Origin of the sequence: Stackebrandtia soli (assembly GCF_965137155.1) — a bacterium.
Taxonomy (GTDB): Bacteria; Actinomycetota; Actinomycetes; order Mycobacteriales; family Micromonosporaceae; genus Stackebrandtia; species Stackebrandtia soli.
This window is the reverse complement of sequence record NZ_CBCRZX010000006.1, coordinates 57,672-115,031: the sequence shown is the minus strand read 5'-3', so window position 1 is coordinate 115,031 and position 57,360 is coordinate 57,672. Positions and strand designations below refer to the sequence as shown.

The window sequence follows — 57,360 nt, the reverse complement described above, 5'->3', positions numbered from 1 at the left end:
AGTGCCGCGACACCGACGGCGGCGCGGGCGTGCTGCCCGGCTTCACCGAAGACCTCGCCGAACAGGTTCGACGCGCCGTTGATGACGGCCGGTTGGCCCGTGAACCCGGGCGCGGACGCGACGAAGCCGTTGACCTTGACGATGCGCGTCACCTTGCCGAGCCCGACGAGACCCTCGATCGCCGCGAGCGCGTTGAGCGCGCAGTACCGCGCCAGTTCGGTGGCGCGTTCGGGCGTGATGTCCGTCCCGACGAGACCTTCAGCCAGGAGCGCGCCGTCGGCGACCGGCAACTGACCGGAGACGTAGACGTGGGCGCCCGAACGGACCGCGGGCTGATACGAGGCGACCGGCGGCACGACTTTCGGCAGTGTGATTCCCAGCTCCTCGAGCCTGGCGTAGACATCCATGCCGGTCATCCCTTCGGCCGCTTGAGGTAGGCGACGAGCTGCTCCGGGTTCGGGCCCGGAACGACGGCGACGAGCTCCCACCCGTCGTCTCCCCAGGTGTCGAGGATCTGCTTCGTCGCGTGTACCAACAGCGGTACCGTGGCGTACTCCCATTTCTGCATGGGCGAGAGCATAACGCCGTTCACCGACGTCACGGCCGTCACCACCGGAGCGCGTACGCCGCGACACCGTCGCATTCCAGACGATATTCAGGCATTGATACATAACGGACGCCTCGATCTGGTATCGAAGGGGTTATGAACGACAGCAATCCGGCCGACGTCAGCCCGGACACCACCGACGACGACGCCGACACCTCGGCTCCGCTTCCCCGCACCGGGCTCATGATCGCCGCGCTCGCGTCGATCGCCGCGGTCTTCATCACAGCCGTCGTCGTCGGCGGCATGTGGTTGACGGGACAGTGGTCCAGCAGGGACGACCCGGAGTCCTCCGTCGACGGATTCCTCCAGGCTTTGCTCGTCGATCACGACGCCGACGACAGCGCTTCCTATATGTGCCAGTCCATGTCGCACACCCTCGTCGAGGTGCTCGACATCCTGAAGGTCGGCGCCGACGGCGGCCCGGCCCCGAACTTCACCTGGGACGGCGTGACGGAAGTCGCTCGCGACGGCGCCACCGCGATCGTCACCGCCGATGTCACGCTCGACATCACGGCGACCACGACCACCTGGACCTTCGCGGTCGTCACAGGCGACCCAGACGACACCTGGCGGGTGTGCGGCGTCGACACCGGCACGGAAACTGCGTCGTAAGCTGGCACAATGCCCTCCGAAGCGGTACCCGCCAAGCTGGTCCCCACCGGCGTGCCATCGCTGCACGTGGTGACCGGCAAAGGCGGCGCCGGGAAGACCACCGTCGCCGCGGCGCTCGCGATGGCGCTCGCCGCCCACACGGCCGGCCGCGTCCTCCTCGTCGAGGTCGAGGGACGGCAGGCGATCGCCCCACTGTTCGACGTGACGGCGCTGCCCTATGAGGAGAGGCACGTCGGCTCGGGACCCGGTGGCGGCGAGGTGTTCGCGCTGGCCATCGACGCCGAGGAGGCGCTCCTCGACTATCTGACGATGTTCTACAAACTCGGCCGAGCCGGGCGCGCGCTCCGCAAACTCGGCGCCATCGACTTCGCGACCACGATCGCGCCCGGACTGCGCGACATCCTGTTGACCGGCAAGGTGAAGGAGGCGGTGACCCGCAAGGAACACGGCCGGGTCGTCTACGACGCCGTCGTCCTCGACGCGCCGCCGACGGGGCGCATCTCCCGTTTCCTCAACGTCACCGTCGAGTCCGCGAAGCTCGCCAAGGTCGGGCCGATCCGCAATCACAGCGACTCCGTCGCGAAGCTCCTGCACTCGCCGAAGACCGCGGTCCATCTCGTGACGAGGCTCGAGGAGATGCCGGTCCAGGAGACCGCCGACGCGATCGGAGAACTGACGGCGCTGAAGTTGCCGGTCGGATCGATCATCGTCAACGCCGTGAGCCCAGATGTCCTTCATGGACGCCGGGTGACGAAGGCCGCCCTGCGCCGAGACCTCGAGGCCGCCGGTCTTCCCGTCGACGCCGCCACCGTCGACGGGCTCGTCCGCGAGACCCGCGACCACCAGCAGCGCCTCTCGATGGAGGCGACCCTGCGGAAGGACCTCACCTCGCTCGGCAGCCCCATCGTCGAACTACCGTCCATCCCCGAAGGCATCGATTTGTCCGGTCTCATGTCACTGGCGACCCTGTTGCGGAGCTCGTTGTGAAAGCATCACGGCCCCTCGACGTCGACGCGCTCATCGGCGACCCCGCCACCCGCGTCGTCGTCTGCTGCGGCTCCGGCGGAGTCGGCAAGACGACGACCGCCGCCGCGCTCGCGCTCCGGGCCGCCGAACGGCACGGGCGTCACACCGTCGTCCTGACGATCGACCCGGCCAGACGGCTGGCGCAGGCCCTCGGGCTCGAGGAACTCGACAACACCCCCCGCCTCGTCGCCGGAACCGAGGGCGGTCACCTCGACGCGATGATGCTCGACATGAAGCGCACCTTCGACGAGGTCGTGCTGGCGCACACCAGCCCCGAGAAGGCCGCCGAGATCTTCGCCAACCCGTTCTACCAGGCCATGAGCGGCACCTTCGCCGGTACGCAGGAGTACATGGCCATGGAGAAGCTGTCCCAGTTGCGCGCCAAGGGCGACTGGGATCTCATCGTCGTCGACACCCCGCCGTCGCGCTCCGCGCTGGACTTCCTGGACGCTCCCGCCCGGCTCGCCCGGTTCCTGGACGGCCGGATGATGCGGCTGCTCACGTCGTCGTCGCGCGGCGGCCACAGCGTCTTCTCGTTGATGACCTCGTCGATGTCGTTCTTCACCCGGACGATCAACAAGGTCATCGGCGGTCGGATGCTCAGCGACATCGGCACCTTCGCGGCGTCCCTCGACTCGACGTTCGGGGGTTTCCGCACGCGGGCCGAGGCGACGTACCGGGCGCTTCAGGACCGCCAGACGGCGTTCCTCGTCGTGGCCGCCCCCGAACCCGACGCGATCCGCGAGGCGATCTATTTCACCCGGCGGCTCACCGAGGAGCACATGCCATTGACCGGCTTGATCCTCAACCGGGCGCACGAGACCTCCGTCCCGGGGCTGTCCGCCGGACGCAGTATCGGTGCGGCGGAGGGGATCGAGGCCTCGGACCCCGATTCCGCCACGGCCGCCGTCCTCCGCGTTCACGCCGATCTGATGAGCCGCGTCGTCACGGAAAGACGTATCGCGAGCCGCTTCACCACGGCCTGCCCGAGCGTGCCGGTCGCTCGGGTGCCCGCATTCCCGGCCGATATCCACGACCTCGACGGACTGCGCATCGTCGGCCGCAGCCTCGGCTCCCACTGAGTCGACAGCGGGCACCGGGCCGCGACCGTTCAGCGTCCGTCACCGGCGCCTCGGATACGCGGGCACGATCGAGCTCACGCCGGACGTCGCGACGGTCAGGCGGTGCCGTGACACCGCCTGACCGCGCCTCCAGCACACCGGCGACCCGTGAACACCCATGCGCGGGTGTTCACCACCGCCCCGATCGACGCCCCGTTCGCGCGTCACACGACCCGGTGGCGAAAACGCGCCTTAACCTGCCGGGGTAAGGGTGCGCTGTTCGCGTGCGGTGACTTCCTTCGTCTTGGCTTCCTTGGCCAGCGCCAGCTCGAACACCCGCCGCCAGCTCGTCACGGCGGGGTGCTTGCGCAGTAGGGCTCGGCGTTCCCGTTCCGTCATGCCGCCCCAGACCCCGAACTCCACCTGGTTGTCCAGAGCGTCCGCGAGGCATTCCATGCGGACGGGGCAGCCTTTGCACACTTTCTTCGCGTTGTTCTGTTCGGCCCCCTGCACGAACAGAGCATCGGGATCACCTTCGCGGCATGCCGCGTCCGTCGCCCACTCGACCTTCATCGCCATCGTTGCCGTACCCCCTGTTTCCCTTCCTGCTGGTGAACTCGGCATCGACGCTGGCCTGCCATGCTGAACGTCGATACCGGACAGTGCACGTTTCGTAACTATATGACTACATACCGCTTCGAGCAAGGGTCGTGACCGTCCGTTTTCGCCAGATGATCACTTTTAGTGGCCATGACATCACTCTTCCACCTATGGGCCACCGAAATGACCAATCGGCTCACTGGCCGCAGTCACGTACGCTGAGGTCGTGCTTTGGATGACCCGGAACCGAAAAATGCGGTCCAACGCATTCGCGTTGTTGACCTGCGGGCTACTGGCGGGGCTGGTCGTTGCGGCGGCCGCTTTTCCCGCCCTCGCGGTGACGGGTTTGGCCGCCAAAACCGCCGCGGACAACTTCGAAAGCCTTCCGGCCGAGTTGGCCGATGATCCCGCGCCGCAAACCACCTGGGTGTTCGCCAAAGACGGCACGCTCATTACCTCTTTCTACGACGAGAGTCGCAAACTCGTCACCCTCGATGAGATCGCTCCGGTAATGATCGACGCGATCATCGCGGCCGAAGACAATCGCTTCTATGAACACAACGGCGTAGACCTCTTCGGGGTTATTCGTGCGGCGGTGGCAAATCAGGGAAGTAGCGAGGTTTCTCAGGGCGCCTCGACCCTGACCATGCAGTACGTGCGACAAGCGCTCACATACAACGCGAAGACGAACGAGGAGATCCTCCTCGCGACCGAGGACACCCCGGAGCGCAAGATCCGGGAAATGCGTTACGCGGTCGCCGTCGAAAAGGAACTGACCAAGAACGAGATCCTGGAGAAGTACCTGAATCTCGTCTTCCTCGGCAACCGCTCGTACGGCATCTACGCCGCGTCCAAGGCCTACTTCGGCAAGGAGCCGGCCGACCTCGAGCTCCCCGAGGCCGCGCTGTTGGCCGCCCTCCCCAAGGCCCCCGGCACGATCGACCCGACGCTCGAGGACGAGAACGCCACCGCTCAGGCGAAGGACCGTCGCGACTACGTCCTGCAGCGCATGGCCGACATCGGGAAGATCAGTCAGGCCGACGCGAAGAAGGCCAAGAAGACCGAGATCGAGCTCAACATCCAGGAACAGCCGAACGAATGTGTGGCGGTTCCCAGCGACAAACTCGACTGGGGATACTTCTGCGATTACCTCAAGCAGTGGTGGATGAACAACCCCGAATTCGGCGATTCGAAAGATGAACGCCTTTCGCGCCTCAAGCGCGGCGGCTACACCATCACGACAACGCTGGAACCGGACCTGCAGAAAAAGGCGCAGAATCACGTCGTTTCCCGCCAGGGAAAGAACAGTCCTTGGGCAATGGGAACCGTGACGATCACGCCCGGAACGGGACATATCAGGTCAATGGCCCTGAATCGGGACTATAAACTCGATGATTCGAAGAACGGGCCCCATTCCGACCCCAACAAACGCAATGCGGGACTCAAGGGCTCCTACCCGAATACGACCGTGCCGCTGTTGACCGGAGCCGACCTCGGCAGCGAGGCCGGTGCCGGCTTCCAATCCGGTTCGACGTTCAAGTTCTTCACCATGCTCGCCGCGCTCGACGAGGGCATTCCCCTCAACACGACGATGCGCAACAAGAGCCCGTACATGTCCAAGCTCTACAGCGGCCCCGCCGGGCCGGCGACGTGCGGACCCGCGAAGGCGAACGGCACCTACGCCTGGTGCCCGGGCAACGACGTCAAGTCCTATCAGGACATCACGTCGAACATGTGGAACGCCTTCGGACGCTCCATCAACACCTACTTCGTGCAGCTCATCGAACGCGTCGGCGCCGACAAGGTCGTCGAGATGGCCGAACGTCTCGGCATCGACTGGCGTAACTACCACGACCTGAACTACGCCACCCCCGGCTGCCCACCCGAGGATCACCCCCAGCAGTGGGGCTGCCTTGAACCGAAGCTGTGGGGAACGCTGACGCTCGGCACCGCCGACACGACCGCGCTCGACATGGCGGAGGCGTACGCCACCGTCGCCGCCGACGGTCTCCACTGTGAACCGATGCCGGTGCTGAGCATCCAGACCTCGGACGGTCAGCACCTCGAGGACGCGGCGAAGCCGAAGTGCGACCAAGCCGTCAGTAAGGACGTCGCCCGCGCGGCCATCGACGCCATGCGCTGCCCCGTCAACAACCAGGGCGAGTATGGAAAGTGCGACGGTCAGGGCACCTTCTCCGAGGCGAAGAACATCGTCAACCGGCCCATCGCGGGCAAGACCGGTACGACCGACAACAACCAGGCGGCGTGGTTCGTCGTCACCGCGAAGAACGCGACCACGTCGTCGTTCATCGCCGACCCCGACTATCGAGAACGATCGTTGGAGAACACCGGTCTACACGACAAACCGCACGAAGCCGGTTCGTACACGTTGAGAGACGCCCTCGAAGGTTTGGAGAATCTCGATTTCAAACCCCCCAGCGAGGGCATCGCGATGGGTAAGAACCTGAGAGACATCCCCACCCTGGACTGTGTCTCGCCCGCCGAGGCGGAAGAGGCGCTGCGAGACGCGGGCTTCGACCCCGGCCGTGTCAACACGGGCGAACGCTCGCACTGCGGCAAGGGCAAGGTGTACGCGACCTCGCCGTCCGGCAAGGCGCCCAAGGGTTCCCCCGTCGACTACTTCGTGTCCGCCGGCAAGGAGAAGCGCAACAACGATCGCATCGCCCCCGTGATCGGGGACGAGGCGGCTCCGCCGATCATGCCGAGCGGCGTACCGGCCGTCCCGCCGATCGCCGAGGACCCCCGCCACCGGCGCGAGGGCTGACCCACCTCTTCGATGAACGGCCCGGGCTCACCGCGACACGCGGTGGACCCGGGCCGTTCCGCTTCCCGCCAAGCGAACGACGCTTCGTCGCGCTACCCCGCATCACGGTTTCCCCCTTTGATCGGCCCCGCGCCGCGACCTCCGCCGACGCGCTTCGACACCACGTTAGGCGCGATCGTCCCCAAGAACCACCCGCCGTGATTCGGGCTGTGGACAACCGCCCGGTTGTGGAGAAGCCACTGTGGCCGATCAGTTCGGACTCCAGCCCCGCCGTTGCGCTCGCGCCGATCCCGCCACGTCGCGACCGCGCGTCCGGTAGACGATGTACGGCCGGAACAGGTACCCCACCGGGGCGCTGAACGCGTGTACGAGCCGCGTGAACGGGAACAGCGCCAGCAGGGCCAATCCGATGATCGCGTGCAGGCGGTACGCCACCGGCGCGGCCGTCATCGCGGCCACGTCCGGGTGGGCCGCGAACAGGCTCCGGAACCACACCGAGACGGTCTGCCGGTAGTCCGCCTCTTCGACGCCGCGCAGGCCGTCGACGGCGGCAAGCAGAGTCGTCGCCAGGCCCGCGACGATCGCGCCGACCAACACGAGGTACATGAGCTTGTCGTTGCGGGTCGTCGCGCTGAACACCGGCCCGGTCGTGCGCCGCCGCCACACCAGCAGCCCGATCCCGGCGAGGGTGGCGACGCCCGCGACACCGCCGAGGACGAGCGCGACGACGTGATACGACGCGTCGGCGACTCCGACGGCGCGGGTCCAGGACTCCGGAACGAGCAGGCCAACGACGTGCCCGACGATGACGAGCAAAAGTCCGAAGTGGAATATCGGGCTGCCGACGCGCAACAGCCGGGACTCGTACAGTTGCGACGAGCGGGTCGTCCAGCCGAACCTGTCGTACCGGTACCGCCAGATCGTTCCCCCGATGAGGACCGTCAGCACGACGTAAGGCAGAACGGCCCACAGCATGAGGTCGAGCGTGGCGGTCATCGCGGCACGGTCTCCATCCGAGCCCGTCGGCGGGAACCGCGACCCGGTCGAGAGTCGGCCCGGACGAACGGCATGCCGAGCGGGGTGCCGTGCCCGTAGCCGTCCAAGCCGACGTCCTCGCTGGGCGGGCCGTTGCGGGCGAGCCGCCGCCACGCGCTCTCCGTGTCGGTGCTCGGAGCGGGAAGGGTCGCGACGACCGCGGCGAGCGCTCGCGCGTACACCGATCCGTCCTCGGTGAGCGCCGCGTGGAGGACGTCGATCGAGGGCCGCAGTTCGCACAGGAGGCGGTGCCCGGTCGCGGCGTCCCCGCGCGCGGCGAATTCGAGCAGGACGCCGAGGTGGTCCGGGAGTTCGCCGCCGGTGATGCGCCATCCGGCCCCGGTCAGGGCGGTCTTGAGCGCGGCGAGCGACGCGCCCCGGCGCCTGGTGTCGCCGTCGGTGTACCAGGTCAGGTGGAGGCTGGTGCGTCGCCGCAGGTCGAAGGTGTCGACATGGTGGCCGGCGGCGGCCAGGGGCGGCGTGGCCGCGAGGTGATCGTGTACGGCGAGCAGGTCGGCGGCGGGTCCGGGCGCGTCGAGCGCGACGTCGCGCAGCGCGGCCGCCACGACGTCCAATGTGGCGTACAGACGCTCGCCCGGATGGTCGATGAGGACGGCCGCGGCTTGGCGCAGGACGGCGATGGTCGCGGGATGGGTCATGGCTTGTGCTCCCGGTCGTCGGTGTTGTCTTGGGCGCGCTCGAAGTCCGGGAAAAGCCCGGCCGGGCGGCCGTTGCCGTCCCAGTTGAGCAGGTTGACGCGGCCGGACAGGTCGCCGCGACTGTCGCTGGTCTGGCGGTCGCGCAGGGCGTGGAAGGTTTCGACGGACGCGGGCATCGGTCCGCCGGACGACTCCCCGAACGGCCCCGAGCCGCCCATGCCGACGCCCCCGTCGGTGTCAAGGCTGCATCCGACCTCTTCGATGACACCCCGTTCGTTCTCGTCGACGCCGAACGCGGTCGGGATGACGTACCGGTCGTCGTACTTGGCGAGCGCGAGGAGCCGGTACAGCGTGTCGACGTCGCCGGCGTCGAGTCCGACCGCCTCGGCTATCGCCGGGTCGGGTTCCTCGCCGAGGTTGACGTGTCTCATGTGGGCACGCATGGCGGCGAGAGTGCGCAGCGACGCGACGACGGGCGCGGTGTCGCCGGCGGTGAAGAGCTCGGCGAGGTAGGAGACCGGGATGCGCAGCGTGTCGATCGCGGCGAACAGGTTGTCGTGGTCCTCGCCGTCGTGGCCGGTCTCGGCGATCCGGTCCACCACCGGCGACAGTGGAGGGATGTACCAGACCATCGGCATCGTCCGGTACTCCGGATGCAGTGGCAGCGCGACCTTGAACCGCTTGATGAGCGTGTAGACGGGCGATCGGGCCGCCGCCGTGATCCAGTGGTCGGGGATGCCGTCGCGGGCGGCGGCGGCGCGGACGTGTTCGTCGGCCGGGTCGAGGAGGACGCCGAGTTGTGCCTCGTACAGGTCGCGTTCGTCTCGGACCGCGGCGGCGGCGCCGACGGCGTCCGCGTCGTACAGGACGACACCGAGGTAACGAAGCCGCCCGACACAGGTCTCGGAGCAGATCGTCGGCATGCCGACCTCGACGCGTGGATAACAGAATGTGCACTTCTCGGCCTTGCCGGTCTTGTGGTTGAAGTAGATCTTCTTGTACGGACAGCCGGTGACGCACATCCGCCAACCACGGCACTTGTCCTGGTCGACGAGGACGATGCCGTCCTCGACGCGCTTGTAGATCGCCCCCGACGGACAACTGGCCACACAGGATGGATTGAGGCAGTGCTCGCAGATCCGCGGCAGGTAGAACATGAAGGTGCGTTCGTAGTCGAGGCGGATCTCGTCGCTGACGCGTTGGACCACCGGGTCGTGGGACGCCAGTTCGGCCCCACCGCCGAGGTCGTCGTCCCAGTTGGCGCTCCAGGTGATGTCCATCGGCTCACCGCTCAGCAGCGAGTACGGCCGGGCCACGGGGAAGTCGTCGGACAGCGGCGCGTTGACCAGCGTCTCGTAGTCGTACGTCCAGGGTTCGTAGTAGTCGCCGATCGCCGGGAGCTTCGGGTTGGCGAAGATCGTGGCGAGCTTTCGGAGGCGACCACCGGCGGCCGGTTTGAGACGGCCCTTGGCGGTCCGTCGCCAGCCGCCCCGCCATCGCTCCTGGTCCTGCCAGCGGCGCGGATAGCCCTGGCCGGGCCTGGTCTCCACATTGTTGAACCACGCGTACTCGACGCCGCCCCGGTTCGTCCACGCCTGTTTGCAGGTCACTGAACAGGTGTGGCAGCCGATGCACTTGTCGAGGTTCATCACCATCGCGACCTGTGCCATGACTCGCCCGACGTTGTTCATCAGTAGACGACCTCCGTGACGCGTTTGCGGATGACGGTGATCTCGTCGCGTTGATTCCCGGTGGGCCCCAGGTAGTTGAAGCCGTATGACAGTTGCGCGTAGCCGCCGATGAGGTGGGTCGGCTTGACGAGCAGTCTGGTCAACGCGTTGTGGATCCCGCCGCGTTTGCCGGTGCGCTCGGTCTTGGGGACGTTGATGACGCGCTCCTGCGCGTGATACATGTAGACGGTCCCCTGTGGCATGCGGTGCGAGACGACGGCGCGCGCCGCGACGACGCCGTTGCGGTTGACCGCCTCGATCCAGTCGTTGTCGGCGACGCCGATCCGGCGCGCGTCCTCGGGGCTCATCCAGATCGTCGGGCCGCCCCGCGACAGCGTCAACATCAACAGGTTGTCCTGGTACTCCGAGTGGATCGACCACTTCGAGTGCGGCGTCAGGTATCGAACGGTCAACCATCCGTCGGCGCCCGCCCCGAGCTCCGGTTCGCCGAACAACGCGGTCATATTCAGCGGCGGCCGATACACCGGCAGCGCCTCGCCGAACTCCCGCATCCACTCGTGATCGAGGTAGAAGTGCTGGCGACCGGTCAAGGTGTGCCACGGCTTGTCGTGTTCCGTGTTGACCGTGAACGGCGAGTATCTGCGCGTCGGCGACTCCTTCCCGGACCACTCCGGGGACGGACCGACCGGCGTCGGGCGGTCCTGCGTGTCGGAGAAGACGACCCGGTGCTCGGTGTTCGCGTTGATCAGTTCGGAGAAGTCGGTTCCGACGCGCTCGGCCAGCCGGGTGAAACCCTCGGTGGCGATCCGCCCGTTCGTGGAACCGGACAACGCGAGGATCGCCTCGCACACCTTCACGTCGGTGTCCAGCAACGGACGGCCGTCGGCGACACCCTCGCGGGCGGTGCCGTTGCGCGCCGCCAACCATTCGACCTCCGGCCCGGCGTGCACCGTGACGCCCTTGACGGACAGCCCCGCCGTCTCGACGAGCGGGCCGAGCGCCGCGAGCCGGTCGGCGACGCCCGGATAGTCGCGGGTCACGGCGACGATTCCGGGCATCGTCACCCCGGGTCGAGGCCGTTCGCCGGTGCTCTTCCAGTCGGCACAGGAACCTCCCGGCTGGGCGAGCTCCCCCGGGGTGTCGTGCTGGTGAGGGACGGCGACGAGGTCGGTCGCGACACCGAGGTGCGTCGACGCCAGTTCCGAGAACCGCCGCGCGAGCGCGGTGAAGATGTCGAAGTCGGTGCGGGCCTGCCACGGCGGGTCGATCGCGGGAGTGAACGCGTGCACGAACGGGTGCATGTCGGTCGTGGACAGATCGTGTTTCTCGTACCAGGTCGCGGCCGGTAGCACCAGATCGGACAGCATCGTTGTGCTCGTCATGCGGAAGTCCAACGACAACAACAGATCCAACTTGCCCTCGGGCGCCGGTTCGTTCCACACCACGTCCGACGGCCGGTGGGCCGGGTCGGCCTCCTCGCCCTGAACCGCGGACGTCGTCCCGAGCAGATGCCGCAGGAAGTACTCGCTGCCCTTCCCGGACGACCCGAACAGGTTGGCCCGCCACACGGTCAGGATCCGAGGCCAGTTGCGCGGATCGTCCGGATCCTCGGCGGCGAACCGCAACGTGCCGGCCGCCAGGCGATCCGCGATGTACTCGCCGGGGTCGGCGCCCGCCTCGACGGCGGCGGCGCCGAGCGCGAGCGGATTCGCGTCGAACGTCGGATAGGACGGACTCCAGCCGAGCCGCGCCGCCAGCGCCATCAGGTCCGCGGTGTGCTTGCCGCGCAAGGTTCCTCGACCGACCGCCGACGTCAATGCGTCGGCCGTGTACCGGTCGTACCGCCACTGATCCGCATGGGTGTACCAATAGGACGTTCCTGCGGAGAAGCGCGGCGGACGCCCCCAGTCCGCGCCCGAGGCGTACGTCTGCCAGCCCGTCAACGTCCGGCACTTCTCCTGCCCGACGTAGTGGGCCCAACCTCCGCCGTTGCGGCCCTGGCAACCCGTGAGCAGCAACAGGGTCAGGAACGAGCGGTACATCGCGTCGCCGTGGAACCACTGGTTCGTCCCCGCCCCCAGGATGATCATGCAGCGACCGCCCGAGCGGCGCGCCGTGTCGGCGAACTCGCGGGCGATCCGCGTCACCCGGGCCGCGGGCAGGCCCGTGACGGTCTCCTGCCACGCGGGCGTGTAAGGCGCGGTCGCGTCGCCGTACCCGGCGGGCCACAACCCCGGCAGGCCCGGCCGCTCGACACCGTACTGCGCCAACAACAGATCGAAGACGGTCGTGACACGACGATTCCCGACCCGCCTGACCGGAACGCCCCGCGTCAGAAAACCGGAGGAGACGTCGAAACGCGGCAACAACACCTGCGCCGTCTCCATCTCGGAATTCGGGTCGTGCAAACTCAGGCGCGGCGTGCACTCGTCGAGACCGAGATTCCAACGACCGATGTCGCTCTCACCCCAACGATGGCCGATCGTGCCCGGCGGCGCCACGATCTCACCGCTCGCGTCATCGACGACGACCGGCTTCCACTCCCCATTGGAGTGCTCCCCGAGGCCCAGGTCCGCCGCCGTGACGAATCGACCCGGCACATCGCGACCGTCCACCGTGTCGATCTCCACGAGGAACGGCAGATCCGTGAACTTGCGGACGTACTCCGTGAACTCCCCCACCGTCGTGTCGACGAAGTTCTCCTTGAGGATGACGTGCCCCATCGCCATCGCGAGCGCCCCGTCCGTACCGGGCGGCGGCGCCAACCACTCGTCGGCGAACTTCGTCGCGTCCGAATAGTCCGGCGACACGACGACGACCTTCTGACCCCGATAACGCGCCTCCGCCATCCAATGCGCGTCCGGCGTACGCGTCACCGGGACGTTCGACCCCCACACCATGAGATACGCCGCGTCCCACCAGTCGCCCGACTCCGGAACGTCCGTCTGATCACCGAACACCTGCGGCGACGCGACCGGCAGATCCGCGTACCAGTCGTAGAACGACAGCATCGACCCGCCGATGAGATTGATGAACCGGGAACCCACACCGTGCGACACCTGGGACATCGCCGGGATCGGCGAGAAACCCGCGATCCGGTCCGGCCCGTACGCCCCGATCGCGTGGACGTGCGCCGCGGCAGCGATCTCGATCGCCTCGTCCCACGCGAGCCGCACCAACCCGCCCTTGCCCCGAGCACGGTGATACGCCGTCCGCGTCGCCGGATCACCGACCACCGCCGCCCACGCCGCCACCGGATCACCACCGCGCTCCGCCTTCGCCCGTCGATACGCCTCGACCAGAACGCCACGCCCGTACGGATACCGCACCCGAGTCGGCGAGTACGTGTACCAGGAGAACGCCGCACCACGCGGGCAACCACGCGGCTCGTACTCGGGACGATCCGGGCCGACCGACGGATAATCCGTCGCCTGGGTCTCCCACGTGATGATGCCGTCCTTGACGTACACGTTCCACGAACACGAACCCGTGCAGTTCACACCATGCGTCGACCGGACGACCTTGTCGTGAGCCCAACGATCCCGGTAGAAGACGTCACCGTCGCGTCCACCGTGCTTGACGACCGCCCGCAGATCCTCCGTCGACTCCGCCCGCGTCAACAACACGCCCGTACGCAACAGCGCGCGGGCCGCCGCCGACGGGGATTCGCTTGTGGAGGCCATCGTCCCACCCATGATCGGAGCGGCATTGGATAGTCACACGATAGTGACCAACCGTATCCACGGGTGCGATACGGACCGATTGACGGCGATATCGGACAATCGACGCGTCACGCCCCGCACCCGCCTACTGTGGATTCACAGTCCGCAGGGGAGGCCAGAGCATGTCCGAGACCGTCCGGCGCGGCGCCGGCGCCAACCTCACGCTCGCCACCGCCGCGTTCGCGTTGACGTTCTGGGCATGGAACCTCATCGGACCACTCGCCAAGACCTACACCGACGCCCTCGACCTGTCACCACTCCAGACATCGATCCTCGTCGCGTTCCCCGTCCTCGTCGGCTCACTCGGACGCATCCCCGTCGGCATCCTCACCGACCGCTTCGGCGGCCGCGTCATGTTCACCGCCGTCTGCCTCATCAGCATCATCCCGACTCTCCTCGTCGGACTCTGGCACGACTCACTACCCCTCCTACTGCTGTGGGGCTTCCTCCTCGGCGTCGCCGGAACCTCCTTCGCCGTCGGCATCCCCTTCGTCAACGCCTGGTACCCGCCCACCCGACGCGGCTTCGCCACCGGAGTCTTCGGCGCCGGTATGGGCGGCACCGCGCTCTCCGCGTTCCTCACACCCCGCCTCACGACCGACCTCGGAGTCACCACGACCCACCTCCTCATGTGCGCCGCGCTCGCCGTCATGGCACTGGTCATCTGGACCTTCGCCCGCGACTCCCCGACATGGAAACCGAGCACCGCGCCCGCCCTACCCCGCATGCGCGCGGCACTCGAACTCCCGACCACCTGGCAGCTGTCCATGCTGTACGCGCTCGCCTTCGGCGGCTTCGTCGCGTTCTCGACATACCTCCCCACCCTCCTCACGAGCGCCTACGAGTTCAGCCAGACCGACGCCGGACTGCGCACCGCCGGCTTCTCCCTCGCCGCCGTCATCGCGCGACCGATCGGCGGAACCCTCTCCGACAAGGTCGGACCCGCCACGATCTGCCTCATCTCGTTCGTCGGCACCTTCGTCATGGCGATCGTGCTGTCCTTCCACCCGCCCGCCGACGTCCCCGCCGGAATCTCCTTCGTCGCCACCGCGTTCCTGCTCGGCCTCGGCACCGGTGGAGTCTTCGCCCTCGTCGCACGGCTCGTCGAACCCGAACGCGTCGGCACCGTCACCGGCCTCGTCGGCGCGGCGGGCGGCCTCGGCGGCTACTTCCCGCCACTCGTCATGGGCGTCATCTTCCAGGTCACCGGCGGCTACGCGATCGGCTTCCTGCTCCTCGCCGCCACCGCCCTCGCCGTCGGCGTATTCACGGCCGTCAAGTTCCGCCCGGCCCGAACGACCTGACCCGAAACACAAAAACGCCGAGGCGAGGCCTCGGCGCATTCACAGTGGAGCGGACGACGGGAATCGAACCCGCACTATCAGCTTGGGAAGCTGAAGTTCTACCATTAAACTACATCCGCGTTGCCGCGATAGACGGCGAGCCAATCGTACCGGATCGGGTGTTCACCACCGTGAGCGGGCCCGTAACCGGTGGCCACGTCTCCCGTGCCGCCGACCTCGCAGCAGCACCACCACCAGCGGCGGTTAGGCTCGCGGACATGTTGTTGTCGGACCGTGACATAGTCGCCGCGATCAAGGCCGGGCAGCTCGGGGTACAGCCGTTCGACCCGACACTCGTACAACCATCCAGCGTGGACGTACGCCTCGATCGATGGTTCCGCGTCTTCAACAACCAGAAGTACACCCACATCGACCCCGCACAGCGCCAGGACGACTTGACCGCGCTCGCCGAGGTCCCCGACGGCGAACCCTTCGTGCTGCACCCGGGCGAGTTCGTGCTCGCGTCCACGCTCGAGGTGTTCACCCTCCCCGACAACCTCGCGGCGAGGCTGGAGGGCAAGGCGCTGTGCGTCAACACGCCCATCCCCACCCCGGATGGGTGGCGGACGATGGGCGACCTGCGCGTCGGGCAGCGAGTCTTCGACGAGAACGGTGAACCCTGCACGATTCTGCGGGCGTCGCCGATCATGTACGGCCGCTCCTGCATGGAAGTCCGTTTCTCGGACAAGTCATCGATCGTCGCCGACGTCGACCATCAATGGTCGACCCGCAGCAACGCCGAGCGCCGACACGCCCGACCCGCGACAGTTCGGACCACGGGCGAGATCGCCGAGAGCGTCCGGGTCGGCGACGAATGGAACCACCAGGTGCCGCTGGCCGGTGCCGCCCGGTACCCCACGCGCGAGCTTCCGATCGACCCGTACGTCTTCGGGATCTGGCTGGGAGACGGAACGAGTGCCTCGGCGGAGATCACCGTCGGAGCCGGTGACGAGTACATCCTCGACGAAGTCCAGGCCGCCGGGTACGCCGTGTGGCCGGCGTCCAACCCTCGGTCCTTCCGCGTGGGAGGTCAAGGCCACGGCCACGCCACTCGCGTGCGCGATCCGCAGGGACGGTACAGCGCCGACGCCTCGCTGTCGAGTGCCCTGCGCGCCCTCGGGCTGCTCGGCGACAAGCACGTGCCGCAGGAATACCTGATCGCCGACCGTTCCCAGCGATTGGCGCTCCTTCAGGGACTGATGGACTCCGACGGGCACATCGACGAGTTCGGACGGTGCGAGTTCGTGAACACGAACGAACGCATCAGCGACGGTGTCCTCGAGCTCGCCGCAAGCCTGGGATTGCGCCCCGTCAAACGGAAGAAGCGGGTCACGCTCTATGGCGTGGAACAAAAACCCGCCTACCAGGTGAAGTTCACTCCGCAGGTCGAGGTGTTCCGGCTGCCCCGCAAGGTGGCCAGGATCAAGTCCGGTCGGGCGCACGCGTTTCGCGCCGTCGTCGGCGTAGAGCCAACGGTGTCGCGACCGGTGCGCTGCATCGAGGTGTCGACCCCGAACGGGATGTTCTTGGCTGGTCGCAACTACATCCCGACGCATAACTCGAGTCTCGGGCGGTTGGGGTTGTTGACGCACTCCACGGCCGGGTTCATCGATCCCGGTTTCTCCGGACACGTCACGCTCGAACTGTCCAACGTCGCCAACCTGCCGATCACCCTGTGGCCGGGCATGAAGATCGGGCAGTTGTGCCTCTTCGAACTGTCGTCGCCCGCCGAACATCCGTACGGGTCGGCCGTCTACGGGTCCCGCTATCAGGGGCAGCGCGGCCCGACGCCGAGCCGCTCGTGGCAGAACTGGCGAACCTGGCCGACCGGGCAGAACCCCCAGGACGCCTGACTCGTCGCACGATCGGCGCGCCGCGTTTCCCCGATCCAGTCCTAAGCGGACCCCTTCCGGAAGTCCGGAGTCCGCGACCACCGGTCTTCGCAGGTGCAATGGCGGCAAAACGATCGAAAATCGTCACACCTTCACTACCGTCGATGACATGAACATCACGCAGAGTTTCCAGAGTGCACTCGACGCGGTGGTGAACTTCCTGCCGCGAGCCTTGGCCTTCGTGGTCATCCTCGCCGTCGGCTGGATCGTCGCCGTACTCCTGCGCGCCGCCGTCAGCAAGCTCCTGGCGAAGGTAGGGCTCGACCGGCTCGCCGAACGCGGCGGCATGCACCGCTTCACCGGCAAGTACACGGTGAGCAAGATGGCCGGGACTCTCGTCTACGCCCTGATCTTGCTGTTCACCTTGCAGATCGCCTTCAACGCGTTCGGGCCGAACCCCGTCAGCGCGCTCCTCAACGACCTTGTCGCGTGGCTGCCGCAGCTGTTCATCGCGGGCGTCATCATGGTCGTCGCCTCCGCGATCGCCAACATGGCGTTCGAGCTCGTGTCGGGCGCGATGAGCAACCTGTCCTACGGGAAGACGATCGCGCGGATCGCGCAGGTCGCGATCATCGCGGTCGCCGCGATCGCCGCGCTCAACCAGATCGGCATCGCGACGACCGTCACGACACCGATCCTCATCGCGGGCCTCGCGATGATCGCGGGCGTCGTCATCGTCGGCGTCGGCGGCGGCCTCGTCCAGCCCATGCGGCAACGGTGGGAACGTGCTCTCGGTGTCGTCGAGAGCGAGGCGGGCAACATGCGCACTTCGATGGCGGAGAACACGAACCGCAACCGCGCCGAGAGCATCGGGCAACCCGCATACCAGTCGGGCCAGTACAGCCAGGAGAGCCCGGCGACGACCCAGTACCCGCCCGCGACGGGGCAACACCCGGTGACGCCGGGCGGCGGCCAGTACCAGGCCCCGTCCCCACAGCCGGGTCAGGGTGAACAGCCTGGTCAGGGTGGACAGTCTGGTCAGACCGGCCAGGGCGGACAGTCGGGCTCCAACCCTCCCGGCATGGGTGGTCAGTCCAGCTGACGCGACGCGACGAAACCGGGGGCGGACCACGATGGTCCGCCCCCGGGCGTGTTCAGTCGCCGCGTCCAGTCTCATTGTCGGGCGGCGCGGTGGCGGCCCGAGCGTGGGTCTGACATGTCCCATGTCCGGCCGTAACACGATTCTCGGTGGCCGACCCACCGTCATGAAGCATCCGGCGGTGGGTCGGACCCTGACATTGTGTCCCTTCGGTACGACATTCCTCACTGGAGCGCCGAGCCGTGTCGGATGGACGCCAGGGGCCGTCTCGTTACCCGGCAGTCGGCTCCGGCGGCGTCGCGGTGTCCACGGTCGAACCGCTGACGCGGTGCGACGGCCATTGACCGCGTTGGCGAGGCTCCTCCGCGGTGCTTCAGCGCACCGGAAGGCATGGCCGGCACCGGCCGTGCAAGCGATCCTTCGCCTCGCCGGGTGACGCCCTGACACGCGTCTCACCCGACCTGAGGTACCGAGACGACCTCTAGTGCGAGAAGTGCCGGGTACCGGTGAAGTACATCGTGACGCCCGCCTTCGACGCGGCCTCGACGACCTCCTCGTCCCGGATCGAGCCGCCGGGTTGGACGACCGCCTTCACGCCCGCGTCGATGAGAATCTGTAGGCCGTCCGCGAACGGGAAGAACGCGTCCGACGCCGCCACGGAGCCGCGTGCCCGATCCCCCGCGCGGGCGACGGCGAGGCGCGCCGAGTCGACGCGGTTCACCTGGCCCATGCCGACGCCGACCGTCGCGAGGCCCGAGGCGAGCAGGATCGCGTTCGACTTCACCGAGCGAACCGCCCACCAGGCGAAGGCGAGGTCCGCCAGGTCCGAACCGCTCAGGGCCGTGCCCGTGACGAGCTTCCAGTTCGCCGGGTCGTCGCCCTCGGCGTTGATCCGGTCGGGTGCCTGGATGAGGCTGCCGCCCGAGATCCGGCGTGCCTCGGTCAGCTCCGGCGTCCACTCCCCCACTTCGAGGATCCGGATGCTCTTCTTCTGCTGCAGCAGGTCCAGGGCGTCGTCCGCGAAGGAGGGCGCGACGATCACCTCGGTGAACACGTCGGCGACCTGCCGCGCCATCTCGATCGTGACCTCCCGGTTCGCCGCGATGACACCGCCGTACGCGCTCACCGGGTCGCACTCGTGCGCCTTCCGGTGCGCGTCGGCGATGTCCTTCGCGGTGGCGATCCCGCACGGGTTGGCGTGTTTGATGATCGCGACGCACGGGTGCTCGAAGTCGTTGGCGGCGCGCCAGGCGCCGTCCGCGTCCACATAGTTGTTGTAGGACATGGGCTTGCCGTGCAGTTGTTCCGCTTGGGCCAGACCGCCGGTCGCCTGTGGGTCGACGTACAGGGCCGCGGCCTGGTGCGGGTTCTCGCCATACCGCAGGTCGGACACTTTGTACAGTGGTTGGCCGACGTAGGTGGGCAGACTTCCGTCCGGCGACTGGTTCAGCCACGTCGCGACCTGAGCGTCGTACGTCGCCAGCTGGGCGAACGCCTTCGCGGCGAGCACTCGGCGCTCCGGCTCGGTGAAGCCTCCGCGTTCGATGACGGAGAGGACCTCCGCGTAGTCGCCGGGGTCGACGACGACGGCGACATTGGCGTGGTTCTTCGCCGCGCCCCGCACCATCGACGGACCGCCGACGTCGATCTGTTCGATCGTCTCCTCGAAACCCGCTCCCGCCGCGAGCGTCTCGGCGAACGGGTAGAGGTTCACGACCAGGAGGTCGAAGGGCTCGATGCCGAACTCCGCCAGCTGCGCCACATGGGATTCCCTGCGGATGTCGGCGAGGAGCCCGGCGTGGACGGTCGGGTGGAGGGTCTTGACGCGACCGTCGAGTGTCTCGGGGAAGCCCGTCAAGTCCTCCACCTTGGTGACGGGAAGCCCGAGTTCGGCTATCTGGCGGGCGGTGCCGCCGGTGGAGACCATCTCGACACCGGCGTCGTGCAGGCCCATCGCGAGCGCTTCGAGCAGGGTCTTGTCGAATACACCGATCAGTGCGCGCCGGACGGGTTTGCGGGCACCGGTTGTGGTGGCGTTCATGTCGCTCCTGTCGCAGACGGCTGCCGCGGGTTGCGAAAGCCGAGTGAATGATCACGTCGACTTTCGGCCCAGGCGTTCGACCTCAGTCTGCTTGTTGCGTATCGCTCCCCGGTGGTTATCCACCTCGGCGTGTCTCGCCGGTTCGCCAGTCGCGACCCGCCGACCCTAACACCGTCACTCGAGGACGGCCGGTCGGCCCGCGTCGACCCACTCGGCGTATCGGGCGCCGATGACCGTCGACAGCGCCTCTTGAGTGGACGATCCGTCGGGTACTCGGTAGAAGCTGTCGGGCGCGGTCGTGACGTCGAGGGTGGCGAGGTAGTCGGCGATGTAGGGGCTTCCGCCTCCGTGTCCCTCGTAGTACGCCAGGGCGAACGCGTTGCCCTCGTCGTCGAAGTCCTCGTCGATGAGTTTGCCGTCGAGTTCGGACATGAGGAAGCGGGCGCCGGTCATCGTGCCGGAGCGGACGGCGGCGATCGCGTCGACGGAGTCCTCGCGCAGTTCGTCGCCGATTCTGTCGTTGATGATCAGCCAGTGCAGGAACGCACCGATGTGGGTGGCCCCGGCTTCGGGCGGGACGTCGGCGGGGAAGTCACCGCCGTGGTGCCATGCGACGTCGTCGTACTTCACGGCGATGATTGTCTCAGCGTCGCGCCATCAGCCGATGCGGACGTGCCGACCTTCGACGCGCCAACCGTCGCGGGCCATGCGTCCGACGCATTCGACGAGTTGGGCCCGCTCGGCGACCTTGATCCGTTCGGTGAGTGTGTCCAGGGTGTCGTCGTCGGCCACGGGGACGGCGACCTGCGCGATGATCTGACCGGTGTCGACGCCCTTGTCGCAGAGGAACAGGGTCGCCCCGGTGATCTTCACACCGTATTCGAGGGCGGCGGCGGGGCCGCGCATGCCGGGGAACGACGGCAGGAGCGAGTTGTGGGTGTTGATGTAGGCGGCGTCGAAGCGGTCGAGGAACGCGTCGCCGAGGATCTTGAGGAAACCGGCCGACACGACCAGGTCGGGTTCGAAGGCGGCGGCGGAGTCTCGGACGGCTCTGTCGAACGCATCGCGGGTCTCGAAGTCGGAGACTCTGTGCACGAAGGTCGGGATGTCGGCTCGGCGCGCGCGTTCCAGCCCTTCGATGCCGTCCCGATCGGCGCCGACCGCGACGACGGTCGCGCCGTACGCGGGGTCGGCGCACGCGTCGATGAGGGCTTGGAGGTTCGATCCCGATCCCGAGATCAGGACGACGAGCCTGGCGGTCATGCCCGGCACCGCCCGTCACATCGCGTAATCCACCCGTGAATGATCACGCGCTACCTTAACGCCCCGCCTCATCCAGGACGTCGCGACGTCCGCCTCCGAACAGTCGCACGCTGAAACAGCCGATCAGTCCGAACACGAACGTCACGGCCGCGACGATCGCGGCCGTCAGGAGCGGATCGGGGCCGACTTCCGCCATCCGCACGTTGCCCAGTGGGCCGCTGGCGAGCGCGGTGACGGCGGCGATGAGGACCGTGCTCGTGACGGTCGTGACGAGGACCGCGAAGAACGCGGCTCCGGCGCGCAGGTCGTGGCCGCGCAGGCCGAGTCGGACGCCGTAGACGCTCGCGATGAGGATGGGTAGTCCATACAGGAGAGTTCCAGCGTCACCGAGGGGGCCGTCGGGGATCGCCGCGAACAGCGGGAACACGGGCATCGGCCCGAGTTCGACGCCGATGATCCGCACGCTCGTGTCGACGCCTATCGCGAATCCGGGGCCGAGCAGATACGACGTTCCCCACACGGCGGCGGTCGGTAGGTAGACGAGGGTGAGCAGTCCGACGGCGAGCACGCCTTCGGGATAGGCGGCGAGGGTCGCCGTGACGGCGGTGGACCGGGAGGCGAGCGCGATGCCGGAGAGCAGCGCTCCGGCGGACAGCAGCATGAGCGTGACGAGAAGGCCGGTGTGCATGCCTCGACTCAGCCACGGGGGCATGCTGTTCCACAGGGCGGTTCCGCCGCCGGACGCGCCGAGCGCGCCGAGGCTTCCGGCGACGATGGACATGAGCGCGGCGTTCACCGCGACCCTCCATACCGGAACGTCGAACGGGGTGTGGGCGACGGCGAGGGCCGCGATCGTCGTGATCGCGGTGTAGTTGACGGCCACGGAGATCGTCGCCGCGCGCACGGCGGGGAAGCTGCGACCGGCGATGGCCCGCACGGTGTTGGCTCCGGCCTTCGTGAGCCGCCAGAACACCACGGCGACGAGCAGCAGCGGCGCCAAACCGACGGGTAGGCCCGCGACGGTCACGGGGACGCCGTGCCCGACGATCCACACCGCCCCGGCCGCGCGGACGACGTCGCCCACGCCTCCCGGTCGCCCGGCGATCCACCAGGCCGTGATGACGGCGACCAAGATGGGCAGGAAGACGACCAGACCGTTCCAGCAGCACGTGACGAAGCCGGCTTGGAACACTCCCCGGAGCCGGGGCGGGCGACGGGTCGTGACGGCGACGGTGTCCCGTTGGACGCCGCGGGCTCTCGGCGGCGGCGCCTCCGGGGCGCGACGGCGCGACACGACGACGGTGTCGCGCTGAGTGCCGCGTCCGCCGCCGCTGTGTCGGTCTGTCATCGGGATTCCTCCGTGGATGCCCCGCCCTCAGGCGGGGAGGAACGGACTCCTGCCACCTCGGATGGTCACAGCTGCACGATAGTTGGCGTAGCCGAAGCCACTGTCGTGAAGCGAGTGTTTCGTACGGTTTCCATCCGATCGGGGCATGAACCGTGCGTCGCTCGGTCGTGTGCGGCGAAGGTTCAAGGTCGCCCTGTCACCCAGCGGATGACGGGACAAGCCTTACCCTATGGCGCCTCCGGTTCGTTCGAGTGCGTGGCCGTCACCACCCGATGGGGTGAACTCGTGGACAGCGCGTCGCCGAGGGGGCTCGACGACGACTCCGAAGTGTCCGGACCTGGACGACGGCCGGACGGGCGCGTGCGTGACGACCGGAGCGGTGCTCGGATGTCCTGCGGGTGAGGCTCGGTGCGATGGCCGTCGCCGTCACCACGGGGAGGGTGGGTCGTCAGGCACCGGGTTACTCGCATGCTTCACGGTGGTGACCAGCATGGGCGCATGCCCCGGAAGTACCGGGAATGGGACGCAATGGCCGTATCCGGCGTCCTCTGCCAGATTCGACCGCTTCGCCGCCTCCCGCGACATTCCACATGAGACATAGGCGGGCCGATCAGCCGCAGGATCGACACGCGGCCTCGGTCACCTCGGCCAGTTTGCGGATCACCTTGGCGATCAGTGGGCCCGCCGCACGCTAGCCGTTTGACGTACTCGGACTGGTCCGGAAGGGGAACGGGTGACGCAGGTTCGTGCGGGCGAATCGGATCCAGCATCACCCACCGAAGAATCCTAGAAGGACTTCCATGGTGGTCGGACACAGTGGTTCAACGTCGGCGAGCAGTGGTTGCCGCCCGATCCTGCGGCGTCCGATGATGTGATCGGCGCGGAACACTCAGAGCCGCAGCTGTCACACGTGGACAACGACGCCCTTCGCGACCTCGTCACGTGGTGGTGTGGTCATACCAGGTTCAAGAAGATGTGGGCGTTACCGGCGAGTTCCTTCGTGGCGATCTCGTCGGGGGTGAGGAACAGCATCGCCAGACCCTCGCCTAGGACGACATCGTCCTGGCAGGCGTCAGTGCTGCCGGTGAACACGTGGAATCGGACCCCGACCCCATCGGGACCGGCCCGTTCCACCACCCGGTCGGGCACAAGGACGGCGGTCAACCCGGTCTCCTCGAGCAGTTCGCGGTGGGCGGCGGTCACCGCGTCTTCTCCAGGTTCCAGCTGTCCACCCGGAGGTGTCCACTTACCCGGTTCCACGTGGGCGTCGTGACCGCGATGCTGCATCAACACCCGCCCGCCCCGGTCAGTGAGCACAACGATCGCGACCTCGTGAACGATCTCCATACGACCGATCCTCGACGACGCTTACGACACAAACGCCTTCGAACACGGTCACCACCGACGCGCCCGGACTTCGGACTCATTCATCCGGGCCGCCCCGAGTCGGGGATTGGGCGATGAGCCGACAGATCGGGCGTCTCCCCCTCGCGGCACGGACCGACAAGCCCGAGGGCAGAGCGGTGAGCCGACCGGTTGCGCGAACCGGGAGCCGCGCGCTTCCTCCCACCTGACGGGGCCGGGCGTCGGGTCGCGATCCGGCGGGGATCGGGGATCGAGCCGACCTGGGGTCGAATGCGACGGGGAGTCGCGGTGGCGTCGAACGCCACCCACAACAGACTGTCTACAGTGACTTGACGACGTCGCGCATGAGACGCGCGGTCTCCGACGGCGTCTTGCCGACCCGCACACCGGCCGCTTCGAGCGCGGCAGCCTTGGCGTCGGCGGTACCGGCCGAGCCGGAGATGATGGCGCCCGCGTGGCCCATCGTCTTGCCCGGAGGCGCGGTGAAGCCCGCGATGTAACCGACGACCGGCTTGGTGACGTTGGCCTTGATGAAGTCCGCGGCGCGTTCCTCGGCGTCGCCGCCGATCTCGCCGATCATGACGATCGCCTCGGTCTCGTCGTCGGCCTCGAAGGCCTCCAGGCAGTCGATGTGGGTCGTGCCGATGACGGGGTCGCCACCGATGCCGACGCACGTCGAGAAGCCGATGTCACGCAGCTCGTACATGAGCTGGTACGTCAGGGTTCCCGACTTCGACACGAGACCGATCTTGCCCGGCCCCGTGATGTCGGCCGGGATGATGCCCGCGTTGGACTTGCCGGGGCTGGCGACGCCCGGGCAGTTCGGCCCGACGATGCGGGTCTTGTTGCCCTTGGCGACCGCGTGCGACCACGCCACGACCGAGTCGTGCACCGGCACGCCCTCGGTGATGACGACGGCCAGCCCGATCTCGGCCTCGACGGCCTCGATGACGGCGTCCTTGGTGAACTTCGGCGGAACGAAGACGACGGTCGTGTCCGCGCCGGTCTCGGCCATCGCCTCGGCGACGGTCGCGAACACGGGGAGGGCGTTTCCGTCGAAGTCGGCCTTCGTGCCGGCCTTGCGCGGGTTGACGCCACCGACCACGTTGGAGCCGGCCGCGAGCATGCGTCGGGTGTGCTTGGTGCCTTCGGCGCCGGTCATCCCCTGAACGATGATCTTGCTGTTCTCATTGAGGAAGATAGCCATCTTTATGCCCCCTGCGCGGCGAGTTCGGCAGCCTTGTCGGCCGCGCCGTCCATGGTGTCGACGCGGGTCACCAGCGGGTGGTTCGCGTCGTCGAGAATCGAACGCCCGAGCTCGGCGTTGTTGCCGTCGAGGCGGACCACGAGTGGCTTGGTGACGTCCTCGCCGCGCTGCTTCATCAGGTCGAGCGCGCCGACGATGCCCTTGGCGACCTCGTCGCACGCGGTGATTCCACCGAAGACGTTGACGAAGACACTGCGGACGGACGGGTCGCTCAGAACGACCTCGAGCCCCGACGCCATGACGGCGGCGGAAGCGCCACCACCGATGTCGAGGAAGTTCGCGGGCTTCACGTTGCCGTGCTTCTCACCCGCGTACGCGACGACGTCGAGCGTCGACATGACGAGGCCGGCGCCGTTGCCGATGATTCCGACCTCACCGTCGAGCTTGACGTAGTTGAGGTCCGCCTCCTTCGCGCGCTGCTCGAGCGGGTCGATCGTGGAGGCGTCCTCCAGTTCGGCGTGGTCGGGGTGCCGGAACCCGGCGTTGTCATCGAGAGTGACCTTCGCGTCGAGCGCGAGCGCCTTGCCCTCGGGAGTGCGAACGAGGGGGTTGACCTCGACCAGGGTCGCGTCCTCGGAGACGAAGGTCTCCCACAGCTTGACGATCATGTCGGTCAGCTGGTCGGCGAGGTCGGCCGGGAAGCCCGCCTTCTCGACGATCTCGGCGGCGACGGACGCGTCGACACCGGTCAGCGCGTTGATCGGGAGTTTGAGGACCTTCTCCGGGTTCTCCTCGGCGACCTGCTCGATCTCGACGCCGCCCTCGGTGGACGCGATGCACAGGAACGTGCGGTTGGCGCGGTCCAGCAGGAAGGAGAAGTAGTACTCGGTATCGATGTCGGCGGTGACCGTCAGCATGATCTTGCCGACGGTGTGGCCCTTGATGTCCATGCCGAGGATGTTGGAGGCGTGTTCGCGTGCCTCTGCGACGTTGTCGGCGAGCTTTACGCCACCGGCCTTGCCTCGACCACCGACTTTCACCTGTGCCTTGACGACCACGCGCCCGGCGAGCTTCTCGGCGAGGTCTACCGCCTCGTCGACGGTGGTGGCCACACCGCCGTCCAGCACCGGCACGCCGTGCCGGGCGAACAAGGCGCGCCCCTGGTATTCATACAGGTCCACTGTTAGTAGTCCACTCTTCGAAATGTCAACGTTGACGGGGTCCACGAGGCCGCGGATACACGGCCCTTGACGCGCGGACAACCCATCATCGCAGCGTATAGAGGCCGAACAGCGACGTGTCGGCCTGGGTGCGTTGGGTGGCCTTTTTCACTGCCGTCGATGTGTTCCCTCCCTTCGGCTTCGCTCGGCAGGGCGTGCCGACCACCACGTTCACCATGCGCGGGACCGTCCGGCACGGCGTGACCGTCCCGTCGGGCGGTTCGGGGAAGCGGGCCGTGAGCGGTGTCGTCGACGCGCGAGCGGTGAACCCGCGACGGCGCGGACGCCCTCGAAGCCGAACGATCAGCCGACGTGGTTTCGCGTCGACGTCGTCTCCGGGCGGCGTCGAACACTCCACAGTGCAGGTGTCACCCCTGTGACCCGTGGTGCTGGTGTGCGGCCCGTATCGTGGGGCCGTGTCGAACCAGGCGAACGCGAAGACGCCCCACCCGCGCGGCCACGTTCGCGCGATCCTTGCCCGGAAGGATTTTCGCGCGCTCCTCGGCACCAGGGCCGCCAGCCAGATCGCGGACGGGTTCTTCCAGGGCGGGCTCGCGGTCAGCGTGTTCTTCAACCCGACGTCGAAGATCGAGCCGTTCGCGTACGCCATCGCCTTCGCGATGCTGATCGCCCCGTACTCGGTCCTGGGACCGTACGTCGGTGTCTTCCTCGACCGCTGGAGCCGCCGCAACATCCTGGCCGTGTCGAACCTGTTGCGAGCCCTGCTGGTGGTCCCGACGGCGCTCGTCATCTTCTGGGGCGGACCGGAGATCGTCTTCGGCTCCTTCGCGCTCCTCGTCATCACGATCAACCGTTTCGTCCTCGCGGGTCTGTCCGCGTCACAGCCGCACGTGGTCGAACGCGAGCATCTCGTCACCGCCAACGCCTTCGCCACGACGCTCGGCACGATCTGTTTCGGAGCGGGGCTCGGGGGCTCCTACGTGGTGACCCGGCTCGCCGAGGGCGAGTACGCCTACGCGCTCGCGTCCGGTCTCGCGGCGCCGTTGTACGCGCTGTCGGCGCTGATCGCATGGCGGGCGTTCCGTCCGATGTATCTGGGGCCGGACGAGTTCGAGCGGCACACCGGCCGTGTCGTCGAGGCGATCGTCGAGACGACGAAGGGCATGGTCGCGGGTTTCGCGCACCTGTGGCAACGCCGGGGCGCGGCGTACTCGATGACCGTCCAAGCGGCGCACCGCGCCCTGTACGGGGTGCTCACGGTCGTCACCCTCGCGGTCCTGCGCGGCCACTTCCACGATCCATCCATTGAGGATTTCGCGGACACCCTCGGATGGCTGGCCGGGATCGCCGCGGCGGGCCAGGTCGGTTCGTTCCTGTCCGCGCTCATCACGCCGCGGATCACGCGCTGGTGGGGGCCGGGTCGGTGGGTGACGGCGCTGATGCTGCTCGTCGGCGTCACGATCGCCGGGGTCGCGTTCGCGATGTGGGAACCGGCCTTCGTCGCGGCGACACTGCTGATCAACATCGCGTCCCAGGGCACGAAGATCGTCGTCGACACCTCGCTGCAGACCACTGTGGCCGACGAGTACCGGGGCCGCCTGTTCAGCCTCAACGACACGGTCTTCAACCTGAGCTTCGTCATCGGCATGTTCGCGGGAGCGTCACTTCTGCCGTCCGACGGTTACGCGCCCGACATCCTGTTCGGCGTCGTCGTCGGCTACATGATCGTCACCGTCTGGTATGGATTGATCTCGACGCGCCACCGGCCGTACTGACGACGGGGCGTCGCTCTGCGCTTCCGACCCGGTTCACCGGGTAATGTTCCGGCGCACGCGATTCGGGCCACCGCCCAAGCACCGACTCTCAGCGTTCGACCAGCGCGCACCGAATACCATCGACCGTCATGGACGGCAAGGACAGCACGCCCCCCACCACCGAGCCGGTTCCCGACACCGGGGCGGACGACACCGCCGCCCGGACGGACCCGACCCCGGCCGCCCCCACCGACACGACCGACCCGGACGTCACCGCCACGGCGACGGACGCCCCGGGCGATGACGCGGCCGTCGAAACGCCGACGGACGAAACCACCGACGCCTCGGACACGACCGAGGAGGCCGAGGCGACCGACACGACGAAGGCCGCCGAGGACAAGATGGACGCGTCCGCCGCGTCTCGGGCCTCGACCGAGCCGGGCGACCCGTTCGGCGACTCCACCCCACCCTGGCTGCGTCAGGGTTCGGCGCGCCGCAGCGCGATCGGCCTCGGCTTGACCATCGCGCTGGTCGCGGTCGTCGCCGTCGTCGGTTGGGCCCTGTTCCGGAGCCCCGAATCGACCGCGGACCCGGACTCGACGCAGGACGGCGGCGGCTGCGACGTCGTCGAATCGGCCGACAGCGGGCTGCTCATCGCCCCGCCGACGCTCGGCGACGCCCCGCCTCGGCAGACGGCGACGATCACCACGAACTACGGAGAGATCACCGTCCTCCTGTTCGGCGACGTCGTCCCCTGTGGTGTTTCGGGATTCAATTACCTGGCGCAGCAAGGCTTCTACGCGAACTCGCCGTGCTATCGGCTCACCACGCAGCAGCAGGCGCCGACCGTGACCCTGCGCTGCGGCGATCCGACCGGGACCGGCAGCGGCGGCCCCGGCTACCGCTTCCGCGCGGAGCAGAAGTTCTCCGGCGAACCGACCTTCGACGCCTTGGCGCTGATCAACGACGGAAGCGGGCGCGCGGGAAGCACCTTCGCGTTCCTGCGAGGACAGTCCGTCCCGACGGCCTCTGTATCGGTGATCGGCCAGGTCATCGACGGTTTCGAGGTGCTGGACCAGATCGGCGGCAGCGCGGGGCTCGACCCGTACGACGGTTCGCCGCCGCAGCAGGTCGTGATCACCTCGGTGACCATCACCGACGGCACCGTGACCCTCCCCCCGACGAGTCTCCCGAGCGGTACGCCCACCGGCACCCCGTCACAGACTCCTTCGGGCGAGGCTCCGACGACGCCGACCATCCCCGGTCTGCCGACGACGAAGAGCCCGGACCCCGGAACCACGGAGGGCGGCCCGGGCCGGGAACTGCCGGGGCTTCCCGGCAGCGCCAGCTGACCCGAGCACGACCCGAGACCGGCGCGCGAATGTGCGCCGGTCTCTTCGTGTTTGTACTCGCATTCGTTGCGCAGTCGTTACGCCGACGTCGCCGCGAGACCACCGAGTAGTGGCGGGCCGGGCGTATGCTCGCCAGCGGTTGGCATCCCCTGGCTTGTTCGCCCCCGTTTGCCAAGGTCATCGGCGTCTCAACGCGCCCGCTCGAAGAAAGAAATATCCATGTTGGACGAAAGTACTTTCAATCTCATCCTCGCCTACTACGGCGGAAGCGGGATCCTGACGGTGATCCTGGCGTTCATCGGCGGCCGCGCCGGCCTCGGAATGCGGATCGCGATGGGCGTCCTCGGCGGGCTCCTGGCCGGGTACGCCGCCTACGTCTACTTCGAAGGGGTCACGACCGTCTTCTTCGGCGGCAAGCTCATGTTCCTGCCCATCATCCTCGTGATCGCCATGGTCGCCGGAATGATCAAGGGCCCCGGCAAGGGCTCCGACACGCCGACTCCTCCTCCGGGCGCCCCGGCCGGGCCGAGCGGCTTCCCGCAGATGGGCCAGCCCCAGCAGCCCGGTGGATACGCGCCTCAGCAGGGCGGTTACCCGCCGGCTCACCAGCAGCCCGGAGGATTCCCCCAGGCCGGCCAGCAGGGTCACCCGCAGCAGCCGGGCGGGTACCAGCCCCCTCAGCAGGGCGGCTACCCCCAGCAGCCGCAGGGACGCTAGGGCCCCGGTCGCGGTCGAGGGTCTCGAACCGGGCTTACGGTTCGGCGGCCCACGCGGCGCCTCCCGGGCGGGCCGCAAGACGCGACCAGCGACGAACGCGGCCTCCGCCGTGCCGAACGAACGAAACAGAACGGGCGACCGAGTGATACTCGGTCGCCCGTTCTCGTCACTGCCCGAACGGCGGGTACTGCTGGCGCTGGTCGCGGGGCGGTTCGTGCTGTGCCGGGGGAATCCAGTCCCGGTCGTAGCCGCCCAGAGGCTGCACGTCGGGGCCGGTCGGGGCGAACGGCGTCGCCTGCTGTTGCTGCGGCGGCGCGAAGTACTCGTCGACGGACCGTCCGAAAAGGCATAGCAGGGCGACGACACCGGCGACGGCGATCACGAACGCCACCACCGCGTAGAACCAGGTGAACCCGGCCGAGGCCGTGCCCGACGGCGGCATCGCCGACAGGCCGAAGAAACCGCAGGACACCGCGTACACGCCTCCGGCGACGCGGCCGCCCAGTGGAGCCCACCGCCGTCCACGGAGCAGGCCGACGACGATGGTCGCCGTCGCGGATCCCACCAGCACGCTGACGACCACCATGACCCAGGTCGCGATCTGTTCGGACAGCACGACCGCGTCCGGGCTCTTGATGACGGCGGTGCCGTACAACGCCGCCGCGAGCAGGTGGAAAGCCGCGGCGGCCCCCAGCGCGACGGCGGCTGCCAGCACGCGTTGTGGGCGTTTACGCTCGGCGATGAAGACGGATATGGGGGCCGTGTCCGGCCATGCGTTGTCGTCGTACATTCAGATATTTTCCTATTTCCCTCGACCGCTGTCACGGGCGGAGTGCGGCCCGTCCCCACTCGACGTTACGGCCGACTCGTCACGGGGTTGCCGCGACGTCGATACCGATTCCGCAACCGTTCCGTTATTCTCGCGGCGCACAGTAGAGGAGGTCCCGTCATCCGAAGATCGCGTGAGGCGCGGGTCAGGACGTCACTCGGCAGGCGAGAAGTCCGGCGTATCGGTGTCGTACGCAGGTGTTTCGCCGACGCGAACGATGGCGTTCCGGCGCCGCCGCAGGCGACCCGCCATGACGGGACGGCCCCTCACAGGGGCGACGGCGGCCCGCCACGCGGACGACACACTTCCGGTCCGGCATCGACGAGCCCATCGTCTGGCAATGTTGATCCATTCGCGGCACAGGCAGGAGCGATGTGATGGCACAGCGATTCAACGGTTTCGCCGCCCTCGGCGACAGCTTCACCGAAGGCATGAACGATCACTACGTCGACGGGAGCCTGCGGGGCTGGGCCGATCTCGTCGCCGCGCAGCTCGCGAAGTCCTATTCGGGCCTGACATACGCGAACCTCGCCGTCCGGGGACGCCTCTTCGACCAGGTCGTCGACGAACAGGTGCCCGCCGCCCTTCGGTTGCGGCCCGACCTGGTCAGCTTCGTCGCCGGCGGGAACGACGCACTGCGCTCCGGCTTCAACCCCGCGAAACTCGGGACACGGCTCCACGAGGTCGTCCGGGTCCTGACCGCGTCCGACGCAAAGGTGATTCTCTTCACATTCTCGGCCGGCGCGCGGGTCCCCGGTCAACGCATGCTGCAATCGCGACTCGCGGGCGTCAACGAGGCCGTGCGCCGGGTCGCCAAGCGGCACCGGGCCTCCCTCGTCGACCTGTGGTCGGACGAGGCCTTCGCCGACGAACGCCTGTGGAGCGTCGACCGCCTGCACATGTCGGAGCTGGGACACAAGCGCGTCGCCGGCAAGGTGTGCGCCGCCCTCGACATCGACCCCGACCCGGACTGGAAGGTCGATCTCGCGCCGGTCACCCGCAAGAGTTGGGTGCGTCGACGCGGGGACGACCTCACTTGGACGCGGCATCACCTCGCGCCGTGGGTGAAGCGCAGGATCAAGGGAACCTCGAGCGGCGACACGATCACCGCGAAACGTCCATTGTTGACCCCCGTCGACCTGAAGGAGGATTGATGGTCTTCAAAGTAATGATCTTCATGGTGCTGCTCCTGGTAGCGGCCTGGATGTTCGGGCTGATGGTCCAGAAGAAGCGGCGCCGATGACGAACGGCGCGGACGCGGCGAGACGGTTTCCCGGCATCCGTCCCGCGCCGCGAAAGCCGAAAAGGACAGACCGTTTCCCGTGCCGCCTTGCTTTCGCCGCCCCGGAAGCGGCATTATCTACTGTCGTGGGACTGCTTCAGAAACTTCTGGGACGCCGCCTCGACGACGACGGGGACACCGGCTCGACCCGTTCTGGCCCGGCCTCACCCGACACCGAGCCCGAATCATCCACACAGGATGAGACCCCGGTGGACGAGGCCGAACCGACTCCGGCCGCGCCGTCGTCCCCGGTGCTCGGTGACGCCGCGCCCCTGCCAGACGAACCCCTTCCTCGCCCCGCCGTCCGAGTCAGCGCCCCGCTGCACGAATGGCCGGGCTACCCGAAGGACGACGAACCGGCGACCGCGACCGACCCACCCGAGCTCGTCGATCCACCCGCCGCCGAGGAAGCGGTGTCCACCCCCGTGGACGCCCCGTCCGAGCCGACGGCACCCGCTCCACCCGCCGCCGAACCGGCGGCCCACGTCACCGACCACCCGTCGCCCAAGGAATCCGCCGCCATCGAGCGCCCCACCGAGGCCGACGCCGCCGCGCTCCGGCGTCCCGCCCTCGACGACTACTTCGTGCCCGAGCGACCGCGACGTCAGCTCCTCGACCTCGATCCGCCGACGCCGCCCCCCGACGAGAAGAAGCCGTCCTCGACAGCGCTCCCGATGGACGTGTCCGGGTCGCCCCGCGCCGCGCTCCGCGCCGCCGGGGTCGCCGTCCCACCGATGCAACAAATCGTGCGGCGCGGCGACGTTCGGCTGTGGGCGTTCGGCGTCCGCGCGAGCGAGGCGCTCGGCTGGTGGCTACAGATCCGACAGGTCCACGACAAGACCGGTTGGCTCCCCGTACTGCTCGGTTCGCCGGACGACTGGCTCGACAACGGCGAAGGCGTCCTCCACGAGGGTGAGGACGAGCTCAGCCGCCTCTCCGAAGTCAGTGTGTCGCAACTGTTCGAGGACAAGGCCGCCGAAGCGGGCGAACCGCCGCGCGGGGTGCCGATCCTCCAACGACGCGGTGACTCCGATTTCGCCGTCCCCAAGACGGACGGCCTGCTGGGCCTGATCGAGGCGGACTACGGCTGGCAGATCCCGGCGCTCCTGCCGTGGAAGGGTTCGACGAACTGGGAACTGTACGGCGCCGAGCACGCGAGCGTCCTGCGGCACTGGCACGAACTGCACGAGGTCGAACTCGTGTCGATGACGTGGGACATTCTGGAGCTATACGTGCCGAGCCCGCCGACCGAGGACGAGGACGTCCTCCAAGTGGCGCAGGAGGTCTACGCGTACTGCCCCGATCTCATGGCCGCCGGAGTACCCACATTGGACGATCTCGCGTTGCACATGGTCCGCTCCCGTGCCTGGTACTTCCGCTGGGCCTGACGAACCGGAACGCGAACACCCGTTCCGGTCGGACCGGCGTCGGGCGTCGGCGCGGATCACGTTCGGCCGTCGGTTCACGGTGGCGGTGGCGCTCCTCGCCTCCGCGGCGGCCGTCGCCTGGACACTGTGGAGGCCGCTCGACGCGGCGGTGACCCGGCTCGACACGCTGTGGCTCGCCCTCACCGTCCTCACCGGGACCGGAGCCCTCGTCGCGCTGCTCGTGGCCCGGCACGCGGGCCGCGACGATCCCCTCGACCGTTTCGAGAGGGCCGCCGCCCAGATCGCGTCGACCGCGCCCATGGAGCGCCTCGCCGGAGTGTGCGCGATGGCGGCGCTCGCCGACGAGTGGCACGCGGGCCGGCAGCTCTGCGTCGACGTCCTATGCGGCCACCTGCGAATGCCGTACGAGCCCGGCGACGAGGACGGCCCTCGGACCACCCGGACGGGTTCCGAGAAAGAAGTTCGTCGCACCGTCCTCGACATCATCGGGCGACGGTTGCGCGTCGATCCCGTTCCCGGCAGGACCTGGCACGAGCATCGCTTCGACTTCAGCGGCGCGGTCCTCGACGCCGGTGACCTCTCGGGGGCGCGCTTCGTGTCCGGGACCTTCGACTTCGCCCGCGTGACGTTCACCGGCTTCGTCCGCTTCGACCGCTCCGAGTTCCTCGGTGGAGCGGTGTCGTTCGCGGACACGACGTTCAGGGACGGCGTCGTCACCTTCAACCAGGCTCGGTTCCACATCCCGGTGCCGTTCACCTGGGCCGACTTCATCGGGTCGACCGTCTACTTCGATGACACCGAGTTCGTCGACGGGACGATGACGTTCCTCGGCACCGAGTTCTCGGGCGGGTCGATCTCGTTCACGCGGGCGAGGTTCCCCGCCGGGTCCGTCGCGTTCCCGTCGACGGAGTTCACCGGGGCAGCGGTCTCGTTCGACGAGGCTCGCGTCGACGGCGGGTCCATCTCGTTCGAGCACTCGCGGTTCGCCGGTGGCGTGGTGTCGTTCGAACGGTCGGCGTTCGCCGGCGGCCCCGTCTCCTTTCGTGGCACGACCTTCGAGGACGGCACCGTCTCGTTTCGCGGGGCGACCTTCACCGACGCGTGGATCGCTCTCGACATGGTCGAGTTCACGGGCGGGACGGTGGACGCGCGAACCGCGGGGGCCGGTGGGGACGGCGACGTGGTTCGGCTCGCACTCGCCTATCCGGAGGACGACGGCGGCCTGACGAGACTGCACCTGCCGGGAACGCCCGACGACCGACGCGACGATTGACGGCGCCGGGCTCGCCGTGGGGAGGCCACGACGAACCCGGCGGGGGCAGGATCAAACGGATCGGCGTCGAGACGGGACGGACCTCCGTCTCGGCGTCGAGTCAGTCGAAGGCGATCCAGGTGCCCTCGGGGTCGCCTTCGAGCGATCCGGCCATCAGCCCCTCGGCGCTCATCGTCCACAGTGTGTCTCCGATGACGAGCGCGCGCTGTACTCCGGCCCACTCGTCGCCGGGGTGGCGGATCGGTTCGAGCTCGGTCAGGTCGTCACCGTCGACCCGAATCCGCAGCGCGTACGGGCTGCCCGCGTAGTCGCTCACCGGGATGACGAGCATGCCCTCCCAGTACAGGAACGCGTGCGGGTTCCACTCGACGTCGGCCCAGGTGCCGGGCTCGGTGTGGGTGGCGTCCCGGGACGGTTTGGCGGGGTTGGAGACGTCGAACAGCGACACCTGGGTGCCGGACGTCTCGCCGCGTTCGTTCGCCTCCTGGCCGACGCCGACGAGTCGTCCGTCGTCGATGGGGTGCAGGTAGGCGGAGTAACCGGGGATCTTCAGTTCACCGAGCATCGTCGGGGAGGTCGGGTCGGACAGGTCGAGCACGTAGAGCGGGTCCGTCTCGCGGAAGGTCACGACGTAGGCGGTCTCGGCGACGTATCGAACGGCGTAGATCCGTTCGGTCAGGCCCAGCCCTTCGATCCGGCCGGTCTCCGTCATCGCGTCGTCGTCGATCCGCAGCACGTACAGCGAACTCGACGACGGTGCGGCCTCCTCGGTCTCGCCCTCGAACTGACCGTTCGGGTCGTCGACGGTCGTCGCGACCCGCAGGTGTCCATCCCATTCGGACAGTGAGTACCGGTTGAGCAGGTAGCCGGGCACGGTCGTGTCGGAGTGGTAGGTCATCGTCATCCCGGCGACCGCGAAACGGTAGATCTCCGTCTCTGGTTCGGACGGTCGTTCGTAGCCGCGCAGCAGCGGGACCATCATCGATCGGTCGTTGGCGACGTACAGGGCGTCGGCGGTGCCGTAGACGGTGTCGCCGTCCGCCGCCAGCGTCAGCGGCCCCCCGTCGTCGAGGCCCTCCTCCAGGTCGAAGGACAGGATCGTCAGCATGGACGATCCACTGTAATCAGTCGGGCGGGCGAGCGAGCGGCAGCCGACCTCGTGCTCTTCGCCGTTGAGTCGGTACGACGGGAGCCACGCCGAGACGTCCGATTCGGCGATGACCTTCTGGTTGGCCTCGATCGCGGCGGCCTCGCCCTTGTCGGTGTGGTCCTCGAGAGGGGCGAACTCGATGTCGGGAATGGACTTCAGGACGAGCCGGACGACACCGCCGTCCGCCCGCGAGTCGAGGTGGTAACCCTCCATCGCGTACTCGTCCACGACTTCGGGCTCACCCGAGATGTCGACGAGGGTCAGCACCGTCTCCCCCTTCGGAGCGACATCCCAGTCGATCGTGGCGACGGCCTCGTGGCGGATGACGAGGACCCGGTCCCCGTGCCACAGCATCGACGCCTCCGAGTCCCACGTGTCGGCGTCCCCGAGGGTCAGACTCCCGGTGACGGTCTCGTCGTCGGCGTCGACGACGTGCAACTTGCCGCCCGCCAGCGCGACGATCCGTTCGCCGTCGGTCTTCACGATGTCCGGCTCGTCGATACCGCGTTCCTGGACGTTCGTCCCGGAGTACTCCCCTTCCTTCGTCACCGCCGGTGCACTCTGCCGCCCCGGCGCGGACTCGGCCATCGCCGTGTCCTCCATGACGGACAGCTCGACACCGAGACCGTACGGCCCGACGTGCGCCGCGGCTTTCGCCCGCAACTCGTCGGCGGCCTGTTCACACGAGTCGAACGACACGAGCGCCGCGTTGAGACGCGGCGTGCGTCCGCTGACATCCTCGTCAGGGGCCGACTGGCAGGCGGTCATGCCGGTGATCATCATGGCGGCCGCACCGAGGGCGGCGCCGGTTCGCCACGGGCGGCGAACGGGGGTGTTGAGGCGTGTCATGCCCGTCAGACGCCGGTGGGGCCGATCTGGTTCCCGTCTCGCCCACGAACGTCTCAGTTCCGATTGGCGCGACGGCGCAACTCCTTGGCGAAGATGGTCGCGGTGGTCGTGAGGACGACGATGTTGAACACCATCTGCAGGATGAGCACGCCCCGGGCGATCTGGCCATGGGCGTAGATGTCACCGAAACCGACGGTGAGCAGCGTCGAGACGACGTAGTACAGCCCGTCGACCCGCGTGTCCAGCCCGGAGAACTCGCCTGGCAGGTGGTAGGCGATCGCGTAGTCGATGAGCGCCGACAACAGCACTCCTCCGACGACGGCGACGGCGAGCCCGCCGATCGGCGCGTCCGGTTCGTCGTGCTGACGGCGCAGCAGTCGGCGAATCGCCACGAGCAGAATCCCGAGGGCGACGACCGTCACGGCGGCGCCGATCACGACGGCCACGGCTCCGTCCCGGTCGTGCACGGGAAACGCGAAGTAGGCCACGACGAGCGCCGCGATCGCGATGAGTGTGCGACGAACGGTCTGCCACAGCGTTCTCGCGTGGGCCATCGTGTCACTCCCCTCCCTCGCTTCCCCGCTGTCATGATCGCGGATCGACCGACCGCGCGCGGCGGATCGGCCGATCTCGCTGGGGCACTTCGGATCGGATGAGGAAGATCCTCCGTCCGGCTGATCTCATGATGTGGGCACCTTGATCTAGCATTCCATCGTGACTGCCAAATCCGCGCGCGTGCGCCAGTACCTGATGTGCCGTCCGGCGTATTTCACCGTCGAATACGCCATCAATCCGTGGATGGACACGACCACCCCGGTGGACACCGAACGGGCCGTTGACCAGTGGGAGAACCTGGTCTCGGTGCTGCGTGGCCACGGGCACACCGTCCATGAGTTGCGCCCGGAGGCGGGCCTGCCGGACATGGTGTTCGCCGCGAACGGCGGCTTCGTCGTCGACGACGCCGTGTACGGCGCGAAGTTCCGTTTCCCGCAGCGTCAGGCGGAGGCCGCCGCGCACGAGAAGTGGTACCGGGACGCCGAGTGGACCTTCACGACCCCGACGGAGACGAACGAGGGCGAGGGTGATTTCGCGTACGTGCCGGGGCCGGGTCTGATTCTCGCCGGGTACGGCTTCCGCACCGACCCGCGCGGGCACGCGGAGGCGGGTGAGTCGCTCAAGCGCCCCGTCATCTCGCTGAAGCTCACCGACCCCCGGTTCTACCACCTGGACACGGCGCTGACGGTCCTCGACGACGACACGATCGCGTACTACCCGCACGCGTTCTCGCTGTCGTCGCAGGCGGTCCTGCGGCAGTTGTTCCCGGACGCGGTGGTCGCCGACGAGGCCGACGCGATGGCCTTCGGCCTGAACACGGTGTCCGACGACCGGCACGTGTACATCAACACCGAGGCCACCGGTATGGCCGACAAGCTCGCCGCCCGTGGTTACGAGCCGATCGCCGTCGACCTGTCCGAACTCAAGAAGGGCGGCGGCAGCGTCAAGTGCTGCATCGCCGAGCTCCGCGGCTGACGGTCGCGTTACCGCCGGCCCGCCTTCGACTCTAACGGCGGCGCACCATCGACTGTGGTCGGTGGCGCGCCGCCGTTCGCTTCGGAAGTGCCCTTCGGGCGCTACCGTCCTCACCCCGACCGGATGGCCACAGACCTTCGGCTTGGTGGGGCGATGGACGCGTCCAAACCTCTCTGCGGCAGCTGAAACGAAGACCCACCAAGCCGCAGAAAACGACCACCACGCGGCCGTAGGAAATCCCTCCCGACCCACCATGGTGGAGTCTCTCGGCTTGGTGGGTCTCCCCTCCTGCCAGCGAATCAAGGTGCAGCCCCGTACGCCGCCCCACCAAACCGAAAGGATCCAGCGTCTCGTGTGGATGCACGTGCCCTTCGGGCGCTGTCGTCCTCACCCCGACCGGGTGGCCACGGACTTCGGCTTGGTGGGGCGATGGACGCGTCCAAACCTCTCTGCGGCAGCGGAAACGAAGACCCACCAAGCCGCAGAAAACGACCACCGCACAGCCGTAGGGAATCCCTCCCGACCCACCATGGTGGAGTCTCCCGGCTTGGTGGGTCTCCCCTCCTGCCAGCGAATCAAGGTGCAGCCCCGTACACCGCCCCACCAAGCCGAAAGTCTGGGGCCATCCGGCCTGGGGCGCGGGAGTCACGCGGAGCACACGCACGCGAAGGACACGGCGCCCGCAGGGCACCGCGTTCTAGGACGACGCACCCATGGACGAGACGAGGCGTCCGGAAGGCGCCGAAGGAATCCGGCGGCCGGTCCGGGACTACCCCTACGTTTGCCGGGCGTGGACCCTGACGAAGGTCAGCCCGAGAGTCGGCCTGCGGGACGACGCGCGACTTGAATCGCGACCGTAACGTCCTGAGAGTGACAACGATATCCATACAGGGCCTCACCAAGCGCTACCCGCGCGTGGTGGCGCTCGACCAGCTCACGGTCGACATCTCGCCCGGTGTCACCGGCCTGGTCGGCGCCAACGGCGCGGGCAAGTCCACATTGATCAAGATGCTGCTCGGCCTGATTCGGCCGACCGACGGCACGGCGAGCGTGCTCGGGCACGACATCCGCCGCGACGGACCGGCGATTCGCACCCTCGTCGGTTACATGCCCGAACACGACTGTCTCCCACCCGACGCGTCCGCGGCCGAGTTCGTGATGCACATGGCGCGCATGTCGGGTCTGCCGACGGGCGCCGCGCGCGAACGGACCGCCGACACGCTGCGGCACGTCGGACTCGGTGAAGAGCGATACCGCCCGATCGGCGGCTACTCCACGGGCATGCGCCAGCGAGTCAAACTGGCTCAGGCGCTCGTGCACGACCCGGAGCTCGTGTTCCTCGACGAGCCGACCAACGGGCTCGACCCGGTCGGCCGCGACGACATGCTCGACCTGATTCGCAAGGTGCACACCAAGTTCGGGATCTCCGTGGTCGTCACCTCGCACATGCTCGGCGAATTGGAACGCACCAGCGACCACGTCGTCGTCCTCGACGGCGGACGCCTCGCCAAGTCCGAGACGGTCACGGCGTTGACGGCGACGACGCACACGCTCGCCGTCGAGGTGCTCGATCCGTCCGGCGGAACCGACGCGACGGAGACGGCGCGCGCGGCGTTCGCGAGCGCCGACTTGAACGTCCGGGTCGACGGCCGTCTGTTGTACGTCGCGGCGACCGATGACTCGACCGTCGACGTCATCCGGGACGCGATCGCGGGTCACGACCTCGGTCTGGTTCGGCTGCAACGCGAACGCCACACGATCGCCGAGTTGTTCACCTCTCGCGATGGACAGACACAAGGGAGCGTCAACGATGTCCATGCCTAGCCACAGCGCGCACGGCGCGGGCGTCATCCACAACATCGGCTACCGCCGTTACACCGGGCCGCGTCTCGGACGTCGGCACATCGCGGGGGCGTTGTACTCGCAGACGCTCCAGGGCTCCTTCGGGATCGGTCGTGGCATGGGCGCGAAGCTCTTCCCGTGGTTCCTCATCGGCTGCATGATGCTGCCCGCGTTCATCCTCGTCGCGGTCACCTCCCAGACGAAGGCGACCGCGGTCGAGCTCAACGCGTACACGATGATGCTGTCCGCGATTCCGATCCTGTTCATCGCGGTGCAGGCGCCGCAGGCGGTGTCGCGGGATCTGCGGTTCGGGACACTGTCGCTGTACTTCTCCCGCCCGCTGGCGCACGGTGACTACGTCGGGGCCAAGATCGCCGGGAGCTTCACGGCGCTGTTCGCCGTGATGGCCGCGCCGCTCGTGCTGCTGTACGTCGGCGAACTCCTCATCAGCGCGCCCTTCTTCTCGACCACACTGGACCTTCTGAAGTCGATGGTGGCCGTCGCGATCCTGGCGCTCATGTTCGTCGTCATCGGGTTGCTCATCGCCTCGGTGACGCCTCGGCGCGGGCTCGGCGTCGCCGCGATCATCGCCGTGTTGTCGGGGAGTTTCGGTGTCGCGAACGTCCTGCAGAGCATGGCCGAGGTGTTCGACGCGGACCCGCACCTGCTCAGCATCGTCTCGCCCGTTTCGATGTACGACACGATCCAGTCGTTCCTCTTCGGATACCCGCCGTCGATCGGCGTCGAGGAACCGTCCTTCGGTGCCGGGATCACCGTCACCCTCACCGCCGTCGCGATCATCGCGCTGTGCGGCTGGCTGTTGAACCTGCGTTACCGGAAGGTCGCCTCGGCATGAGCACAATCCAGATCGACCACGTCTCGAAGTGGTTCGGGCATGTCGTCGCCGTCAACGACGTCACCATGACGATCGGGCCCGGCATCACGGGTCTCCTCGGGCCGAACGGGGCGGGCAAGACCACCCTGCTGTCCATGATGGCCGGATTCTCCAGCCCCGCCGCGGGCACGGTCACGCTCGACGGCGCGCCCACGTGGCGCAATGAGGGCATCTACGGCAAGATCGGGATGGTCCCGGAATCCGAGGCCATGTACGACTTCCTCACCGGGCGGCGCTTCGTCCTCGCCAACGCGAAGTTGCACGGTCTCCCCGACGCGAGAGCGGCCGCCGAGCGCGCGATCGCGACCGTCGAGATGGCCGACGCCGCGGACCGCCCCATCCAGACGTACTCCAAGGGCATGCGTCAGCGGATGAAGATGGCGGCGGCGCTCGTGCACGACCCCGCCGTCCTGCTGCTGGACGAGCCGTTCAACGGGATGGATCCCCGGCAGCGTTTTCACCTGATGGATCTGTTGCGGCGCATGGCCGACGACGGTCGCACGGTGCTGTTCAGCTCGCACATCCTGGAGGAGGTCGAGCAGCTCGCCACCCACATCGAGGTGATGGTCTCGGGGCGGCACGCCGCGTCGGGTGACTATCGGGCGATCCGTCGGCTCATGACGGACCGTCCGCACCGGTACCGGGTCCGCAGCGACGACGATCGTCGGCTCGCCGCCGCCTTGGTCGCCGACGGCGGAGCCGACTCGGTGACGATCGACGACGAGGATTCCGCCCTGCACATCCAAACGCCGGATTTCGGCCGGTTCACCGTGGCGCTGGCTCGGCTCGCGGCCGACCACAAGATTCGGCTCCACGACGTCACGCCCGCCGACGAGTCGCTGGAAAGCGTCTTCGGGTACCTCGTGCAGTCATAGGGATATTGAGGACTAACAATGAATGGCACTATCGCCCAGTTGACTCTGAGCACGCTCCTGCGCAAGTGGCGCGGGATCCTGCTGGCGCTGCTCCCGTTGACGATGCTCGGCCTGTCGGCGTTCCTCGCCGCCGTCGTCGGTGAGGCCGACGTCGCGGAGGGGCTGCTCGGCGGGCTCAACCTGACAACGGTCGTCCCCCTGGTGGCCCTGATCATCGGCACGGGCGCCATCAGTACCGAAGTGGACGACGGATCCATCGGTTACCTGTTGACCAAGCCCGTCAAGCGCGGGTTGATCATCTCCACCAAGTACATCGTCGCGATCTGCGCCGCGCTGGTGTTCGCGGCCGTCCCGACCGCGATCGCGGCGATCATCCTCACCGGCGAGTTCGGGGCCGTGGCGACGAGCTACCCGATCGCGGCCGCGATCGCCTGCGCCGTCTACTGCGCCCTGTTCCTCATGGTCGGGGTGGTCTCGAAGCAGGCCGTCATGATCGGGCTGTTGTACATCCTGCTGTGGGAAGGCCTGATCTGCGGCATCGTCGAGGGCGCCCGAGTCCTCAGCGTCAAGTACTGGGCGACGTCGATCGCGTCGACGACGGCGGACACGACGCTCGTGGCCTCCATCGGCGTCACGACCGCCGCGATCCTCGCGGTGGTCACGACGCTCGGAGCCATCTGGTACGCGGGGCATCGACTCCGCAGCCTGACCATCGCCTGACCGATCGAAGGACGTCCACACGGCCGCGCCGGGTACTCCCCGGCGCGGCCGTGTCGGTGTCTGGACGACCGATTCGGCGTGCTGCCCTCTTTCGAAGGCCGATGGTCGCACGGCCCACCGAGGTTCACCGAGTCGTCGACTCCGGAACGTGCCCACTTCGCCCGTCGCGCCCTACGAGACCCGTTCGACGGCGAGAGATCAATGGTCGACGAAATGCGGGCCACGATTCGTCACGACAATCCTTTCACCAATGTGGATGGATAATAGATCCACTTTCGACATCATGAGAGTCCGAGTCGGCCGAAGTGAATTCCGGGTATGCCACGACGGATCACCCGCACGCGCGACCCGCCGCGCGTCGCGATCGCCTTCGTGCCATCGGTAGCGCCCCTCAGATCGCCGTACGGGCGCTCACACGGCGCCGGAAGATCCCTGGACGGGACGGCGTGGCGCGGAAGGCTTGGCCGGCGATGTCCCACATTGGTCGTACACTGACGCACCCAACGACGAGAGGGGAGACCATGGGTTCGTTGATATACGGAACGATCGCGTCGCTCGACGGGTACATCGCCGACGAGAACGGGGATTTCGGCTGGGCCGAGCCGGACGCGGAGGTCCACTCGTTCATCAACGACGAGGAACTCGAGATCGGTACTTACCTGTATGGACGGCGCACGTACGAGACCATGGCCGTTTGGGAGGACCTGGAGGACGACTCCCCCCAGATGCGGGACTACGCCCAGCTGTGGCGGGCAGCCGAGAAGATCGTGTACTCCACGACGCTGCCCGAGGTGACGACCTCGAAAACCCGGCTCGAACGATCCTTCGACGTCGAAGCGGTGCGCCGCCTCGTATCGAAGCTTCCGCATCCGGCGTCGATCTCGGGCCCGGGTTTGGCCCGCCACGCCCTGCTCGCCGGCCTGGTGGACGAGCTGCGCGTCTACGTCGTCCCCATGATCATCGGCGGCGGCACCAAGGCCCTCCCGGACGGCCTCCGCCTGAAACTGCGACTGGACATCGAACGTCACTTCGACAATGGCACCGTCTACATGCGATACAAGGTGGAGTGACCCCCCGAAAACGGCGATCCCCCGCCCGNCCTCACGGTCGGGCGGGGGTATGCCGGTGCCGGGTCTCAGTTAGACCATGAACATCTTCGCGTTGGTACCTTCGGTCCCGCCGTAGTTGGTCTTGGCGAGGTGGACCGTGTTACCGATGCGGTCGAGCAGAGCGAACAGGTCGCGCGAGGCGATCGTCCACTGCTGGCGCTGGATCTCGTAGGACTCCTTGTCCTGACCGGTCCAGACAATCGCGTCGAGCTTGGTGCGGAGCTCGTCCAGCTGCGTGTCGAGCTGGCCGGCCGAGTTACGGATGCGAGCGGCGAAGCCTTCGAGCTCGACCCCGTTCACCTTGATGACATTGGGATCCATTGTCATTTTTTCACCTTCTTGGGCTATGGGAATGAGGAGATTGGGGGGGCGTTTAGCCCATGAGCGCGCTCATGAGGCTGTTCATGTTGCGCTGCTGCTCTTCCTCGTTGACCTGGTGGTTCGTGTTGGTCTTCTGCACGAGGTCCGAGATGGTGTTGAGCACCTCTTGGAGCTTCTGGGCCTTGCGGTCGTACTCCTGCATCACGCCACCGAACGAACCGGCGGCCGAGCCAGCCCAGAACGCGGTGGAGGCAGCAACCTCGCTGCGGACGTTGGCCAACTTGGCGCGGGTCGCCTCGATGGCCTCGCGCATGTCGGACGAGCCCTTGGCAAGGGATGCGTGATCGACATGAAGCGGCATGTTGGACATGTGTCAACCTTCCTTCACGAATCGCGTCGCACCCTGACGCTCTTCGTTGAGTGACAACCGTCGCGATCGGGGTGCTACTGGTTGGTTCAACAGAACATAGCGAATTTTTACAGGTTTCGATACCCCGAATAGCGGTTAAGTTTTGGTCACTATTTGGCCGCTAAAGGGGGATCAAACCGTTGCGCACCAAGAATTTGACCAGCGAAAACCGTTAACCGGGTGTACTGTCCCCCGTGGCCGGTCACCTCTCGGTGAACCGGCCACGGTTGAGAATTTCAGCGTTCTTAAGCAACCGTCAACCCAAGTCGCGCGTGTGGCAACGGTTTGCCGTCTCACATCAGTCCAAATGGGTCAGTGGCTTCCACGCCGTCTGGATGAGCTCATTACCGCTGCGGCGCACCAACATTCCTCGACCAGGCGGGCGCGGGGCGGGACGTGCGTCGCCCAGCAAGATGCCCTCCTCTTTGGAACCGGACATCAACAGACCCGGAGACTGGATCTCGCGGAGCCGCTGAATGACGGGCTCGTACATCGCTCGGGCCGCGCCACCCATACGACGCGCCAGGATGACGTGGAAACCGATGTCGCGGGCCTGGGCGAGAAGGTCCAGGACGTTGGCGATCGGGTTCGACTGCCCACCGGCGACGATGTCGTAGTCGTCGATGACGACGTACAGATCCGGGCCCTTCCACCAGTTCCGCGCGCGCAACTGCTCCGGCGTGACGTCAGGACCGGGCAACCGCATCCGCAGCGCCTCGTTGGCGTCCCTCATGAGCTTCGCGGCCTCGTCGGCGCTCGCCGCGTACCCGAGGAGGTGCTCCTTCGAGATCTCCCCGAGGAGCGTCCGCCGGTAGTCGATGACGACGAACCGCGCCTGTTCCGGGGTGAACCGCAAAGCCAACTGCGACACCATCATCCGGAGCAGGTTCGTCTTGCCGGACTCGACGTCGCCGAGCGCGACGAAGTGCGGCTCGGTCGAGAAGTCGAGGCTGACCGGGGCGAGGTGGCTCTCGTTGATCCCGATCGGGACGCCGGGGTTGTCCGGCGTCGGCGGGAACTCCGAGACGTAGATCTGGCTGGGAAGCAGGCGGACCGACGGCGCGCCCTTCCCGTGCCAGGCCGAGGAGACCTGCTTGACCATATCGGACACTCCATCGGGGAGGTCCTCCACGCTGCTCGACCCGTCGAGTCGCGGCAACGCCATGAGCATCTGCATTCCGTCGGGCGACAGGCCTCGACCGGGGGTCCGTTCGGGGACGTTCTTGGCGGCGCGCCGGTTGACCTCGGACTCCGTCGGGTCGCCCAGTCGCAGCTCCAGTCGGGTCCCGAGCAGGTCGCGCATCGCCGCGCGCATGTCCGTCCACCGGTTCGTGCTGACCATCAAGTGGATACCGAAGGCGAGACCGCGCTGAGCGATCGCGAGGACCTCGTCCTCGAGGTCCTCGAAGTCGGTGCGGATCGTCGGCCAGCCGTCGATGACGAGGAACGCGTCACCGAAGGCGTCCTGGCTGAACTCGCCCGCGGCCTTGCGGCGGCGGTACGTCGCCATCGAGTCGATTCCGGCGTCCGCAAAGGTCATCTCGCGTTCGTCCAGGAGGGCCGACAGTTCGGCGATGGTGCGCCGCACCTCGTCGACCTGACGACGACCGGCGACCGAGCCGACGTGCGGCAACCCCGTGATCGTCCGCAATGTGCCTCCACCGAAGTCGAGGCAGTAGAACTGGACCTCGGTCGGGGTGTGCGTCAACGAGAGCGACGAGATGAGCGACGCGAGCGCGGTGCTCTTGCCGGACTGGGTGCCGCCGATGACGAGGACGTTGCCGCCCGCGCCGGACAGGTCGACGACGAGCGGGTCGCGTCGCTGCTCGAACGGCCGGTCGACGATGCCGACGGGAACCTTGAGTTTCGGCCTGTCCCAGCCGAGCGGGCGCAGGCCGAGATCCTGGATCGGCAGGAGCTGGTCGTAGAGCGACGACAGCGCCGGCGCCTCACCGAGGGGTTCGAGCCACACCTTGTGCGCGGGCGGGCCCTGGCCGGCGAGCCGACGGGTGATGACTGCCATCAACGAGTTCTGGATGTCGTCAAGGGACTCGGTGTCGGCGAGTTTGACCTCCGCCACCTGTGGTTCCAGCGGCAGTGGTTGGTGGGTGGCGTTGAAGAAGACGAGCCGGTCGCGTCCGCGTGGGCCGTCCTCGGCCTTCGCGGCGCGGCCCCGGTAGGTGCCGGAGACGTAGGCGCTGCGGAACCGCAACATCGTCGACGTGTCGATCTTCAAGTAGGCGTGTCCGGGCGCGTTCGGAAGCTCGTAGGCGTCCGGTACACCGAGGACGATCCGGCTCTCCATCGCGGAGAAGGTTCGCAGACCGACGCGGTACGACAGGTGAGTGTCGAGGCCGCGCAGACGACCCTCCTCGAGACGCTGGGACGCCAGCAGCAGGTGCACACCGAGCGAACGGCCGAGTCGTCCGATCATGACGAACAGCTCGATAAACTCCGGTTGCGCGCTGAGCAGTTCGGAGAACTCGTCACAGATGACGAGCAGGCTCGGCAGCGGCGCCAACGGGGCGCCCGCGCGTCGGGCCTTCTCGTAGTCGCGTTGGGAGACGAAGTTTCCGGCGTCGCGCAGCAGTTCCTGGCGACGCGTCATCTCGCCGGAGATCGCGTCCGACATACGGTCGACGAGGTGGAGCTCGTCTTCCAGGTTCGTGATGACGGCCGAGGTGTGCGGGAGCTGGTCGAGCGTCGCGAAGGTCGCGCCACCCTTGAAGTCGACGAGGACGAAGTTGAGTTCCTCCGACGAGTGCGTGATCGCCAGACCCGTCACGAGCGTGCGCAGCAGTTCCGACTTACCGGAACCGGTGGCGCCGATGATGAGCCCGTGCGGGCCCATGCCGCCCTGCGCGGCCTCCTTGATGTCGAGGACGATCTTGTTGCCGTCGGGGTCGAGCCCCATCGGGATGGTCAACTTGTCGGCGGTCGGCCGGTTGGGCCGCCACGTCTTCTTCGGATCGAGCTGACCGACGTCGCCGATGCCGAGAAGGTCCGGCAGTTCCGCCGAGATCGCGAGCGGCTCACTGGCGCTCGTCGCCTCGGCAGGGCTGTACCGGGCCAGTTGGCGGCCGAGCGCGGCGATCTGTTCGATCGTCAGCATGTCCGGCTTTCCGAGCGGGGTGTCGCGGTTTCCGACGGTCATGCTCAACGTCGGGTCGCCCGTGTCGGCGTCTACATCGGATGACAGCCGCAGCAGCCAGTCCTTGGGGTAGCGGGGAACGGGGCCGTCGATTTCGGCGACCGTCACACCCGACAGCGCGGAACCGGACAGGTCGCAGTCGGTGTCGACCTCGACGCCGTCGACGATGACGAGAATGTGCGGGCGCTCGTGGTACATGCCCTGCTCGTCGATGTTGCGCGGCCGGTCGGAGATCTCCTCCGCCAGGAGCTCCTCCAGCTCGGGCATGGACGAGACGACGAGCCGACGTGGGCCGGCGGCGTCGAGCTCACGGTCGAGGCACGCGTGCGGCAGCCACTTGGCCCAGTCCCAGTGTTGGAGGGTGTCCACCCCGGCGACGACGGCGATGATCAGGTCGGAGGGCGAGTGGAACGTCGACGCCTGCGCCAACATCGCGCGGATGATGCCTCGGTTCAGGTCCCGGTCACCGGTGAAGACGATCCGACGGAACGACTGCAACCGCACCGCCATCGGCATGTTCGGCAGGTTCGAGTGCGCCCGCACGAATCGACGCAACGCCAAGGCGCTCATGGGTTCCAGGTCTTCGACCGGCTTCGTCTCCGGCGTCAGCATGTTGACGGCCATGCGCTGCTTGCCGATGCCGAGACGGACCTCGGCGAAGTCGGCGTCGTTGAAACGGCGCTCCCACAGACGTTCCGACGCCGCGATCGACCACAGCGCGGCCGGTGCCGGGTGCCGCCACGCCACCGCCTTCCGCTGCTGCTGCCCCGCACGACGCACCTGGCGTCGGATCTGCGCGAGGTATCGCATGTAGTCGCGGCGGGCGATCGTCTGCTCGGCCTTGGAATCGGAGCCGGAGGTCAGGAACGAACCAAGGAACATGCCCAGCATCGACACACCGAACAGACCACCGATGACCATCATCGCGACGCCGCCGCCGCGACCGGCGAACATCAGCGCCATGGCCCCGACCATCGCGAGCATCGGCAGCAACATGAGCAGCTGCGCCATGCTGCGTTGACCGGGGATCGGCAGATCCGGTGGGGGCTCGAGCATCAGGTCACCGCCGGGCATGGCGGGTGGTTTCCGGCGGGACGGACGATGAAAAACGATCTTGCTCATCAGCGAAGGGTCCTAACGGGGGGCGGATCGCTGCATCTTATGCCGCTGAGAGCACGAGCGGTACCGGGACGTTCGCGGCCGACGTCGACCTGTTACCTCGGGTCGAGCGGGGACGCCGGCCGGCGAGACGTGGAATCGCCTCCATACTGGTGTTTCGATGTCTCGAACACGTCGATGGTGCGGTCAGGCGTTCGACGACGCGACCGGGCGAGCGGCGAACGGGCACATGGACCGGACGTGAACACTGCGGCGCCACCACGGGCGAACCGACATCCGTCGACACCGTCGCGCGTGATCGCGGCCGAATCGAAAGCCACTGGGACTTTCGCGCGCACGACCGCAGTGGGTACTCTCAAGCCTCGCCCACCCCGGCAAGGAGGCTTTCCATTCATGGCCGTCACTGGAAATCTGTGCCGCGTCACCATCGTGGCACCAAACACCAGAATGGACGTCGCGCTGCCCGTGCACGTCCAGCTGTGTGAGCTGCAATCGGATCTGTTGCGGCACGCCGCTGACGGTCCCGGCGGCGCCGATCTCGTCGAAGAAGGCGCGGACGCGGGCGGCTGGGCACTCACGCGGCTCGGCGGCGCGCCCCTCGACTCCAACCTCACCCCGGCACAGTTGGAGATCGCCGACGGCGAAGAGCTGTACTTCCAGCCGTTCTCGCAGATCGGCCCCGAGGCCGTCTTCGACGACATCATCGACGCGATGGCCACGGCCAGCGCCGATCGCCCCGGAAGATGGACCACCGAGACCAGCATCCTCTTCGGAATGATCACGACGTCGGTGGCGCTGCTCGGCGGTGCCGCCGCCGCGCTGTTCTCCGGCGGATCCGCCGCGAGATGGCTCGCGTACGGCGTCGGCATCATCCTGCTCGCGGGCGGTGTGGTCGCCGCGCGAGCCCTCGGTCGGCAGACGGCCGCGACGGTGCTCGGACTGCTGAGCCTCCCGTACGCGTTCATCGCGGGCGTGCTCACCGTGACGCCCTTGACATCCATCACCGAGATCGGCGACGTCGAACTCATCGTCGCGGGAGCCGTCACGACCGTCTTCGCCGTACTGGCGGGAATCGGGATCCCGATCGCGGCACCCGTGTTCTCCGGCGTCGCGATCGGCTCCAGTGGACTGTTGCTCTCGGCGATGCTCTGCGCGTTCACGGGCGCGACCCCGGCCGAGTCCGGCGCGACGGTCGCGGTCGTCATGATGGCGTTCATCCCGGCGATGCCGATGGCCTCCTTCCGAGTGTCCCGGCTGCCGATGCCCACGGTTCCCCGCTCGCCGCAACAGTTGCGCGCCGACACCGAGACCGTCGACTCCGACATGGCGTTGCGCCGCAGCGAACGCGCCGACCAGCACCTGACCGGCATGCTCGCCGCCGTCGCCGCCGTCGCGGCCGGCGCGTGCCTCCCCCTGGCGCTCGCCGAAGGCTTCCCCGCCACGGCGCTGTGCATCCTCATCTCGCTGCTGATGTTCATGCGAGCGCGCATCTTCGTGACGATCCGGCAGCGGTTGCCCTTCCTGCTGGCGGCGCTCGCGGGCGGTGCGGCACTGGCGATCGCCGCGTGGACCGACTCGGCGAACCCCGCGACGTACTACACGCAGATCCTCACGGCGCTGGCGATCACGGGAGTCATCGCGATGGGCTACGTCCTCGGTATCGCGGGCAAGCGCATCTCCCCCGTGTGGGGACGCATCATCGACATCGTCGAGGTCATCCTGTTCATCGCGGCGATCCCGTTGACGCTGTGGGTGTGGGACGCGTACTGGTGGGTCCGCACCGTCAACGGCTGAGCCGTCGCGGTCGAACCGTGCAATTCGAGGGAGTGGAGACGGCGTCTCCACTCCCTCTCTCGTTGCCTCTTCTCAGGACGGTCACGGCCTCGGTTGAACGGATGCGTTCGGCCCCAGCACTTCGCAGTGTCGGTCTGGGACCGCCGCCGGGCGGGGCCGGGTCCTAATAGCAACCGATCACCCGGGAGCCCGCCTGTCGGTCGCGGGTCGTCCTCCACGGCTTGGTGGGTCTCCCCTCCTGCCCGTGGATCACGCTGCGGCCCCGCACGCCGCCCCACCAAGCCGAAGTCTGTGGCCACCCGGCAGGGGGGAGGAGTGGAATGTGGACTCTCTACAACCTGCCCGTGCGAGGCTACGAACATGTGGAGTGCCAAAACCTTCCGGCCACCCGGTTCACGGCGCGGGCGGTCGCTTGAGAAGCACGCGAACGCGAAGAGCACCACAGTCCTAAGGGGAACACGCCACCAAGGTGTCCGTCTGTCCGTCGCCGGTCTCCCTCCACGGCTTGGTGGGTCTCCCCTCCTGCCCGTGGATCACGCTGCGGCCCCGCACGCCGCCCCACCAAGCCGAAGTCCGTGGTCATACAACAGGGGCGGGCATGAAGGGGCGGTCCGAGTCGTCAACAGACGACTCGGACCGCGTTGGACCGTCGGTCCGGTGCCACGCCGGGAAGCGCCGAACCGGACGGTCCTCACATACCGATGACGGGCGGCGGGGCCTCTTCGGCGGTGCCCCAAGGGTCCTCGTCGGTGTCCCGCCACGATTGACCGTGCTCCGCGTCCACTGTGGGAGGCTCGTCGCCTTCGCGATGGGTCGGATTGCTGGTCTCGTCGGTGACGGGTTCGACCGGGTCGAATTCGAATCGCATGAGAGTTCCTGTCGGAGAATGGAGGACGGCTACCAGGCACCACCGGTCGTGGCGGACGCGTACGTCGCCGGACCGTGCACGCCGTTGAGGCGACGGAGTCGGACCCGGTGCGATCGCGCGGTCTCCACGAGTTTGCGACTGGTGTCCTCGATGGATTCCTTGTCTGCCGACAACCTGATGATGCAGCGCATGTACAGGCGCTTCTCGGCGGGGTTCTTCGACGCCTTGCGCAGCGCGATCGAGATCGTCTGCGATTCGCAGGAGAGACTGCGCATCGCGGTCCAGAGCTTCTGAAGATCGTCGTCGCCGGGGACCTTACCGGTCAGGGCGAAGGTGACGTGGTGCTGTTCGCCCAACCCCCAGGACCGCCACTGTTCGGTGATGCTGCCGGGTTCGAGTCCGGAGTGGAGCGCGTCCGAGCCGAGCGACTGTCGAAGCGCGTCGTTGAGTTGCGCGGAGTTCATGGGCTGCATACGAATGCCCTGTCTGTTCGCACCCTTGGTCAGACGACCGACGACTCCGATGAAGGCGCGGAAGATGCCGGTGCTCCCGCCCCCACGGTCGACGGCGATGGGGTTCGCGCCGCGCACGTCGAGTCGCAGCAGCAGCCAGCTGTCGCGACGCATGACGTACGGGAGGCTGACATCCCCGACGGTGGTGTGGCGCATGGGCGTCGCCCGGGTCACCAGCTGCACCGAGGAGATCGGTACGCCGCTCTGGTTGAGCAGTTCGGTGAACGTCGAGAACGCCTCGTGGGGCGCGTCGTCGTTGTCCACGGCCAGACCGGTGAACCAACCGGTGCCGTCGAAGGCGATACCGAGGCTGATGTTGCGTTCAGTGACGTCGTTGAGCTGAAGCCGCGGACCGAGTTCGATGGTCGGGGTGTCGGCGTCACCGTTGTCGTTCCAGCGCCGATTGGACAGTCGCGTCCAGTTCCAGGCGTGCTTGTACCACCAGTTGTTGCGACTGAAACCGAAGGTGGCCAACAGGACCAGTACGGCGCCGCCGCCGATCCAGGTCCATGGCAGTGGGCTTTCGATGAACAGCAGCACCGCTATGACGAGCTCACAGAACAGCACTTGGGCCAGATGGAACGGTCCTAGCCGGGCGCGCGGATGAGTGGACTGAGGGGGTGACGTCGTGGTCATTCGGGCATCCTTGCGTAGGCATATGCCGATGGAAAGGTCCTGCCATGCTAGAGCTTGTCCCTGGTGTCGCGCCAGTCGGCGGCGGATCGCGACCGGCTGGCGACAGCGCGACGCGATCGCGGTGGGACAACGATTGATCCAGCGGCGAATATCGATACACTCGCTGCCACCCCTTGTGCCCGAACATCCCCTGGAGGCCATTCGTGCGTACGAAACGCGAGCAGGTACAGGCACACCGGTTCGTCATTCGCCGCATCGTCTCGGCGATGGTCGGCGGCGAGCCGGAAACCCTCGACCTGCCGATGCGTCGATTGTCGATCGCCGCCGCCGCCGGCACGGCCATCACCTTGCTCGTCTTCGCCGGATTCTGGGTCGTCGGTCTCATGTTCCCGGGCGGCGCGGATTCATGGAAGACCGACGGCGCGATCGTCATAGAGGAAGAGACCGGAGCCCGCTTCGTCTACTGGGACGGACAACTCCACCCGGTCCTCAACTACGCGTCGGCGCTGCTGATCGCCGCGGAAGGTGACGGCGACGTCCACCTGGTGCATCAGTCGTCGCTGGCCGACACACCGCGCGGTCGGATGCTGGGCATCCCCGATGCCCCGGACGCGCTGCCCGAATCGGACCGTTTCACGTCGACTCCGTGGCAGACCTGCTCGGCGCCCGACGCGTTCAACCCCACCGAACGGGACAGTCATGTCCTGATCGGATCCGAGATGGAACCCGGCACCAAGCTCGGATCGATGTCGCTGCTCCTCGAATCCGATGGGCGGCATTACCTCGCCATCGGTGACACGAAGTACCGCGTTCCCTCGGACAACTCCCTTCCGGCGCTCGGCACCAACGCCGAGCAGGCGGTCGATGTGGACAGTGTGCTGGTGAACTCGCTGCGGACCGGACCGGACCTCGTCGTCAAGATCCCCAAGAAGGGTGAACCCGGCCGCGAACTCGCGGGCGAGACGTACGAGATCGGCTCCGTGTTCAGCAACAACGGCAAGTTCTACGTCCTCGTCGACGACGGCCTCGCCCCGATCGGCGAACTCGCGGCCGAACTGATCGGTACGGCGCGCGTCGAACTGCCGACGGCCGTCGTCGGACAGAACCAGTCGAAGACGACCATCGAACCGGAGGACTTCCCGAAGAAGCGTCCGACGGTCGTCGAAGGCATCGACAGCCGTGACACCGCCATCTGCAGCGTCTTCGACGACGGCGTGCTGGAGCTGATGACGCACTCCCCGATCCCGAAGTCGTTGGCGCTCAACGCCCAACCGGCACCAGTCGGAGAGAAGGACGAGATCGCCACCGCCGACCACGTGTCGCTGCCGGGTGGATTCGCCGCGCTGATCCGGGCAGAGGTCTCGCCCGGTGCCGCCGGCGGCACGATCTACCTGATCACCGACCAGGGCTGGAAGTACGGCATGTCCACCGAAACAATAGAGGCATTTGGATACCAAAAGGTCAAACCGACCACGGTTCCGTCCTCAATGCTCGCACTACTCCCGACGGGACCCGTGCTGTCGCAGGGGAATGCCCTTCTCCCTTTGCAATGAGACCGAAACTTGACCCATAGCGTATCGATATGTATTAGTCTGACCTGGCCCGGTGCCTTAACGCACTATTAAGCACTCAGGAGGTAACCGATGCCGCCCCCCGCCGCATATACCGATGCCGCGTTCAGCGTTCACGTTGACGCCATCGAGGACTTCCAGCCGACCTTCAGCCGGTTGGATGCGCGCGCCACCACCGCTTCGGCGAAGATCGGCCCAGCCACCGCAAACGGCCTGGGCATCTTCAACGACGCCACGACCATCATCAGCGAACACACCCGGCTCCGTGCCGAGTACATGGCACGGCTCGCGCTGCTGCGCGTCGCCGTGGCGACCGTCAACGCGAAGACGACCCGCGTTATTGCCAACTACCGCCGTACCGAGACGGTGAACATCGAGAGCATGATGAAGCTCCTCGAGCCGCTCGCCACGGTGATCAACGCGTTGCGAAAGGACTGAAAATGCCTCAATTCTCCGGCTCGTTCCAGCAGTTGAGCGTGTGGTTCAACGCGATCAACGCCGGTCCCGCCGCCACCAGCGCCCAAGCGAACTGGGTCGCCGGTGCCAGCGAGGCACAGCAGCTCGCCGACGAACTCACCCGCAGCATGGGCCAGCTCCAGCAGTTCTGGACTGGACCGGCCGCGACCGAGTTCTACAACACGATGACCAAGATCATCGAGTACGCGCAGAAGCTCTCGATCGACATGACGAGCATGGGAACCGGCCTCGCGCAGATGGCCGCGACCGCTCAGGCGATCCAGCCCGGCGCTCTCGCCCTGATCGCGGCCGCGTCGAGCAACCCGTACTCCCGTGCCGCGGCGATCGCACCATTGAACGCCATGATCAACCAGCTCGGCGGTGCCTACCTGCAGGCGCGAAGCACGCACTGGAAAGAGCCCAGCTCCGACCCCCAGCGGTTGCCGAAGCCTGACAACGTCAGCGTCGACAATCCGCGGGTTCTCGACAACCCCGGCACTGTCGATGGCACGAGCCTTCTGGACCGTATCAACGAGGTGCTGAAGATCATCAAGGCCGCCGCGAACGTGTACCGCGCGTTCAAGGAGGCCGACTTCGTCTCGAACGATTCGGACTTCGACCTGCCTCCGATCGACGGAGCACTGCCTCCGCCGTCGATCTCGCCGCCGCCTGGTCTCGGTGGTCCCGGTGGAGGATTCCCCGGGAACAACCCCGACTACCAGCCGGTTCCGCTGCCTGACCCGTCCCTCATCACCCCCGGCGAGACCGGCCTGGCCGGTGCGCCCGCTGGCGCTCCGCCCGCGGTGTCGCTCGCCGCTGGTGGCCCGACGCCGCTGTCCGCCCCCGGTGGCGGTGGCGCGATGCCGATGGGCATGGGCGGCATGGGAATGGGCATGGCCGGCGGTGGCGGTGGATCCGGTCCGATGTCGTCCGCCAAGGGAAGCCCGCTCTCCGGTAACGGCATGTTCCCGGGAATGATGGGCGCGGGTTCCCGTGGCAACAAGGACGAAGAGGACTCGGGTACGCACACCTGGCTCACCGAAGACGACATGGTGTGGAACGGCGACGCCGCTCCCGGTGGAGTCGTAGGTAAGTAGGTCGCTGTCGTCGTCATCGACTCACGTCGGAGACGACGACGCCCCCAGAGAACCCAACGAATCCCATAGCTCTACCCCTCAAGAGGTTGTCCCGTTACCTCGGATCCGCGACTCAGCCGATCTGCCGGGTAGCGGGACGACCTCAAGGCTCTCTCCCGGCTTGCCCGCCCGGGAGAGGGCCTTTTTCGTGGCCGCGAATCAGCGACCCGACCGGCCGGGAGCGAAGTCATCGCTCGGACCGAGGCGTCACGACGAGGGCGGCCGCGGCGGTGTTCGCCCGACTGACGGCGCGGGCGAACGGCAGCCCTGAGGCGAGCGACGCGAGCAGCGTCCCCGCGAACTCGTCTCCGGCGCCCGTCGTGTCCACGGCTTCGAGCGGTGTCGTCGGCGAGTGCCCGGACTCGGTGTCGGTCCCGAACGTGGCCCCGCGTGACCCCGCCGTGATGACGACCGAGCGGGCCGTCCGGCGCAGCGCCGAGACCGCTGCGGCGTGGTCGGTGACGTCGACCCGTTCGGCGGGTGGCAGCTTCCCGATGAGCTCCTCGGCCTCCCATTCGTTGACGATGAGCGGGTCGGCCGGGCGAACGCTCTCGCTCGGCAGGACGGCCATGGGACTCGGGTTGAGCATGAACCGGGCGCCGTTCGCCTCGCACCAGGACGCCGCGGCCGCAACCGCGGCGAACGGGATCTCCAGCTGGGTGAGGACGGCGACCGGACGCACCCGGTTCAGCGCGGCGATCACCAGCTCCGGTGTCACCGCGTGGTTGGCGAGTGGAGCGACGACGATCCTGTTCTCGCCGCCGCGACTCACCTCGATGAGCGCGCGGCCGGTCGGGACGCCGGTTCGAGCGACCTCCTCGACGTCGACACCGCGCCGTTCGGCGTCCGCGATCGCCCGCGCGCCGAACGAGTCGTCGCCGACACGACCGACGAGATGGGTAGGGACGAGTTTGGCCGCGGCGACAGCCTGGTTGAAACCCTTGCCCCCAACGGCCTCCGCGTATTCGGAGGCGAGGATCGTCTCACCCGGCAGCGCGAGCCGGTCCACGGTGACGACCAGATCGATGTTCACCGAACCGACGACCGCGACCCGCGGTCGTTCCCGGGTGTGCCCGGCCATGGGGTCTCCTCACGTTCGCGTCATTGATTCGGGGCGAGCGCGCAGACCGCGCTCGCCCCTAGCGTCTCACCACTCGACCACCGGCGACCCAGGTCGACAGCGCACCACAGGGGTGTGTGACCCGGCCACCCCATGAAGGGCCGGGGAGCCCAGTGCGGCGACATGTCCGAAGTGAACACTCCGGTCCGTCCACGACCCGCCGAGGCCACGGCGACCAGGGGATGGCCGTTGACTTCGGCCGGTATCCCGGCCCCGTCCTTCGGC

General features: G+C 67.6%; 47 protein-coding genes, 1 tRNA gene, 4 pseudogenes and 1 riboswitch (2 of these 53 running past the window's edge). Of the genes and pseudogenes, 26 read left to right on the top strand and 26 right to left on the bottom strand.

Going from position 1 to position 57,360, the window contains the following annotated elements:
• Both ACM9NP_RS06020 and ACM9NP_RS06015 read right to left on the bottom strand, forming a co-directional pair.
• On the bottom strand, positions 1–407 hold the 5' portion of the coding sequence (locus ACM9NP_RS06020; protein ID WP_415645587.1) for a RidA family protein. Its footprint begins 52 nt before the window's first position; 407 of the gene's 459 nt are visible here — the first part of the coding sequence; it begins with the start codon at positions 405–407; its stop codon lies beyond the left edge, outside the window.
• Positions 408–412: 5 nt separating this feature from the next.
• Positions 413–568, bottom strand: a complete 156-nt coding sequence (locus ACM9NP_RS06015) for a DUF4177 domain-containing protein (protein ID WP_415645586.1) — start codon at positions 566–568, stop codon at positions 413–415.
• Positions 569–703: 135 nt separating this feature from the next.
• Here ACM9NP_RS06015 and ACM9NP_RS06010 point away from each other — a divergent pair, with 135 nt between their 5' ends.
• The 3 genes from ACM9NP_RS06010 to ACM9NP_RS06000 are packed head-to-tail and all read left to right on the top strand — an operon-like array spanning position 704 to position 3,327.
• Complete coding sequence (locus tag ACM9NP_RS06010; protein ID WP_415645585.1) at positions 704–1,219, top strand: hypothetical protein; 516 nt, start codon at positions 704–706, stop codon at positions 1,217–1,219.
• 9 nt (positions 1,220–1,228) lie between these two features.
• Positions 1,229–2,206 carry an ArsA-related P-loop ATPase gene (locus tag ACM9NP_RS06005; protein WP_415645584.1) on the top strand — a complete coding sequence of 326 codons (978 nt, stop codon included), beginning with the start codon at positions 1,229–1,231 and terminating at the stop codon, positions 2,204–2,206.
• A complete protein-coding gene (locus tag ACM9NP_RS06000) occupies positions 2,203–3,327 on the top strand; it encodes an ArsA family ATPase (protein ID WP_415645583.1) in 1,125 nt (374 codons plus the stop codon). The genes ACM9NP_RS06005 and ACM9NP_RS06000 overlap by 4 nt, the downstream gene beginning before the upstream one ends.
• 231 nt (positions 3,328–3,558) lie before the next feature.
• Here the strand turns inward: ACM9NP_RS06000 and ACM9NP_RS05995 are convergent, their stop codons facing one another.
• Entirely contained in the window at positions 3,559–3,885 is a 327-nt protein-coding gene (locus ACM9NP_RS05995; RefSeq protein WP_415645582.1) for a WhiB family transcriptional regulator, read from the bottom strand.
• 274 nt (positions 3,886–4,159) lie between these two features.
• Here ACM9NP_RS05995 and ACM9NP_RS05990 point away from each other — a divergent pair, with 274 nt between their 5' ends.
• The gene (locus tag ACM9NP_RS05990; RefSeq protein WP_415645581.1) at positions 4,160–6,691 is read left to right on the top strand and encodes a transglycosylase domain-containing protein; all 2,532 of its coding nucleotides are present in this window, start codon (positions 4,160–4,162) and stop codon (positions 6,689–6,691) included.
• A 249-nt stretch (positions 6,692–6,940) separates the two neighbouring features.
• Here the strand turns inward: ACM9NP_RS05990 and narI are convergent, their stop codons facing one another.
• From narI to ACM9NP_RS05970, 4 genes are read right to left on the bottom strand one after another with little or no spacing between them, the layout of a single operon-like run.
• Entirely contained in the window at positions 6,941–7,687 is a 747-nt protein-coding gene (gene narI / locus ACM9NP_RS05985) for a respiratory nitrate reductase subunit gamma (protein ID WP_415645580.1), read from the bottom strand.
• The gene (gene narJ / locus ACM9NP_RS05980; RefSeq protein WP_415645579.1) at positions 7,684–8,385 is read right to left on the bottom strand and encodes a nitrate reductase molybdenum cofactor assembly chaperone; all 702 of its coding nucleotides are present in this window, start codon (positions 8,383–8,385) and stop codon (positions 7,684–7,686) included. The genes narI and narJ overlap by 4 nt, the downstream gene beginning before the upstream one ends.
• Complete coding sequence (gene narH / locus ACM9NP_RS05975) at positions 8,382–10,076, bottom strand: nitrate reductase subunit beta (RefSeq protein WP_415645578.1); 1,695 nt, start codon at positions 10,074–10,076, stop codon at positions 8,382–8,384. Before narH ends, narJ begins: the two co-directional genes overlap by 4 nt.
• Entirely contained in the window at positions 10,076–13,759 is a 3,684-nt protein-coding gene (locus ACM9NP_RS05970; RefSeq protein ID WP_415645577.1) for a nitrate reductase subunit alpha, read from the bottom strand. The genes narH and ACM9NP_RS05970 overlap by 1 nt, the downstream gene beginning before the upstream one ends.
• A 161-nt stretch (positions 13,760–13,920) precedes the next feature.
• On the opposite strand from ACM9NP_RS05970, the gene ACM9NP_RS05965 reads away from it, so the two are divergent.
• Positions 13,921–15,102, top strand: a complete 1,182-nt coding sequence (locus tag ACM9NP_RS05965) for an MFS transporter (RefSeq protein WP_415645576.1) — start codon at positions 13,921–13,923, stop codon at positions 15,100–15,102.
• A 45-nt stretch (positions 15,103–15,147) separates the two neighbouring features.
• Here ACM9NP_RS05965 and ACM9NP_RS05960 read toward each other — a convergent pair.
• Positions 15,148–15,221, bottom strand: a tRNA-Gly gene (locus ACM9NP_RS05960).
• 138 nt (positions 15,222–15,359) lie between these two features.
• Here ACM9NP_RS05960 and dcd (ACM9NP_RS05955) point away from each other — a divergent pair.
• The 4 genes and pseudogenes from dcd (ACM9NP_RS05955) to ACM9NP_RS05940 all read left to right on the top strand — a co-directional run.
• Positions 15,360–15,665: pseudogene (gene dcd, locus ACM9NP_RS05955) on the top strand (dCTP deaminase); the annotation flags it as partial.
• A 45-nt stretch (positions 15,666–15,710) separates the two neighbouring features.
• A pseudogene (locus ACM9NP_RS05950) lies at positions 15,711–16,508 on the top strand (LAGLIDADG family homing endonuclease); the annotation flags it as partial.
• Between the two features lie 99 nt (positions 16,509–16,607).
• Positions 16,608–16,994, top strand: a pseudogene (dcd, locus tag ACM9NP_RS05945) (dCTP deaminase); the annotation flags it as partial.
• 148 nt (positions 16,995–17,142) lie between these two features.
• Entirely contained in the window at positions 17,143–18,075 is a 933-nt protein-coding gene (locus ACM9NP_RS05940) for a mechanosensitive ion channel family protein (RefSeq protein ID WP_415645575.1), read from the top strand.
• Positions 18,076–18,553: 478 nt separating this feature from the next.
• Here ACM9NP_RS05940 and purH read toward each other — a convergent pair whose 3' ends face one another.
• The 8 genes and pseudogenes from purH to sucC form a co-directional block, all read right to left on the bottom strand.
• Positions 18,554–20,113 carry a bifunctional phosphoribosylaminoimidazolecarboxamide formyltransferase/IMP cyclohydrolase gene (gene purH / locus ACM9NP_RS05935; RefSeq protein ID WP_415645574.1) on the bottom strand — a complete coding sequence of 520 codons (1,560 nt, stop codon included), beginning with the start codon at positions 20,111–20,113 and terminating at the stop codon, positions 18,554–18,556.
• Between the two features lie 59 nt (positions 20,114–20,172).
• A riboswitch (ZMP/ZTP riboswitch) is annotated at positions 20,173–20,276 on the bottom strand.
• Between the two features lie 11 nt (positions 20,277–20,287).
• On the bottom strand, positions 20,288–20,743 hold the full coding sequence (locus tag ACM9NP_RS05930; RefSeq protein WP_415645573.1) for a DUF7832 domain-containing protein: 456 nt from the start codon (positions 20,741–20,743) through the stop codon (positions 20,288–20,290).
• 27 nt (positions 20,744–20,770) lie between these two features.
• Positions 20,771–21,376, bottom strand: a complete 606-nt coding sequence (purN, locus tag ACM9NP_RS05925) for a phosphoribosylglycinamide formyltransferase (protein WP_415645572.1) — start codon at positions 21,374–21,376, stop codon at positions 20,771–20,773.
• Between the two features lie 55 nt (positions 21,377–21,431).
• On the bottom strand, positions 21,432–22,724 hold the full coding sequence (locus ACM9NP_RS05920; protein WP_415645571.1) for a cell division protein PerM: 1,293 nt from the start codon (positions 22,722–22,724) through the stop codon (positions 21,432–21,434).
• Between the two features lie 419 nt (positions 22,725–23,143).
• Positions 23,144–23,613 (bottom strand): annotated as a pseudogene (locus ACM9NP_RS23970) (IS982 family transposase); the annotation flags it as partial.
• A 65-nt stretch (positions 23,614–23,678) separates the two neighbouring features.
• Positions 23,679–24,071, bottom strand: a complete 393-nt coding sequence (locus ACM9NP_RS05915; protein WP_415645570.1) for an NUDIX domain-containing protein — start codon at positions 24,069–24,071, stop codon at positions 23,679–23,681.
• A 337-nt stretch (positions 24,072–24,408) separates the two neighbouring features.
• A complete protein-coding gene (gene sucD, locus ACM9NP_RS05910; RefSeq protein WP_415645569.1) occupies positions 24,409–25,296 on the bottom strand; it encodes a succinate--CoA ligase subunit alpha in 888 nt (295 codons plus the stop codon).
• A 2-nt stretch (positions 25,297–25,298) separates the two neighbouring features.
• Positions 25,299–26,477 carry an ADP-forming succinate--CoA ligase subunit beta gene (gene sucC / locus ACM9NP_RS05905; RefSeq protein ID WP_415645568.1) on the bottom strand — a complete coding sequence of 393 codons (1,179 nt, stop codon included), beginning with the start codon at positions 26,475–26,477 and terminating at the stop codon, positions 25,299–25,301.
• Between the two features lie 137 nt (positions 26,478–26,614).
• Here sucC and ACM9NP_RS05900 point away from each other — a divergent pair, with 137 nt between their 5' ends.
• The 4 genes from ACM9NP_RS05900 (at position 26,615) to ACM9NP_RS05885 (ending at position 30,300) form a co-directional block, all read left to right on the top strand.
• Positions 26,615–26,896 (top strand): hypothetical protein, encoded by a 282-nt coding sequence (locus ACM9NP_RS05900; protein WP_415645567.1) that lies wholly within the window; start codon positions 26,615–26,617, stop codon positions 26,894–26,896.
• Between the two features lie 36 nt (positions 26,897–26,932).
• Positions 26,933–28,252 (top strand): MFS transporter, encoded by a 1,320-nt coding sequence (locus tag ACM9NP_RS05895; protein WP_415645566.1) that lies wholly within the window; start codon positions 26,933–26,935, stop codon positions 28,250–28,252.
• Between the two features lie 128 nt (positions 28,253–28,380).
• Entirely contained in the window at positions 28,381–29,583 is a 1,203-nt protein-coding gene (locus tag ACM9NP_RS05890) for a peptidylprolyl isomerase (protein ID WP_415645565.1), read from the top strand.
• Between the two features lie 219 nt (positions 29,584–29,802).
• Positions 29,803–30,300, top strand: coding sequence for a hypothetical protein (locus ACM9NP_RS05885; protein ID WP_415645564.1), 498 nt, complete (start codon positions 29,803–29,805; stop codon positions 30,298–30,300).
• 166 nt (positions 30,301–30,466) lie between these two features.
• On the opposite strand, the gene ACM9NP_RS05880 is transcribed toward ACM9NP_RS05885, so the two are convergent.
• Entirely contained in the window at positions 30,467–31,090 is a 624-nt protein-coding gene (locus ACM9NP_RS05880) for a hypothetical protein (protein ID WP_415645563.1), read from the bottom strand.
• Positions 31,091–31,506: 416 nt separating this feature from the next.
• On the opposite strand from ACM9NP_RS05880, the gene ACM9NP_RS05875 reads away from it, so the two are divergent.
• The 3 genes from ACM9NP_RS05875 to ACM9NP_RS05865 all read left to right on the top strand — a co-directional run bounded on the left by ACM9NP_RS05875 (position 31,507) and on the right by ACM9NP_RS05865 (position 35,072).
• A complete protein-coding gene (locus ACM9NP_RS05875; protein WP_415645562.1) occupies positions 31,507–32,283 on the top strand; it encodes an SGNH/GDSL hydrolase family protein in 777 nt (258 codons plus the stop codon).
• Between the two features lie 214 nt (positions 32,284–32,497).
• Positions 32,498–33,799 (top strand): DUF4253 domain-containing protein, encoded by a 1,302-nt coding sequence (locus ACM9NP_RS05870; protein ID WP_415645561.1) that lies wholly within the window; start codon positions 32,498–32,500, stop codon positions 33,797–33,799.
• Positions 33,774–35,072, top strand: a complete 1,299-nt coding sequence (locus ACM9NP_RS05865; protein ID WP_415645560.1) for a hypothetical protein — start codon at positions 33,774–33,776, stop codon at positions 35,070–35,072. Before ACM9NP_RS05870 ends, ACM9NP_RS05865 begins: the two co-directional genes overlap by 26 nt.
• 100 nt (positions 35,073–35,172) lie before the next feature.
• Here the strand turns inward: ACM9NP_RS05865 and ACM9NP_RS05860 are convergent, their stop codons facing one another.
• Complete coding sequence (locus tag ACM9NP_RS05860; protein ID WP_415645559.1) at positions 35,173–37,071, bottom strand: beta-propeller domain-containing protein; 1,899 nt, start codon at positions 37,069–37,071, stop codon at positions 35,173–35,175.
• A 53-nt stretch (positions 37,072–37,124) separates the two neighbouring features.
• Positions 37,125–37,625 carry a potassium channel family protein gene (locus ACM9NP_RS05855; protein ID WP_415645558.1) on the bottom strand — a complete coding sequence of 167 codons (501 nt, stop codon included), beginning with the start codon at positions 37,623–37,625 and terminating at the stop codon, positions 37,125–37,127.
• 157 nt (positions 37,626–37,782) lie between these two features.
• Between ACM9NP_RS05855 and ddaH the strand changes: the two genes are divergently transcribed.
• The 6 genes from ddaH (at position 37,783) to ACM9NP_RS05825 (ending at position 44,003) form a co-directional block, all read left to right on the top strand.
• Positions 37,783–38,601 (top strand): dimethylargininase, encoded by an 819-nt coding sequence (ddaH, locus tag ACM9NP_RS05850; protein WP_415645640.1) that lies wholly within the window; start codon positions 37,783–37,785, stop codon positions 38,599–38,601.
• An 870-nt stretch (positions 38,602–39,471) separates the two neighbouring features.
• Positions 39,472–40,425, top strand: coding sequence for an ABC transporter ATP-binding protein (locus ACM9NP_RS05845; protein ID WP_415645557.1), 954 nt, complete (start codon positions 39,472–39,474; stop codon positions 40,423–40,425).
• Positions 40,412–41,299, top strand: a complete 888-nt coding sequence (locus ACM9NP_RS05840) for an ABC transporter permease (RefSeq protein ID WP_415645556.1) — start codon at positions 40,412–40,414, stop codon at positions 41,297–41,299. Before ACM9NP_RS05845 ends, ACM9NP_RS05840 begins: the two co-directional genes overlap by 14 nt.
• On the top strand, positions 41,296–42,213 hold the full coding sequence (locus ACM9NP_RS05835; protein WP_415645555.1) for an ABC transporter ATP-binding protein: 918 nt from the start codon (positions 41,296–41,298) through the stop codon (positions 42,211–42,213). The genes ACM9NP_RS05840 and ACM9NP_RS05835 overlap by 4 nt, the downstream gene beginning before the upstream one ends.
• A gap of 18 nt (positions 42,214–42,231) precedes the next feature.
• Entirely contained in the window at positions 42,232–42,933 is a 702-nt protein-coding gene (locus tag ACM9NP_RS05830) for an ABC transporter permease (protein ID WP_415645554.1), read from the top strand.
• Positions 42,934–43,454: 521 nt separating this feature from the next.
• Complete coding sequence (locus ACM9NP_RS05825; RefSeq protein WP_415645553.1) at positions 43,455–44,003, top strand: dihydrofolate reductase family protein; 549 nt, start codon at positions 43,455–43,457, stop codon at positions 44,001–44,003.
• Positions 44,004–44,072: 69 nt separating this feature from the next.
• On the opposite strand, the gene ACM9NP_RS05820 is transcribed toward ACM9NP_RS05825, so the two are convergent.
• The 3 genes from ACM9NP_RS05820 to eccCa form a co-directional block, all read right to left on the bottom strand.
• Entirely contained in the window at positions 44,073–44,369 is a 297-nt protein-coding gene (locus ACM9NP_RS05820; RefSeq protein ID WP_415645552.1) for a WXG100 family type VII secretion target, read from the bottom strand.
• Positions 44,370–44,415: 46 nt separating this feature from the next.
• A complete protein-coding gene (locus ACM9NP_RS05815; RefSeq protein WP_415645551.1) occupies positions 44,416–44,733 on the bottom strand; it encodes a WXG100 family type VII secretion target in 318 nt (105 codons plus the stop codon).
• A 337-nt stretch (positions 44,734–45,070) separates the two neighbouring features.
• Positions 45,071–49,045, bottom strand: coding sequence for a type VII secretion protein EccCa (eccCa, locus tag ACM9NP_RS05810; protein WP_415645550.1), 3,975 nt, complete (start codon positions 49,043–49,045; stop codon positions 45,071–45,073).
• A gap of 390 nt (positions 49,046–49,435) precedes the next feature.
• Between eccCa and eccD the strand changes: the two genes are divergently transcribed.
• On the top strand, positions 49,436–50,836 hold the full coding sequence (gene eccD, locus ACM9NP_RS05805) for a type VII secretion integral membrane protein EccD (RefSeq protein ID WP_415645549.1): 1,401 nt from the start codon (positions 49,436–49,438) through the stop codon (positions 50,834–50,836).
• 691 nt (positions 50,837–51,527) lie between these two features.
• Here eccD and ACM9NP_RS05800 read toward each other — a convergent pair.
• Positions 51,528–51,704, bottom strand: coding sequence for a hypothetical protein (locus tag ACM9NP_RS05800; RefSeq protein ID WP_415645548.1), 177 nt, complete (start codon positions 51,702–51,704; stop codon positions 51,528–51,530).
• 29 nt (positions 51,705–51,733) lie between these two features.
• Positions 51,734–52,852 (bottom strand): type VII secretion protein EccE, encoded by a 1,119-nt coding sequence (locus tag ACM9NP_RS05795; RefSeq protein WP_415645547.1) that lies wholly within the window; start codon positions 52,850–52,852, stop codon positions 51,734–51,736.
• A gap of 203 nt (positions 52,853–53,055) precedes the next feature.
• Between ACM9NP_RS05795 and eccB the strand changes: the two genes are divergently transcribed.
• From eccB to ACM9NP_RS05780, 3 genes are all read left to right on the top strand, one after another.
• Positions 53,056–54,405 carry a type VII secretion protein EccB gene (gene eccB, locus ACM9NP_RS05790; protein WP_415645546.1) on the top strand — a complete coding sequence of 450 codons (1,350 nt, stop codon included), beginning with the start codon at positions 53,056–53,058 and terminating at the stop codon, positions 54,403–54,405.
• A gap of 90 nt (positions 54,406–54,495) precedes the next feature.
• The gene (locus tag ACM9NP_RS05785; protein WP_415645545.1) at positions 54,496–54,861 is read left to right on the top strand and encodes a hypothetical protein; all 366 of its coding nucleotides are present in this window, start codon (positions 54,496–54,498) and stop codon (positions 54,859–54,861) included.
• 2 nt (positions 54,862–54,863) lie between these two features.
• Positions 54,864–55,976: a WXG100 family type VII secretion target gene (locus ACM9NP_RS05780; RefSeq protein ID WP_415645544.1), complete on the top strand. Its 1,113-nt coding sequence runs from the start codon at positions 54,864–54,866 to the stop codon at positions 55,974–55,976.
• Between the two features lie 226 nt (positions 55,977–56,202).
• Here ACM9NP_RS05780 and ACM9NP_RS05775 read toward each other — a convergent pair whose 3' ends face one another.
• Both ACM9NP_RS05775 and ACM9NP_RS05770 read right to left on the bottom strand, forming a co-directional pair.
• Positions 56,203–57,096 (bottom strand): ribokinase, encoded by an 894-nt coding sequence (locus ACM9NP_RS05775; RefSeq protein ID WP_415645543.1) that lies wholly within the window; start codon positions 57,094–57,096, stop codon positions 56,203–56,205.
• Positions 57,097–57,116: 20 nt separating this feature from the next.
• Positions 57,117–57,360, bottom strand: the 3' portion of a protein-coding gene (locus tag ACM9NP_RS05770) for a glutamine amidotransferase (RefSeq protein ID WP_415645542.1). The gene runs 119 nt beyond the window's last position; 244 of the gene's 363 nt are visible here — the last part of the coding sequence; the start codon falls outside the window, past its right edge; its stop codon occupies positions 57,117–57,119.

What these genes read in the sequence shown, in the direction of transcription:
- ACM9NP_RS06015 (WP_415645586.1), bottom strand. Translation starts at nt 568, where the DNA reads ATGCAGAAATGGGAGTACGCCACGGTACCGCTGTTGGTACACGCGACG.
- ACM9NP_RS06010 (WP_415645585.1), top strand. Translation starts at nt 704, where the DNA reads ATGAACGACAGCAATCCGGCCGACGTCAGCCCGGACACCACCGACGAC.
- ACM9NP_RS06005 (WP_415645584.1), top strand. Translation starts at nt 1,229, where the DNA reads ATGCCCTCCGAAGCGGTACCCGCCAAGCTGGTCCCCACCGGCGTGCCA.
- ACM9NP_RS05995 (WP_415645582.1), bottom strand. Translation starts at nt 3,885, where the DNA reads ATGGCGATGAAGGTCGAGTGGGCGACGGACGCGGCATGCCGCGAAGGT.
- ACM9NP_RS05990 (WP_415645581.1), top strand. Translation starts at nt 4,160, where the DNA reads ATGCGGTCCAACGCATTCGCGTTGTTGACCTGCGGGCTACTGGCGGGG.
- narI (WP_415645580.1), bottom strand. Translation starts at nt 7,687, where the DNA reads ATGACCGCCACGCTCGACCTCATGCTGTGGGCCGTTCTGCCTTACGTC.
- narJ (WP_415645579.1), bottom strand. Translation starts at nt 8,385, where the DNA reads ATGACCCATCCCGCGACCATCGCCGTCCTGCGCCAAGCCGCGGCCGTC.
- narH (WP_415645578.1), bottom strand. Translation starts at nt 10,076, where the DNA reads ATGAACAACGTCGGGCGAGTCATGGCACAGGTCGCGATGGTGATGAAC.
- ACM9NP_RS05970 (WP_415645577.1), bottom strand. Translation starts at nt 13,759, where the DNA reads ATGGCCTCCACAAGCGAATCCCCGTCGGCGGCGGCCCGCGCGCTGTTG.
- ACM9NP_RS05965 (WP_415645576.1), top strand. Translation starts at nt 13,921, where the DNA reads ATGTCCGAGACCGTCCGGCGCGGCGCCGGCGCCAACCTCACGCTCGCC.
- ACM9NP_RS05940 (WP_415645575.1), top strand. Translation starts at nt 17,143, where the DNA reads ATGAACATCACGCAGAGTTTCCAGAGTGCACTCGACGCGGTGGTGAAC.
- purH (WP_415645574.1), bottom strand. Translation starts at nt 20,113, where the DNA reads ATGAACGCCACCACAACCGGTGCCCGCAAACCCGTCCGGCGCGCACTG.
- purN (WP_415645572.1), bottom strand. Translation starts at nt 21,376, where the DNA reads ATGACCGCCAGGCTCGTCGTCCTGATCTCGGGATCGGGATCGAACCTC.
- ACM9NP_RS05920 (WP_415645571.1), bottom strand. Translation starts at nt 22,724, where the DNA reads ATGACAGACCGACACAGCGGCGGCGGACGCGGCACTCAGCGCGACACC.
- ACM9NP_RS05915 (WP_415645570.1), bottom strand. Translation starts at nt 24,071, where the DNA reads ATGGAGATCGTTCACGAGGTCGCGATCGTTGTGCTCACTGACCGGGGC.
- sucD (WP_415645569.1), bottom strand. Translation starts at nt 25,296, where the DNA reads ATGGCTATCTTCCTCAATGAGAACAGCAAGATCATCGTTCAGGGGATG.
- ACM9NP_RS05890 (WP_415645565.1), top strand. Translation starts at nt 28,381, where the DNA reads ATGGACGGCAAGGACAGCACGCCCCCCACCACCGAGCCGGTTCCCGAC.
- ACM9NP_RS05885 (WP_415645564.1), top strand. Translation starts at nt 29,803, where the DNA reads ATGTTGGACGAAAGTACTTTCAATCTCATCCTCGCCTACTACGGCGGA.
- ACM9NP_RS05880 (WP_415645563.1), bottom strand. Translation starts at nt 31,090, where the DNA reads ATGTACGACGACAACGCATGGCCGGACACGGCCCCCATATCCGTCTTC.
- ACM9NP_RS05875 (WP_415645562.1), top strand. Translation starts at nt 31,507, where the DNA reads ATGGCACAGCGATTCAACGGTTTCGCCGCCCTCGGCGACAGCTTCACC.
- ACM9NP_RS05860 (WP_415645559.1), bottom strand. Translation starts at nt 37,071, where the DNA reads ATGACACGCCTCAACACCCCCGTTCGCCGCCCGTGGCGAACCGGCGCC.
- ACM9NP_RS05855 (WP_415645558.1), bottom strand. Translation starts at nt 37,625, where the DNA reads ATGGCCCACGCGAGAACGCTGTGGCAGACCGTTCGTCGCACACTCATC.
- ACM9NP_RS05840 (WP_415645556.1), top strand. Translation starts at nt 40,412, where the DNA reads ATGTCCATGCCTAGCCACAGCGCGCACGGCGCGGGCGTCATCCACAAC.
- ACM9NP_RS05835 (WP_415645555.1), top strand. Translation starts at nt 41,296, where the DNA reads ATGAGCACAATCCAGATCGACCACGTCTCGAAGTGGTTCGGGCATGTC.
- ACM9NP_RS05830 (WP_415645554.1), top strand. Translation starts at nt 42,232, where the DNA reads ATGAATGGCACTATCGCCCAGTTGACTCTGAGCACGCTCCTGCGCAAG.
- ACM9NP_RS05825 (WP_415645553.1), top strand. Translation starts at nt 43,455, where the DNA reads ATGGGTTCGTTGATATACGGAACGATCGCGTCGCTCGACGGGTACATC.
- ACM9NP_RS05820 (WP_415645552.1), bottom strand. Translation starts at nt 44,369, where the DNA reads ATGACAATGGATCCCAATGTCATCAAGGTGAACGGGGTCGAGCTCGAA.
- ACM9NP_RS05815 (WP_415645551.1), bottom strand. Translation starts at nt 44,733, where the DNA reads ATGTCCAACATGCCGCTTCATGTCGATCACGCATCCCTTGCCAAGGGC.
- eccCa (WP_415645550.1), bottom strand. Translation starts at nt 49,045, where the DNA reads ATGAGCAAGATCGTTTTTCATCGTCCGTCCCGCCGGAAACCACCCGCC.
- eccD (WP_415645549.1), top strand. Translation starts at nt 49,436, where the DNA reads ATGGCCGTCACTGGAAATCTGTGCCGCGTCACCATCGTGGCACCAAAC.
- ACM9NP_RS05800 (WP_415645548.1), bottom strand. Translation starts at nt 51,704, where the DNA reads ATGCGATTCGAATTCGACCCGGTCGAACCCGTCACCGACGAGACCAGC.
- ACM9NP_RS05795 (WP_415645547.1), bottom strand. Translation starts at nt 52,852, where the DNA reads ATGACCACGACGTCACCCCCTCAGTCCACTCATCCGCGCGCCCGGCTA.
- ACM9NP_RS05785 (WP_415645545.1), top strand. Translation starts at nt 54,496, where the DNA reads ATGCCGCCCCCCGCCGCATATACCGATGCCGCGTTCAGCGTTCACGTT.
- ACM9NP_RS05780 (WP_415645544.1), top strand. Translation starts at nt 54,864, where the DNA reads ATGCCTCAATTCTCCGGCTCGTTCCAGCAGTTGAGCGTGTGGTTCAAC.
- ACM9NP_RS05775 (WP_415645543.1), bottom strand. Translation starts at nt 57,096, where the DNA reads ATGGCCGGGCACACCCGGGAACGACCGCGGGTCGCGGTCGTCGGTTCG.